Origin of the sequence: Amycolatopsis sp. cmx-11-12 (genome assembly GCF_046269425.1) — a bacterium.
GTDB lineage: Bacteria > Actinomycetota > Actinomycetes > Mycobacteriales > Pseudonocardiaceae > Amycolatopsis.
In genome coordinates this window covers 57,672-105,024 of record NZ_JADNQM010000032.1, presented here as the reverse complement: position 1 = coordinate 105,024, position 47,353 = coordinate 57,672, and the positions used below count along the sequence as shown (strand labels likewise).

Annotated in this window: 39 protein-coding genes and 1 tRNA gene (1 of these 40 running past the window's edge); 15 read left to right on the top strand and 25 right to left on the bottom strand. The window is 66.7% G+C overall.

Going from position 1 to position 47,353, the window contains the following annotated elements; genetic code table 11:
* Nucleotides 1-171: 171 nt before the first annotated feature.
* The 7 genes from ACLARN_RS33550 to ACLARN_RS33520 all read right to left on the bottom strand — a co-directional run bounded on the left by ACLARN_RS33550 (nt 172) and on the right by ACLARN_RS33520 (nt 5,800).
* The gene (locus ACLARN_RS33550; RefSeq protein ID WP_409495487.1) at nt 172-1,263 is read right to left on the bottom strand and encodes a S1 family peptidase; all 1,092 of its coding nucleotides are present in this window, start codon (nt 1,261-1,263) and stop codon (nt 172-174) included.
* Nucleotides 1,264-1,589: 326 nt separating this feature from the next.
* Complete coding sequence (locus ACLARN_RS33545) at nt 1,590-2,498, bottom strand: M56 family metallopeptidase (protein ID WP_409495486.1); 909 nt, start codon at nt 2,496-2,498, stop codon at nt 1,590-1,592.
* Nucleotides 2,495-2,857: a BlaI/MecI/CopY family transcriptional regulator gene (locus ACLARN_RS33540; protein WP_409495485.1), complete on the bottom strand. Its 363-nt coding sequence runs from the start codon at nt 2,855-2,857 to the stop codon at nt 2,495-2,497. Before ACLARN_RS33540 ends, ACLARN_RS33545 begins: the two co-directional genes overlap by 4 nt.
* A 23-nt stretch (nt 2,858-2,880) precedes the next feature.
* Nucleotides 2,881-3,939, bottom strand: a complete 1,059-nt coding sequence (locus tag ACLARN_RS33535; RefSeq protein WP_409495484.1) for an NlpC/P60 family protein — start codon at nt 3,937-3,939, stop codon at nt 2,881-2,883.
* A 107-nt stretch (nt 3,940-4,046) separates the two neighbouring features.
* A complete protein-coding gene (locus tag ACLARN_RS33530) occupies nt 4,047-4,625 on the bottom strand; it encodes a vitamin K epoxide reductase family protein (protein WP_409495483.1) in 579 nt (192 codons plus the stop codon).
* Complete coding sequence (locus ACLARN_RS33525) at nt 4,622-5,296, bottom strand: DsbA family protein (RefSeq protein WP_409495482.1); 675 nt, start codon at nt 5,294-5,296, stop codon at nt 4,622-4,624. Before ACLARN_RS33525 ends, ACLARN_RS33530 begins: the two co-directional genes overlap by 4 nt.
* An 87-nt stretch (nt 5,297-5,383) precedes the next feature.
* Nucleotides 5,384-5,800 carry a hypothetical protein gene (locus ACLARN_RS33520; protein ID WP_409495481.1) on the bottom strand — a complete coding sequence of 139 codons (417 nt, stop codon included), beginning with the start codon at nt 5,798-5,800 and terminating at the stop codon, nt 5,384-5,386.
* Nucleotides 5,801-5,904: 104 nt separating this feature from the next.
* On the opposite strand from ACLARN_RS33520, the gene ACLARN_RS33515 reads away from it, so the two are divergent.
* From ACLARN_RS33515 to ACLARN_RS33475, 9 genes are all read left to right on the top strand, one after another.
* Nucleotides 5,905-6,141 (top strand): hypothetical protein, encoded by a 237-nt coding sequence (locus ACLARN_RS33515; RefSeq protein ID WP_409495480.1) that lies wholly within the window; start codon nt 5,905-5,907, stop codon nt 6,139-6,141.
* Between the two features lie 23 nt (nt 6,142-6,164).
* Nucleotides 6,165-6,410, top strand: coding sequence for a hypothetical protein (locus ACLARN_RS33510; RefSeq protein ID WP_409495479.1), 246 nt, complete (start codon nt 6,165-6,167; stop codon nt 6,408-6,410).
* Between the two features lie 86 nt (nt 6,411-6,496).
* Nucleotides 6,497-6,862, top strand: coding sequence for a VOC family protein (locus ACLARN_RS33505; protein WP_409495478.1), 366 nt, complete (start codon nt 6,497-6,499; stop codon nt 6,860-6,862).
* 639 nt (nt 6,863-7,501) lie between these two features.
* Complete coding sequence (locus ACLARN_RS33500) at nt 7,502-13,816, top strand: SpvB/TcaC N-terminal domain-containing protein (RefSeq protein ID WP_409495477.1); 6,315 nt, start codon at nt 7,502-7,504, stop codon at nt 13,814-13,816.
* Nucleotides 13,813-15,891, top strand: a complete 2,079-nt coding sequence (locus ACLARN_RS33495; protein WP_409495476.1) for an RHS repeat-associated core domain-containing protein — start codon at nt 13,813-13,815, stop codon at nt 15,889-15,891. Before ACLARN_RS33500 ends, ACLARN_RS33495 begins: the two co-directional genes overlap by 4 nt.
* A 1,112-nt stretch (nt 15,892-17,003) precedes the next feature.
* The gene (locus ACLARN_RS33490; protein ID WP_409495475.1) at nt 17,004-17,186 is read left to right on the top strand and encodes a hypothetical protein; all 183 of its coding nucleotides are present in this window, start codon (nt 17,004-17,006) and stop codon (nt 17,184-17,186) included.
* Nucleotides 17,187-18,286: 1,100 nt separating this feature from the next.
* Complete coding sequence (locus tag ACLARN_RS33485) at nt 18,287-19,606, top strand: hypothetical protein (RefSeq protein ID WP_409495474.1); 1,320 nt, start codon at nt 18,287-18,289, stop codon at nt 19,604-19,606.
* Nucleotides 19,607-19,916: 310 nt separating this feature from the next.
* The gene (locus ACLARN_RS33480) at nt 19,917-20,192 is read left to right on the top strand and encodes a hypothetical protein (RefSeq protein WP_409495473.1); all 276 of its coding nucleotides are present in this window, start codon (nt 19,917-19,919) and stop codon (nt 20,190-20,192) included.
* Nucleotides 20,180-20,404 (top strand): hypothetical protein, encoded by a 225-nt coding sequence (locus tag ACLARN_RS33475; protein ID WP_409495472.1) that lies wholly within the window; start codon nt 20,180-20,182, stop codon nt 20,402-20,404. Before ACLARN_RS33480 ends, ACLARN_RS33475 begins: the two co-directional genes overlap by 13 nt.
* A gap of 387 nt (nt 20,405-20,791) precedes the next feature.
* On the opposite strand, the gene ACLARN_RS33470 is transcribed toward ACLARN_RS33475, so the two are convergent.
* Complete coding sequence (locus tag ACLARN_RS33470) at nt 20,792-22,852, bottom strand: asparagine synthase-related protein (RefSeq protein ID WP_409495471.1); 2,061 nt, start codon at nt 22,850-22,852, stop codon at nt 20,792-20,794.
* Nucleotides 22,853-22,928: 76 nt separating this feature from the next.
* Between ACLARN_RS33470 and ACLARN_RS33465 the strand changes: the two genes are divergently transcribed.
* On the top strand, nt 22,929-24,005 hold the full coding sequence (locus ACLARN_RS33465; RefSeq protein ID WP_409495470.1) for a LysR family transcriptional regulator: 1,077 nt from the start codon (nt 22,929-22,931) through the stop codon (nt 24,003-24,005).
* Here ACLARN_RS33465 and ACLARN_RS33460 read toward each other — a convergent pair.
* The 5 genes from ACLARN_RS33460 to ACLARN_RS33440 are packed head-to-tail and all read right to left on the bottom strand — an operon-like array spanning nt 23,998 to nt 29,122.
* Nucleotides 23,998-24,816 carry a carbohydrate ABC transporter permease gene (locus ACLARN_RS33460; RefSeq protein ID WP_409495469.1) on the bottom strand — a complete coding sequence of 273 codons (819 nt, stop codon included), beginning with the start codon at nt 24,814-24,816 and terminating at the stop codon, nt 23,998-24,000. The genes ACLARN_RS33465 and ACLARN_RS33460 overlap by 8 nt on opposite strands.
* Before the next feature lie 9 nt (nt 24,817-24,825).
* The gene (locus tag ACLARN_RS33455) at nt 24,826-25,773 is read right to left on the bottom strand and encodes a carbohydrate ABC transporter permease (protein ID WP_409495468.1); all 948 of its coding nucleotides are present in this window, start codon (nt 25,771-25,773) and stop codon (nt 24,826-24,828) included.
* A gap of 5 nt (nt 25,774-25,778) precedes the next feature.
* Nucleotides 25,779-26,618 (bottom strand): metallophosphoesterase family protein, encoded by an 840-nt coding sequence (locus ACLARN_RS33450; RefSeq protein ID WP_409495467.1) that lies wholly within the window; start codon nt 26,616-26,618, stop codon nt 25,779-25,781.
* The gene (locus ACLARN_RS33445) at nt 26,615-27,997 is read right to left on the bottom strand and encodes an ABC transporter substrate-binding protein (protein WP_409495466.1); all 1,383 of its coding nucleotides are present in this window, start codon (nt 27,995-27,997) and stop codon (nt 26,615-26,617) included. The genes ACLARN_RS33450 and ACLARN_RS33445 overlap by 4 nt, the downstream gene beginning before the upstream one ends.
* 27 nt (nt 27,998-28,024) lie before the next feature.
* Entirely contained in the window at nt 28,025-29,122 is a 1,098-nt protein-coding gene (locus ACLARN_RS33440) for an ABC transporter ATP-binding protein (RefSeq protein ID WP_409495465.1), read from the bottom strand.
* 249 nt (nt 29,123-29,371) lie between these two features.
* Here ACLARN_RS33440 and ACLARN_RS33435 point away from each other — a divergent pair, with 249 nt between their 5' ends.
* Complete coding sequence (locus ACLARN_RS33435; protein ID WP_409495464.1) at nt 29,372-29,974, top strand: tyrosine-type recombinase/integrase; 603 nt, start codon at nt 29,372-29,374, stop codon at nt 29,972-29,974.
* Nucleotides 29,975-30,525: 551 nt separating this feature from the next.
* Here the strand turns inward: ACLARN_RS33435 and ACLARN_RS33430 are convergent.
* The 3 genes from ACLARN_RS33430 to ACLARN_RS33420 all read right to left on the bottom strand — a co-directional run bounded on the left by ACLARN_RS33430 (nt 30,526) and on the right by ACLARN_RS33420 (nt 34,356).
* Nucleotides 30,526-30,599, bottom strand: a tRNA-Pro gene (locus tag ACLARN_RS33430).
* Between the two features lie 139 nt (nt 30,600-30,738).
* Nucleotides 30,739-31,908, bottom strand: a complete 1,170-nt coding sequence (locus ACLARN_RS33425) for an alginate lyase family protein (protein WP_409495463.1) — start codon at nt 31,906-31,908, stop codon at nt 30,739-30,741.
* Between the two features lie 279 nt (nt 31,909-32,187).
* Nucleotides 32,188-34,356, bottom strand: a complete 2,169-nt coding sequence (locus ACLARN_RS33420; protein ID WP_409495488.1) for a glycosyl hydrolase family 18 protein — start codon at nt 34,354-34,356, stop codon at nt 32,188-32,190.
* Between the two features lie 269 nt (nt 34,357-34,625).
* On the opposite strand from ACLARN_RS33420, the gene ACLARN_RS33415 reads away from it, so the two are divergent.
* Complete coding sequence (locus tag ACLARN_RS33415; protein WP_409495462.1) at nt 34,626-35,228, top strand: RNA polymerase sigma factor; 603 nt, start codon at nt 34,626-34,628, stop codon at nt 35,226-35,228.
* Nucleotides 35,221-36,129, top strand: coding sequence for a CU044_5270 family protein (locus tag ACLARN_RS33410; protein WP_409495461.1), 909 nt, complete (start codon nt 35,221-35,223; stop codon nt 36,127-36,129). Before ACLARN_RS33415 ends, ACLARN_RS33410 begins: the two co-directional genes overlap by 8 nt.
* 4 nt (nt 36,130-36,133) lie before the next feature.
* Here the strand turns inward: ACLARN_RS33410 and ACLARN_RS33405 are convergent, their stop codons facing one another.
* Both ACLARN_RS33405 and ACLARN_RS33400 read right to left on the bottom strand, forming a co-directional pair.
* Nucleotides 36,134-36,913, bottom strand: a complete 780-nt coding sequence (locus tag ACLARN_RS33405; protein ID WP_409495460.1) for an enoyl-CoA hydratase/isomerase family protein — start codon at nt 36,911-36,913, stop codon at nt 36,134-36,136.
* Between the two features lie 35 nt (nt 36,914-36,948).
* Nucleotides 36,949-37,839 (bottom strand): PaaX family transcriptional regulator C-terminal domain-containing protein, encoded by an 891-nt coding sequence (locus ACLARN_RS33400; protein ID WP_409495459.1) that lies wholly within the window; start codon nt 37,837-37,839, stop codon nt 36,949-36,951.
* Nucleotides 37,840-37,985: 146 nt separating this feature from the next.
* Between ACLARN_RS33400 and ACLARN_RS33395 the strand changes: the two genes are divergently transcribed.
* A complete protein-coding gene (locus ACLARN_RS33395; protein WP_409495458.1) occupies nt 37,986-39,623 on the top strand; it encodes an ABC-F family ATP-binding cassette domain-containing protein in 1,638 nt (545 codons plus the stop codon).
* A gap of 27 nt (nt 39,624-39,650) precedes the next feature.
* Here the strand turns inward: ACLARN_RS33395 and ACLARN_RS33390 are convergent, their stop codons facing one another.
* The 7 genes from ACLARN_RS33390 to ACLARN_RS33360 all read right to left on the bottom strand — a co-directional run bounded on the left by ACLARN_RS33390 (nt 39,651) and on the right by ACLARN_RS33360 (nt 47,104).
* A complete protein-coding gene (locus ACLARN_RS33390; RefSeq protein WP_409495457.1) occupies nt 39,651-40,490 on the bottom strand; it encodes a carbohydrate ABC transporter permease in 840 nt (279 codons plus the stop codon).
* Nucleotides 40,487-41,374 carry a carbohydrate ABC transporter permease gene (locus ACLARN_RS33385; RefSeq protein WP_409495456.1) on the bottom strand — a complete coding sequence of 296 codons (888 nt, stop codon included), beginning with the start codon at nt 41,372-41,374 and terminating at the stop codon, nt 40,487-40,489. Before ACLARN_RS33385 ends, ACLARN_RS33390 begins: the two co-directional genes overlap by 4 nt.
* Nucleotides 41,375-41,381: 7 nt before the next feature.
* Nucleotides 41,382-42,659 carry an extracellular solute-binding protein gene (locus ACLARN_RS33380; protein WP_409495455.1) on the bottom strand — a complete coding sequence of 426 codons (1,278 nt, stop codon included), beginning with the start codon at nt 42,657-42,659 and terminating at the stop codon, nt 41,382-41,384.
* A gap of 127 nt (nt 42,660-42,786) precedes the next feature.
* Nucleotides 42,787-44,892, bottom strand: a complete 2,106-nt coding sequence (locus tag ACLARN_RS33375) for an alpha-galactosidase (protein WP_409495454.1) — start codon at nt 44,890-44,892, stop codon at nt 42,787-42,789.
* A 608-nt stretch (nt 44,893-45,500) separates the two neighbouring features.
* A complete protein-coding gene (locus ACLARN_RS33370) occupies nt 45,501-45,938 on the bottom strand; it encodes a PPOX class F420-dependent oxidoreductase (RefSeq protein WP_409495453.1) in 438 nt (145 codons plus the stop codon).
* 4 nt (nt 45,939-45,942) lie between these two features.
* Nucleotides 45,943-46,143, bottom strand: a complete 201-nt coding sequence (locus tag ACLARN_RS33365) for a hypothetical protein (protein WP_409495452.1) — start codon at nt 46,141-46,143, stop codon at nt 45,943-45,945.
* Between the two features lie 13 nt (nt 46,144-46,156).
* A complete protein-coding gene (locus ACLARN_RS33360; protein ID WP_409495451.1) occupies nt 46,157-47,104 on the bottom strand; it encodes a methionyl-tRNA formyltransferase in 948 nt (315 codons plus the stop codon).
* Nucleotides 47,105-47,219: 115 nt separating this feature from the next.
* On the opposite strand from ACLARN_RS33360, the gene ACLARN_RS33355 reads away from it, so the two are divergent.
* Nucleotides 47,220-47,353: the 5' portion of a lysine N(6)-hydroxylase/L-ornithine N(5)-oxygenase family protein gene (locus tag ACLARN_RS33355; RefSeq protein WP_409495450.1), read on the top strand. 1,210 nt of this gene lie beyond the right edge of the window; only the first 134 of its 1,344 coding nucleotides appear in the window; its start codon is at nt 47,220-47,222; the stop codon falls past the right edge of the window.

Below are 47,353 nucleotides of genomic sequence, written 5' to 3'. Positions count from 1 at the left end.
CAAGATCAAGATAAGCCCGCCGCTCGGCGAGCAGCTTCCGCGGCCCCTGAGGCAACCGCGTCTGACGGATCTCGAACAACACAACCCCTGAACAAGTCAGGTGTTGCAACCACCACTAGAACCCAAGAGGAAGGGGGCCTTCACGCGATTCAGGCGACAAGCCCCGCGGGGTCAGTCCTTCTCGAGGGTCAGGTCGTAGCGGTTGAGTACCTCCTTGACGGGCTGGAAGAAAGTGGTCCCGCCTTCGTCGCAGTCACCGGAACCGCCCGAGGTCATGCCCTGCGCCTGCACCAGCTTCGTGCCGGAACCCGACGAGGGGCGGCTGACGAACGAGCCACCGGAGTCGCCCGGTTCGGCGCAGGCGCTGGTCTGGGTCAGGCCCTTCACGATGTTCCCGTTGCCGTAGTTCACCGTCTGGTCGAGAGCCTCCACGCGTCCGCACTGCCAGTGGGTGGTGATCCCGGACCGGCAGACCCTGCCGCCGACGCCGACGACGTCCGCGCCTTCGATCCGCACATCCGAACCGTCGTCGTACCGGTCGACCCGGGGCGGGGTCGAGACGTCGGAGTGGGTCACCTTGACCGTCCCGTAGTCGTTGCCGGGGAACGACGACTTCGCGACCCTGCCGATCGTGCCGTCGACGCCCCGCACGGTGCCGCCGATCTCGGTGCAGTGGCCCGCCGTGATCACGTAATGATCGTCGTCGTCATAAGCGTTGAACCCGACCGAGCAGGCACCACCGCTGAAGTAGAGACCCTGTCCGCCGATCACGTCCCACAGCGGCCGCGGCGCGCTCTTCACCTGGTCCACCCGGACCGGGACTCCGGCGGACGTCGCCCAGGCCCGGCCCGCGGCGTCGCCACCCACCACGCTGACGACGACCTCGTTCGCGGGCGCGTCGACGTACCAGCCGGCGACCGAGCCGGGCAGGCCCGCGGTTCTGTTGTCCAATGTGGACTGGATCTTCTTCAGTTCGGCGGTACTGTGCCGGACCACCTTCGGTGTCGCACCGGCCGCGCGGATCCGGGCCGAGCCGCTCGCGTCGGTGGTGCCGACGACCAGATCACCGGTCGTCGTGTCCAGCCAGGAGCCGGCGAACGCGGTGCCGAGCGAATCGCCGAGTTTCTGCTGTGCGGCGGCCAGAACGGCCGGTCCCGCCGTTTCGTTCAGCGCCGGTGCCGCCGAAGCCGGGGTCGCGAAGGCGGTGACGGCTGCCGCGGCACCGACCAGGACGGTCATGGTGCGCAGAGGACGTCGAATCACGAAAACCTCCATGGGATTGCGGAATTCGTTGCAGGGTGTGCATTCGACGTTACGACAATGGGATGCCCGCCGAATGCCGCCATCTGAGTAGCGCTGGCGATTCCCCTTTCCGGCTCAATGGAACGGAGAATCCCGGCCATTGCTCACTCTTGTGAGTGGAGGCTGCCCGATTTACCGTCCCCGATTTGTTGACCGGCGCACGACAATCAGCGACGGCTCTGCGCCCATTCGGGAAAACGTGGATCGCGGCCTGGTGTGGCGCATCACCTGATGGTGTCCGCGCTGAACCCATTCGTCCGCATCGGTGACGAACGCGTCTCTTTCGCTCACCAGCAGGAAATGAGCCCCGCCGAGAACATCAGTCCGGCGGCGAGGGCGGGCGGGGCCAGCAAGGCCAGGGTGCCGCCCGCGACGGCTCGCACCTTTTCCGGGAATCGTGCCGGGCCGCTGGAGTGTTCCGCCAGCCATCGCAACCGGAGCGAGATATCGCCGCCTCTGGTCGAGAGCAGGGCGGAGCGTACGGTCTCCGGCCCGTGCCCGGCGGCCGCCGACCGGTCGGCGGCCAGTTCGACGAGCAGTCGGACCGCGCCGGGGAGTTCGCGCAGGAGCGGGACGAACCGCAGTGTGCGGCCGAGTGTTTCGGCACACGCGACCAGGAAGTGGTGCCGCCCGCGCACATGAGCGTGTTCGTGGGCAAGTACCGCGTTCAGCTCGCGGGCGGAGAGCCTGCCCGCCAGACCTCGGCTGGCGACAATCAAGCTGTGCCGGCCACCGAGGCTGTAGGCGATCGGCCGGTCGTCGGGCACCCACAGCGTCGGAATCGGCCGCTCGTCACGGATGCCCGCCAGCCGGAGCACGTCCAGATGGCGCCGGTGCAGCAAGGCGCTGCGTTTCCGGCGCCGGGCCGAGGACACGGCGAGCCGGGCCGCCGCGAACACGACGGCGGCGCCCGCGAAAGTGCCGGCCAGGGGATCGAGCGCGGGAAGACCGCTGTGCCCGACCGCGGCCCAGCAGTCGTGGAGAACCCGGGTGATGGCCGGGGCGGGGCCGTGGTCCGGCAGCACGAGGAGCAGGACGGCGCCGAGGCCGCCGGCGAGAACGCCGAGCGCGGTCAGCAGCCACCATGCCAGCGCCGTGCCGGGGCTGATCCCGCCGGCGGTCAGCCTGCCCAGCAGCCGGGGCGAAAACCAGCCGATCACGACGACGCCGAACAGGAGCACCGCCGCCAGGATCATCGCTTGCCGGGCTTCCGGCGCAGTGCCCGCCGCAGGATGTCCGACTCCTCTTCGGTGACCGAGCGCGCGAAATGCAGCAGCACCGACTCCCGGTCGTCCGAGGCGTCGAGGAGTTCGCGCAGGCTTTGCGCGGTGGCCTCCTCGCGGGTCGCCACGGCGCGGTACCGGTAGGCGCGGTTCTCCATCTCGCGCACGACCCATTCCTTGCGGTGCAGGTTGTCCAGCACGGTCATCACCGTGGTGTAGGCGAGGTCGCGGTGCTGGTTGATCGCTTCCAGAACCTGGCGCACCCGCAGGGGTTCCATCGATTTCCAGAGCACGTCCATCACCGACGCCTCAAGCTCGCCCAGCCGTTGCATGACACCTCCGCCGCACAGGATACTCAGCCGACGATGCGCCGCGCGCCCATCAGGTGCCCGTCTCCCTTGACCGAGCGGACGTCGACCAGCTGGCCCTCGGTCGGCGCGTCGACCATCTTGCCGTCGCCGACGTACATGCCGACATGGTGGATCGCCCCGGGATCGCCGGTGCCGTCGTCGTAGAAGACGAGATCGCCAGGGACGAGCCGGTCCAGCGGGACGGCCTTTCCCGCGGAGTACTGCTGGCGGCTGGTGCGCGGGAGTGAGACACCCGCCTGTTTGTACGCCCACGACGTCAGACCGGAGCAGTCGAATTCTCGGGGCCCGGTGGCGCCCCACTCGTACTCCGAACCCCGTTTGGACAGTGCCGCCTGCAACGCGTCGTTCGCGGCGCCGGGCGGGCCGAGGTAGGAGCCCTTGTCCTGGACCTTGCCGAGTTTCACCTTGTCCGAGGCAGGCAGTGCGCCAAGTGCCTCCCGGACTTTGGCGATCTGGACGTCGAGGTCTTTCTTGCGGGTGCGGACCTGCTCCAGTGCCACGGTCGCGTCGTTCGCCGCGAGCTGGGCCGTTTCCCGCGCGTCCGCCGCGGTGGTGCGTGCCGTCTGCGCCTTCCCGAGTGCGTCACGCAGGCCGTTCAAGGCACGGGCCTTCTCGTCGGCCAACACGGCGAGCGCGGACGAACGGTCGAGGAACTCCTGCCTGCTGCCGCTGTCGAGCAGCAGGACGGCGTTGCCGAGGCGCTCGCCGTTCATCGCGGACCGGGCGATCGCCTCGACCTGCGGCCGGAAGCGATCGATGGCCGACCGCGCTTGCGCCAGGTCACCGTCGGCCCGGCCGAGGGTGACGGTGGCCTGGTCACGTTCGGTCTCGCGGGTCTTCAGCCGGTCTTGCGATTCCAGCAGGTCTTCGTCGGCCTTGGCCGCTTGAGCGCCGAGTTCCTGGTAGCGCCGCATCGGATCCTGGCTGTCCGACGTCGGCGGCGGTGCCGGTTGCGCGGCGGCGGGGAGCGTGCCGAGGCCGAGGGCCATGAGGGCGGCGGTGGCGGCGAGGGGATGCCGCAGCGAACGCCGGTGTGGTGTCACGGGTGTCGAATCTCCTGTCGTGCAGGGTCAACTATCACGCTTAGTAGTACTGGGACGAGTGTGAGCGCCCGGTGAAGTTCTACTAAGACAGCTAGTACTATGGACCGTCAGACGTGCGTCGTCCAGTAGCTCCAGAAGGCCTGGAGGACAGCGGCGGCGATGGCCGCGTACCAGAGGACGAGCACCACGCTGTGGTAACGAGTCACCGCGCTCGCCGGCGGTCCTTTGTGGAGGTTGTGCAGGGTGGTGTACCAGAAGACGGCGATGGTGACCGCCCAGACGACCATGCAGTACGGGCAGAGCGCGCCGATGACGTACAGGCTCTGGTGCATCAGCCAGTGCACGAACAGGACGCCGAGCAAGGAGCCCGCTTGCAGGCCCAGCCAATACCAGCGAGGGAACCGCGCTCCGCCCAGCGCCGCGACGCCGGTCGTCACGACCACGGCGAAGCCGGCGATCCCCAGCAACGGATTGGGGAAGCCGAACAGGTCCGCCTGCGGTGTCTTCATGATCGACCCGCAGCTGAGGACCGGATTCAGGCTGCACGTGGGAATGTAGGAGAAGTCCTTGAGCATGGCGATCTTCTCGACGGTGAGCACCAGTGCCGCCGCCAGGCCGATCGCACCGCCGATCAGCAGGACCCACGGCGTCACGCGAACCGCGAACGGCGCGCGCTCCTCCGTCACTTCGCCAGCTCCCGGTCGATGGCGGCCTTGAGGGCCTGATAGGACGGTGAGCCGGAGAACTTGACACCGTTGACAAAGAACGTCGGCGTCCCCTCGACGCCGATGTTGGCGCCGTCGGTGCGGTCGGCCAGGACCCGGCCGAGCGTGACCGGGTCGTCCAGCGCGGTCTCGAAGGCGGGCAGATCGAGTCCGAGTTCGCGCGCGAAACCGAGGAAGGTCTCGCGGTGGGAGATCTGCTGGTCACCCCACTCCGGCTGCTTCTCGAACATCAGGCGGTACATCGGTTCGAGCTTGCCCTGTTTGCCCGCCGCTTCCACGGCCCGCGCGGCGAGTTCGGCGTTCTGGTGGCTGGGGATGGGGAAGTAGCGCATCACGAAGGTGACCCGGTCGCCGTACTCGGCACGCAGGCGCTCGACACCGGGGAACGCGGCGCCGCACGCTTCGCACTCCAGGTCGAGGAACTCCACGACGGTCACCTTGCTGGTAGTCGGACTGGACAGGCGATGACTGTCCGGCCGGACCAGGATCGACGCGGGCACCGTCGGCGGACCGTCGCCGCCCACCCGCGCGGGCGGGGTGTCCTCGCCCAGGTTGGTGATGACGAGCAACGCGGCCACCACCGCGACTACGACGGCCACGACCGTCAGGGAAACCTTGGCATTCTTGGTCATCTGAGTCCTCAGCTCGGATCCGGGCATCTGAAGGCGGCATGGCATGACCGGTTCGCCATCGAACCGGTCATGACCGGGGGTTGCCGATCAGGTGCGCGAAACGCAGAGCTGGACGAGAGGAGGCGTTGTCGCCGACCGCCTGGACGACGAGGACAACGGCATACCGACCTGGTGGGGACGACGTTGCCGGACGAGCGGGAAGAGGGCGGCGAGCAGCGCCACGGAGATTCCCGTGACGTTGTCGAGGTGGCTGTGCGGAGACTCGTCCGGGACGAGCGAGGTGAGGTGGCCACCGGCCGGGCTCGGCTGGGGTGCGGCGGGTTCGCAGTCATCGACCGCACCGGTGTCGTGGGTCGTCTCGGTGGCGAACAGGGGAGCGCAGGGCGAGCCCGCCGCCGCGGCACCGTCACTGCACAGCGCGCCTTGGAGCAGGGCGACAGCGGTAAGTACGGCGAGCACGGCGAAAAGCCGCGCGGCCGTCGTCGCTGTCCTTCTGCCGAGCACGACAGCAGGATAAAGGTGACCTTGTAAAGCCTTGGCGAGTTCGGAACCGGGGATGTACACCCGCTACGTCGAGTGCGGTAGCCGGGAGAGCCGCTTCGTACCCGATGTATGAACGTTCGCTGGTCACAATCGGCGGCCAGGCCGTCGCCGCTTTGGGCACGATTCTGCACTGGATCGCCGCTCCCGAATTTGTGAAAGTCCTGCCATCTTCCTCACCGAACACGCTTCTGGCGGTGGATAACTGGGTGATGGTCGTCGGGCTGGCGGCTTCGGCGCTGGCGGGAGTGATCGCGCTGGTGGCGGTGGAAATCGGACTCGTGCCACCCAGAACTTCGATCTGAGCCGTCCGGGGCCGTCCTTGTTCTTGGCACTGCCGATTCTGGTCGCGATCGTCCCCGGTCGTTCGATGGTCCCGCTCGCCGCCGTGATGTCCGCGGTGTTCCTGGAAGCCTCGTTCAGCTACGCGGGCCTCGGTGCGCGTCTGATCGCGCCTGCCGACGGGATGGCGTTCACGTTCGACGTGCTCCAACTGGCGGGTATGACCGCCATGATCGTCGTGGGTGCCTTGTCTTTGGGACGGAGGGTTTCGAATCAGGTCGTGAGCGTTTAGAGCACGGCTTCGTCTACTTGCGGGTCTTTCCGATCTCTATACAGTGGGTCGTCACCCGCGGACATTGCCTGAAAGGAAATCCCTCCGTGCCGACTTTCAAGAATGTTCTCGCCGTCCTGCCGGTCTCCGACCACGCCGCCGCCGTCGCGTGGTACACGCGGTGGATCGAGCGTGGACCCGACGTCGAGCCCACGGAGGGCGTCGCGGAGTGGCAGCTCGCCGAAAACGCCTGGATCCAGGTCGCCCATGCGCCGGAAGCCGCCGGTAAGGGCTCCGTGGTCATCGGTGTCGAGGACATCGACGACGTCGTGAGCACTCTCGCGACCCAGGGCGTGCAGTGTGGCCCTATCCAGGACTACGGCTTCATCAAGTTGTCGGATGTGGTGGATCCGGCGGGCAACAAGATCAACTTCGTGTGGGAGAACCCGGACTATCAGCCTCCGGCCGAGTAGGTCGCCCAAGTGCATTCCTGCATCGTCGCGGGGGCCGCACGCACCGGGGGACAGGTGCTGGCCCTGGCCGCCGCCCGACGACCGTGCCCCGTCGGGCTTCGCCTACTCCAACACCAACTACAACCTGGCCGGATTGATCGTCACGACACCCGAGTCCGTTTGGGCCTTCAGGGCACGGGAACCCTGGCGGTCAGTGTCCCCAATGCCTCATTGGAGACGCTCAGCGCCTCCAATGAGGCATTGGGGACACTCAGCCGCACGGTTCCTCGCCGAAACTCGACAAGCGACAATCCGCGATCTCAGTCCCGGTCGTGCAGGCGTTGGGTAACCCGAACCTGACGGTCTTTTCCCAACCGGTCGAGCAGTCCGTCACCTTTGTTCCTCAGGGAAATGAGGATGACAGGCGTTTCATCAAAATTTAATGGACTGCCGATAGCTTCACCCGGAGATCGATGTCTTTCGCAGGAATTGCGAGCTGATCCAAATGGAGCAGTTCGGCCGAATGCACTAGTTCGTCGCAGCTATTCGATTGATCGCCTTCGTCGCACGCGTCACCGCTCGATCCCGCGCGCACCAGAGTGCGTTGTTCTTCGCCGGGACCCGATAGTCGAAATCATGGATCCAGAGGGGGTCGGGGGCATGTCTGCCTTCGCGTGGGCTCGTCCGGTTCGTCAGCGCCACAAGACCGTGGTGGTGGCGTTGTTCCTGGCGTTGGTGGCGACGGCGGTCCCGAGCGCGGGTCCGCCGGCCTCGGTGCGGGCCTCGGGTGAGGGTGGGGCGGTGACCGCTCCGGAGCATCCGGAGGGGACGGCGTTCGATCCGAATCAGATCAAGGACATCAAAGCGGCCGATCCGGGGGCCGGGGTGAACCTGATCGGGCCACCGGCGGCGAACGCCATGGGCGATGCCAGGGTGTCGTATCCGCTGGAGGTGCCCAAGGGGAGAGCGGGCCTGGAGCCGAAGCTGGAGGTGGCGTACAGCTCCGGGGGTACGAACGGCTGGCTGGGTGCCGGGTGGAATGTCTCCCTGCCGTCCATCACGGTGGACACCCGCTGGGGGGTGCCGCGGTACGACGCGGGCCTGGAGACCGAGACCTACGTCCTGAACGGTGAGCAGCTCACCCCCGTCGCCCATCGGGGCGAGTTGCAGAAGAGGACGGCGGAGAAGGTGTTCCACGCCCGCGTGGAAAGCCGGTTCGACCGGATCGTGCGCCATGGGGACAACCCGGCCGGTTACTGGTGGGAGGTCACCGACAAGGTGGGCACCCGCATGCTGTTCGGCGGGGCGGCCGATACGACGTTGACCGACAAGGCGGGCCGCATCGCGACCTGGGCGGTACGCGAAGTCCGTGACACCAACGACAATGTCATGCGTTACCGCTATGCCAGGGTGAACGACGGTGGGACCGAGAAGTCGACGGTGCCGGGGAGCAATCTGTATCCGCAGCGGATCACCTACACCGGCCATGGCGACGCCGAGGGCAAGTACTCGGTGACGTTCCTGCGTGACCGGGACCGGGGTGAGCCACGCCGCGCGGATGTGCAGATCGATGCCCGTGGCGGGTTCAAGAAGGTGACCGCGGACCTGCTGCGGCGGGTCGAGGTCAAATTGGACGACCAGCTGGTGCGCGCCTACGAGTTGAATTACCGGACCGGTGCGTTCGCCAAGACGTTGCTCGCGTCGATTTCGCAGTTCGGTGAGGACAACCGCCTGTTCAACACCCACTCGATGGACTACTTCGACGATGTCCGTGACAAGGACGGCAATTACAACGGGTTCGGCGGGGCATCGAACTGGGCGGTCGCCGATGACGACCTCGGGGTGAATGTGCGCGAGGGTGAGGCGTCCGCGTTGTCGGCGAGTACGTCGGTGAACGCGGGCGGGCACTTGTACACCGGCTACAACCCGGTCGCGCCGATCAAATCGGGTTCGGCCGGGGTGAAGATCGGTGCCAGCGCCGGTGTGTCCGACGGGCTGCTCGCGCTCGCCGACGTCAACGGCGACAATCTGCCGGACAAGGTGTTCCGTAAGGACGGCGAGGTCTGGTATCGGCCGAACCTGGCCGCGCCGGGCGGGCAACCGAAGTTCGGCGAGACTCCGATCAAGCTGCCTGGACTGCCTGCCATCTCATCGGAGTCGACGCTGTCGGGCACGGCCGGGCTGGAGGCGTTCGCCGGGGTCGCGGCCCAGTTGGACCTGGTGTCCACGATCACGACCTCGGACCGCTATTTCTCCGATGTCAACGGTGACGGGATCACCGACCTGGTGAACAACGGTGGTGTGTTGTTCGGCCATCTGGACGCGAACGGCAACCCGGCCTACAGCGAGGACAGCAGGAAGACACCGGTCCCGGTCGGCCCGGGGGTGGCGTCCGGTTCGTTCGTGGGTGATCAGCGGGCGGCGTTCGACCGTGCGGTGGACACCTCGCCGTTGTTGGACAGTGTGCGCCGGTGGGTCGCGCCGTTCGACGGAACGGTGCGCGTCGACGGTCGGGTGCGACTGGAAAAGGACACGTCGCCGCAGCGCGCCGCCTATCAGAAGGCCGATGGGGTGCGGGTGACGATCCAGCACAAGGACACTGAGCTGTGGGCGCAGCGGATCGGTCCGGAGGACCATATGGAGTTCGCGCCGACCGGGGTCAGCGCGATCGGAGTGCGCAAGGGTGACGCGATCTACTTCCGCACGCAGTCCATTTTGGACGGCATGTACGACACGGTGGCGTGGGACCCGACCATCACCTACGCCGGCAACGCGAGTACCGATGTCAACGGGTTGAGCAACTCCGTGTTCTCCGCGTCCAAGGACTTCACCCTGTCCGGACGGCAGTCTCAGGTCACCGCACCGGTGACCGGGACCTTGAAGCTGACCGGTGATGTGGTCAAGGACAAGGCGACCTCCGATGACGTGACCGTGGTGATCACCCGCAACGGCAAGGACGTTCTCAACGCGAAGTTGCCCGCCTCCTCGACCGGTACCACCCCGATCGACCTGAGTATCCCGGTCACGGCGAAGGACAGCCTGTCGTGGCGATTGCGCGCCGATTCCGCGATCGATCCGAGCTCGCTGAAGTGGGTGCCCCAGGCGCACTACACCCAGGCCGAAGGGGTGGAAACGGTCGTCGACGAGAACGGTAAGCCGACGATCGTGATCAACCCGCCGTATGACCTCGACATGTATCCGGTGTCGAGTGGCTCCACGCCGCAGAAGGCCTGGACGGCAGGCCAAACCGGTCAGCTGTTCGTGCAGCCTTTCATCAACCCGATATTGATGGACACGGACAAACACTCGTTCGTCTTCACGATCAAGAAACGCGGCGGCCAGCTGCTGGGCAAGCAGACCATCGAGATTCCCGGAGGACTGACTCCCAAGCCGACGCCGCCGCGCATGACAGTGCCGGTCACGCAGGGCGATGAACTGTTCTTCGACTTCGCCACCCAAGAAGAGAAGGCACCCGCGCTGATGAGCGCGTCGGCGATGGTCGGTTTCAACCCGATCTTTCTGCCACAGGTGTCCGCCACGGTGTCCGCGTCCGCGAAACCGGGCGCGTTCGCCCAGCCCTACCGCGGGTGGGGGGTGATCGGTTACCAGGCTCAAGGTGATCGGGCGACCAAACCGATCATGGAGAACGATCTGGTGCTGGACGAGAGCTTCCGCGACTCCCTGCCCAAGGCGCCCAAGGAGGAGGACGTGCCTGGGTTCAAGGCGGATCCGAAGGTGAACATGCCCAGGCTCGCGGTGCTCGTCCCGATGCCTGCCGAGGGCAGATGGGCAGGCGCGGACGAGAACACCTGGGTCGGCGCCGGCGCCACGGCCAGTTCCCGGTTCGGCATGGACACCATCGACGTCGTCTCCGACGCTGATGTGGCCGGAGCGAAAGGTGTGCCGCGCCGGGGGATGACCGTGCAGGTGTCCACCACACTCGGCGCCGGCCCGGTCGGCGGCAGCCTGGCGGGTGGTATCACCGCCGGTGGTGTCGACTTCCTCGACCTGAACGGGGACAGGTTCCCGGATGTCGTGGGAAGCAGCGGGATCCAGTATTCCGACATGGCCGGTGGGCTCGGCGGCACCCGGGGGTCGCTGAACGGGACGGTGCGTGATTCGAACTCGGTCGCGGTGTCGGTGTCCGCGGGTGCGGGCAGCCCCGCGCGGACGATGGGTACCGCGCGCGGTACCGATGCGCCTGACGCGGACACCGCTTCGACCACGGCCAGGGCGGGGTTGGAGCTGCCCGCGCTGGGAATCGGCGGCAGCATCGGTGGTGGTGAGTCGGCGATGGTGCGGGATCTGCTCGACATCAACGGTGACGGCCTGCCCGACAAGGTCTACGCCGACGGCAAGGTCGCGCTGAACCTCGGTTACTCGTTCGCCGAACCGGAGCCGTGGCCCACCGGTCCGGTCAACACCGCCCAGACCGGGAACGTCGGGGTCAATCTCGGGGTCAACCTCGACAACTACGGCTTCGCGGGCGGCGTGTCGGCGACCCTGGGCGCGACGACGACCAAGGCCAGCATGGCCGACGTGAACGGGGACGGCCTTGCCGACCGCGTGTTCACCGGCGCTGCCGGGCAACCGATCTCCGTGGCGGTCAACACCGGCAGCGGTTTCGCCGCCCCCGCGCCGTTCCGCGGCGGGTTCAGTGAGGTCGCGGTCGACAAGAACGCCACCCTCGCCGGCGGTGTCTACTTCACCTTCGGATTCCCCATGCCCTTCGGTGGCTTTCTGGTGTTCAATCCCGGCGCCGACGCCTCCACCGGTATCGGCCGTAGCGAGGTCGGCCTCCGTGACGTCAATGGCGACGGGCTGGCGGATCACGTCAAATCCACGCGTGACAACGAATTGCTCGTCGCGGCCAACCAAACCGGCCGTACGAACCTGCTCCGCTCGATGACGCGTCCGATGGGCGGGCGCGTCGACCTGGACTACACCCGTACCGGCAACACCCAGGCTATGCCCGAATCCCGCTGGGTCCTGTCCCGTACCACCGTGTCCGACGGCCATCCCGGCGACGGCACCGACACCCAGCTCACCACCTACCGCTACGAGCAGGGCAAATACGACCGGCTCGAACGCGAGTTCCACGGCTTCGGCAAGGTCGTCACCGAACAACGCGACCCCGGTGCGGCCGACGCCCTCTATCGCTCGACCACTGACGAGTACCGCACCGACAGCCCGTACACGGCCGGGTTGCTCGCCCGCACCCTGACCGCCGACGGCGCCGGACGTCCGCTCACCGAAACCGTCAACACCTACCAGCTCCGCGACACCGCCGACGGCGGAGGAGCGGCCAAACCGGCCAGTGTGTTCCCGCAACTGACCAGAGCGGACAAGCACTTCTACGAAGGCGCCGCCAAACCCGGTAAGTCCACCCATGTCGAGATGTCCTACGACGGATACGGGAACCTGACCCGGTCGTTCGACGCGGCCGATGACGGCGCCGCCGACGACGTGGAAACCACCTACGGCTACAGCGCCTCCGACCCGGCGTGCCGGGACCGCAACATCGTCGGCGTCACCAACCTGGTCAAGCAGCGCGGCACGGCCGGCGACGCGGTGGCGCGGCACAGTGAATCCACAGTGGACTGTAGATCCGGCGCGATGCGGCAGATCCGCCAGTACCTCACCGACAGCGTTTCGGCCGACACCGACATGGAGTACTACCCGGACGGGAACCTGAAATCGGTCACCAAGCCTGCCAACCGGAACGGCCAGCGGTACCGGCTGGAGTACGGCTACGACACCGTCGTCGGCGTCCACATCGAGTCCATCGTGGACAGTTTCGGGCTGCGATCGGGCACGACGCACAACCTCAAGTACGGGCAGCCGGAGCGCACCACCGACCAGAACGGCCAACAGGTACTGCGCGGCTACGACAGCGTCGGGCGGCTCGACACCGTCACCGGGCCGTACGAGATCGGGTCCGGCAAGGCCACGATCGACTTCGACTACCACCCCGAAGCCGTCGTTCCCTACGCCACCACCCGCCATCTCGACCGCGACGCCGCCGGCGTGCGCGAGGACACGATCGACACCGTGACCTTCGCCGACGGACTCAAGCGTCTCCTGCAGACGAAGAAGGACGCCACGGTCGCGGAGAAGCCCGGTGACGAACCGGAACAGGTCATGACCGTGTCCGGGCGCACCAAGTTCGACTTCGCCGGGCGGGCGGTGGAGCAATACCACCCGGTCACCGAACCCAAGTCCGACGGCAACACCACGTTCAACACCGCCTTCGACACGGTGACACCGACGCGCGTGTCGTTCGACGCGCTCGACCGGGCGGTCAAGACGGTCGAGCCGGACGACGTCACCAGCACCACGACCTACGGATTCGGACCCGACCGGGCCGGGGCGACCCGGTTCGAGACGACCGTCACCGACGGCAATGGCAAACAGAAGCGCACCTACCAGGACGTCCGCGAACTGACGACCGCGGTGAAGGAGTTCAATCCGGCCAGCGGGCAGCCGGTCATCTGGACCGGTTACGGCCACGATCCGTTCGGGCAGCTCACCACCGTGGTGGACGACAAGAACAACACCACCCGGTCCGAGTACGACACCCTCGGCCGCCGCACCGTCCTGGACAGCCCGGACGCCGGCCGCACCGAGACCCGCTACGACCTGGCGGGGAATACGACGGCGAAGACCACCGCGAACCTGAAGGCAGCGGCCAAGCAGGTCGAGTACGACTACGACCACAATCGCCTCAAGGCGGTCCGTTATCCGACCTTCCCGGCTCACAACGTGACCTACACCCACGGCGGACCAGGCGCCCCCGACAACGCTGCGGGCCGCGTCACCGAGATCCGCGACGCCGCGGGCACCGTCACGCGCGGCTTCGGCCCGCTCGGGGAAACCGTCCGCGAGACCCGCACCGTCAAGATCGCCGGGGGCAGGCGGACCGCGCTTACACCACCCAGTGGCGCTTCGACGCATTCAACCGTGTCCTGCACATGACCTATCCGGACACCGAGGTCCTCACCTACACCTACGACAGCGGTGGTCAAGTCGTTCGCGCCACCGGCACCAAGAACGGCACCGGCTACACGTATCTCAACCGGCTCGACTACGACAAGTTCGGCCAGAAAGTCGTGCAAGAGGCCGGTAACGGGGTGCGTACCACTTACACCTACGACCAGGCCGACCGGAGGCTCGCCACCCTGAAGTCGAAAGCGCCGGGTGGCACCGAATTCCAGAATCTCGGCTACACCTACGACAAGGTCGGCAACATCACGAAGCTGACCAACGAGGTGGCGGGGAACGGAACGATCGGCGGGCCCAGCAGCCAGACCTACGGTTACGACGACCTCTATCAGCTCACCAGCGCCAATGGCCAGTACACCACCAAGAACAACCAGCAGGACAAGTATTCACTGGCGCTGGGGTATGACTCCGTCCACAACACCACCACCAAGACCCAGCACCACGAGATCACCGGCGTCCCCGCTCCGGCAGGGGTGGAGAAGGCATCACTGAACCAGGGCGCGGCGTCGCCGGTCAGTGGCGGCGGGGGAAGCCCGGCGTCGTCGGGCCCGATGTGGTCCGGTCCGATCGAGCCGGTCGAAGACCCGGCCAACCCGGCCGAGGTCCAGGACAAGACCAGCTATGACTACCAGTACGACTACGGCAGCGGGAAACCGCACGCGCCGAGCAAGGTCGGCCCGATCACCCAGGCCTACGACGCGAACGGCAATCTCACCGACACGGTGAACACCGCGGCGGACGGCAAACGACGCCAGTACGTGTGGGACGAGGAAAACCGGCTCGCCTGCAACGCCGACGACGCCACCACGACGGTTCCCCAGACCCCGGCAGGCTGCACCGGCGCGGCCGTCACCTACACCTACGACGCGGCCGGTGAACGCGTCATCAAGAACGGTGACGGCCAATCCCTCTATCCCAACCGCGGCTACAGCGAACGGGACGGGACCGGTTACAAACACATCTTCATCGGCGAGACCCGCCTCACCACCAAGACCGTCGCGGCGGAGGGGGAGGAGAACGCCCAGTCCTTCTTCCACGCCGACCACCTCGGCTCCTCCGGCTACGTCACCGACAACCAGGGCACCGTCACCGAACATCTCGAGTACATGCCGTTCGGAGAAACCTGGGTGGAGGAACAAGCCGGGCGCGGTGGGACTCCGTACAAGTACACCGGAAAGGAACTCGACGACGAAACGGGTCTCTACTACCACGGTGCCCGCTACTACAACCCGAGAACCCAACTCTGGGCAGGCACCGATCCCGCCCTCGCCGATTTCATGTCCGGATCGAAGACCGCGGGAGGTATCACCGATTCACGGAACCTCGCCGTCTACACCTACACCCACAACAACCCGGTGATCTTGACCGACCCCGATGGCAGGGAGCCTCGACCGGCCATGCCGTCGCCACCGCCACCGCCGGCGGCGGCGAATCATGAGAAAGCCAACAACGACGGAACGGGGCCGAAGAACTACGACACGTGGAAGCCCAGCCTGGTGTGGAAATCGACGTTGCAGACGATAAAGGCGCAAGCGGCGATAGGCGCAGGGGCTGCCAATCAGATGGGGATGGTGGTCGCGGCGGATATGCTGGTGCACTTCCTCGGCAATTCCGGGAGTCAGTACACCGTCAATGTCGACAAGATGCTGGGACAGATCGACGGGTTCCAGAACAAGGTCGAGAGCGTTGCCCTCAGGGCGGCCATGGAGGTGTGGAGTGGTTTTCCGGCCGGTCACCGCGAGTCCTTCGCCTTCGAAACCGGCTACTCGAACAATTATCGAGCGGACTACAAGTCCAACCCGGACTGGTTTGCCGCGCTCGGCACGTTCGACTTCCAGATCAGCGGTGTCGTCACGCCGACCAGCGACGGCGGCTACGACATCACCTATCAGGTGAGCATCTACGACTACTACAACTGGGAATCGACCGACCGGCGCCTGTACCGGCAGCCGTCCGATCTGAATTTGCTGCATCGCGCCGGGTGGGCGCAGAATTTCGATGTCATCGGAAGGTCCAGTCCGCGAACCTTCCATGTCCCGCCGTCGTGATTCCCCGTACGTGACTTGAACGGCGCCTCTCTGCCGCGACTCGCTTCGCGCGGAGAGGCGCCGTGCGTGCTCACGTGGGCGAACCCCGATCGCCGACGCGGTCCAACGAAAAAGCCGCTTGGCCTGGGTTCTTCACCCAAGCCAAGTGGCTTCGTCTTCCGGTCGGGCTGACAGGATTCGAACCTGCGACCCCTTGACCCCAGACTGTGGGTTAGGTGTTTATGCAGGTCGGGAGCATTCGTATGATCAACTGGCGGGTCAGAAACGCCTGGTCGTTCGTCGTTGCGTAGGACGGGGCGTCCTGCCGAACTTTGAGGTGATCGGAGAAGTCGTGCGGCGTGAGTGGAAACCGGTAACAGCCCGGCGATGACACAGCGATGATGCGGTGGATCGGTTCAGCGCTGGTGGCAGGGGTCGTTGTCATAGCAACAAGCCGCGGTCGCGGGATCCCTGCGGTGACCACGGCCCGATCCGCAGGCCCCGTCACCGGTCGAGCCTCCTGGGAAGGCCCTGCTCTACTTTGACCAGCCGAACGTCGCGGCACTGGTCGACATGCGGGTCACCGAGAACAAGAGCGCCGCCCTCCTCAACGTCCATGTAACCGTGGAGGGTTACTCCGGCGACTCGGTCGGGTTCATGATCGCGCTGCTCGCAACGCACGAGCGACGACGAGGTATCCGAGCGGCAAGGCGTCGGAGGTCTCGAACGGTTGTTGGAGGACCGGCTTGATTGTGCAGGCCGATTCCGTCGAGTGTTATACGCCTCGCGCCCGACGCGGTCTACGCCGCGCCGGAGGATCGCGAGGGCACGCAGATGGTCACCGGACGAATGTCGAATGTCGAAGGACGGCGCGGGCTCGCGCCTCAACCTCTATGTCACGACGGAAGCGCAGTACTCGGTCAGTGCGGGGAAGCGTACGTAATTCGCTCTCCCCAAGGTCGGAACCAGCTTTCTACCTAAGGGTTTCCGAGGCAAGTTCAAGACCGACCTCGGTCGCAATCGGCCTAGTTTCGTACCTTCTACCTTGGACGTCGTGGTCACCTACCGCGACTTGGCGCAGGTCGAACGGGTCGACGGGGACGCCGCAGCCGTTAAGCGGGAAGCTGACTTGGGTGGAGGTGGACGCCTCGACCGTTGCTGTAAGTGGCTCGCTGGTCGATACCCAGAAGGAGGAACGCGGTCAGCAGGAGGTCTTCGTGCTCGGCATCTTTGCGGGCTTTGTCGCAAGTGTGTTGCCAGGTCGTTTTCTGGTTGAGTACCGCACGTTCCGTCGGCTTCGCGCCGCGAGGCGGTGATCCCGGCTGCCGTTTGACTGGGGGGTCGAGTGGCCTACGGGGCAGATGGGTCGCGTCCGGTCGGTGCCGTGTAGGACCTCCTCCATGCTGGCGGGCTTGGTGCCCACTCATCCGTTGCCCGCACCTGCCTGACGGACCGCAGTTCACGCCCTAAAGGTTCCGCCAACTTCGAGCGGAACGGACAAGACCGGCGAAGCGACACCCGGGGTAGCAGACGCTTTACCTTTCAAGCGTGAGCGGGGTCGCGGGCGACCGGTGCGGTCGGCCAGCTGACGATCGACTGTGATTTCTGGGGCAACGGCGGACTAGCCGTCACCTGTTGCTTGCTACCGCCAGATCCATGTCAGGCGGCGGTCGGCGGGTGCCAGCCTGTGGACCGTGCATGGCGATGCCGGCGTTCCCACTGATCGCGCAGGGCTTCCAGGGTCACCCGAGTCGGAGAAAGTCCCTCGTTTCTGATTTGGGTCGCCCATGCGCGCAGCGAGGCCCGCACCGCGTCTGGCGCGGGCTTGGGGGTCGGCGGGCGTGGCCATGCTGGATATATTGGCAAATCGGTGCGAAACGCATCACAGCTGTAGAACGTTGCTGGCCGGCCGGGGCCGCCAGTGTTCGGCATCGCTTTCGACGACCTGCGTGCGTTGATCCCTCCAACGTCGCGCCCCTCGGGAAAGCTCTGACAGAGACTGCGGTGGCCTCCTCCGTGGCGACGGCAGCCAGCTTCCCGAACTCCGAGCCAGGTTCGGTGATCCCTACCGCAGTGGCAACTGGTCCGTTTAGACTGCTTTGCTCAAGCTATCGCGTGAAGTGGTACACGAATGCCATTGCGACGGCTGTGGTGGCGCCGAGAACTGTCACGATTAGGGAATTGCTGATCATGTAGAGGGCTCCAACGCCGGCCAGGCACGCCTTGATCATTTTAAGGGTCCCGTCGGGATCCTTGCTGCGGGATGCGGGAGTGTCCGTCCTGCCGGATGCGTTTTTGGACATTTAATGAACCCCTCGCTGTGTGGTGTACTAGAGCACCGTAACCCTCGGCGACCGGTGAAAACGTCTGCCGAATCTGATCTTTCGTGATCGGGAGGTGTTTTTTGTCGTCGGGAATGAGCTTTCCGCTTGTCGACGGTTGCTCTGATACGTCTGAAGTTGTCGATCATTGTCGGGAATTTGATCAAACGTGCGATGACGCGATCATTGAGGCCGAGGGGGAGCGCGCGGAAGAAGTGTGCTCGCCGGAGATTGTCGAGACTGCCTTGCGTTGGCTTGCCATTCGCAAGGATGGTGGACCACTTGGTTTCTTGCTTTATGCGATCGACGATCCCTCGAGTGATTCCGCAGTCATGCTCGGCTGTCTGGTCCGAAAAACCGCGTCGATGCCCTCTGCTACGCCTGAGGCCAGGGCGCTGGCGCTGTGGGGATTGCTTCTCGACGAGATCGGGAAGATCGGGACCGTTGGACGGTCGCGTCGCCGAGGCGCCTTGATCGCGGCATTCCGGTTGCGGCCGGAACCGGGGAGCGGCTTGGACTGGGAACCGACGCTTGACGGTCGGTTCGGTCAGCTTAAGGAGCTGCCAGGGGTGTTCAAGAGCCTGGCTCCCAGCACCACGACGCCCATGCACAAGGCGTGGAAGCGGGCGTTGACCGACAGGTTGGCCCCCTGTCTCTCGCAGCGTCTCGAATCGCTCGGGCGGGACGGAAGCTCATGGTCGGCCTACGAAGAAATCGGGCGCGCGTTGTCGGCTGGGTTCGAGGATGAGGTGGGCTTCTCGTCGCCGGTCACGCCGCTTGGCCGTAGGGCTCCCTCGCGAGGCGCGCAGCCGGTCTTCATGGAGCTCATGATCGTCACGGTGACCATGACGCGTAAGGCGGCTACTCGTCGTATAACGGAGCGTAATATTGTCGCCTGCGAAGACGGGGTCGAGACCTACCGAGCCCGAGCGCTGACCGGGTGGACGGACGAATTGGCTCCGATACCCATAAACGCGATCTGGGGTTGTCGTGTCGAGACCTCTCCTGGTCGGCGACCGGGAGATCCGATGATGGTAGATCTTCGATTCCCTAGGATTCTGCGCAAAGGGGACCGGCATAGATTTGTTTCCGAGGCTATCGAGGACGACCTTGATGAAGAGCGGCTATGGATCAACGTCGATGTCGATCATCACGGCATCGCGGCGGGCGTTGTCGGCACCGATGGTGAGCCGACGAGTGGGCTCACCTTGAGGGTCAGGTTCGACGACGTTGTTCCTGAAGCATGTTGGTGGTACGCCGAGCAAACCGACTACGAACGGTACCTGCGGCCACCGGACGGGGATCGCCACCTGCTTGAGGTTCGTCATGGATCGGTCGAGCACAATTTTCTGGAGCTTTGTCATCCCAGGGAGGCCTACGGCATCGCGTTTCGCTGGCCGCAAGAAATCAGCTGAGGCTAAGCCACCCCGTGTCGGCGTGGCTTAGCCTCTGGACTGGGAACGGTTTGTTGCTCAGTTCCCTGTGTTTCCGCCGCCGCTGCCGCCCTTGCCATCGTCGCCGAAAAATATTCGGCCGTGCGTCGGCATGAAACGTCCAGTTGCCATCAAGGTCTCCTCTGTTGCTGTTCAAGAAAGCAGCAAAATGATTACAGACGGTAAACAGTACAGTGCAGGCGGGTCCGGTGTAGTGTCGCGGCCCGGCACGCTATGTTGATCATTTGGCACAGAGAGTCGGCCTCGTAACGCGGACGGGGCCAGTCCCCAGGTGAGCAGCCCCGCCGGAAACGCCTGCAGTCTGCGCCCGGTCATCGGCCGGACCGCCGACGAGGCGTCGTGTCCGGCGTGCGCTGTGTGGTCGTGGCTCGACGTGATCGGCACCAACAACGACTGGTCGCAGGATGCCATCCGGGCCTTGGGCCACCACCGCGAGGCCGCCGGCGGCGAGGTTCACCGCCACGAGCGTGACGATTCGAGCCCCGGCTGGCTGGACTGGCCCGACCACCCGAACCTCCTGCCGGCGATCGACCGGTGGGCTATCTAGACCGGTATGGCTCGCTGCACCCTTCGTCGCTCTCGGGCCTGGTGCGGGCGATCGAAACACTGGTCGACGCTCGCGTCGCCCCGGCCAGGCTGACCGACGTCGAGCCCGTCAGCGCACAGCCGCGGATCACCGCCGAGGAGGAGGCCGCGATCCTCGCCCGGGCCGACGAGGTCAACGCCCGCGTCGCCCGGATCCTCGAGGATTACGGATAGAGTCGCCGCCATGGGATTCGACTGGGAAACGTCCTGGGCGCGAGTGGAGCCGGTCTCGACGACGCCTTCGACGCCACGGTGTCGGCCGTCATGTACCCATGATCAGCCAGAGATCGAGCCCGCTCGGCCACTCCCGGTCGGGGATGAGCACGACGAGATCGATGGCCTGTGGACGCGTCCTGTCGCCCAGGAGTACGCCCCAGTGCTGTCAACCCGGCGGGTCTACCCGGAGCAAGGGGTCCGCAGCGTGGCAGGAAACGACTTCTAATACGTCTGGGAGGTGGCTGAGATGGGCATCTGCTCGTTTCCGGGCGGGCGGAGCTGGCTCGGGTCTTCTTTGTGGATGATGAGGATCGGCGGCTGATCGGGGGGGTGCCGTAGGGGTCATTAATCACATACTTCGTAGCCGATATCCGCCACGCAGGCGTCCAGTACATCGCCATCGGGTCCTGAGAATATGAGCTGAACCTTTGCGGCGCCGCCAGGAACATCGGCAGGTACGGTGATGTGTTGTTCCGACGTCCCGCATTGGAGGCTGGTGCTTTGCTGGCCCAATACCCGGGAGCCGGAGGTCATTGTCGCGGCATACACCCGTCGACAGCTGCCTGGCAGGGCACGGAGCAGGCCATCGACTCGAACAGACCTGTTGAACCAGTTGACTTTGCCGACGAACGAGGTTGCGTAGTACGAAAGCTTGACATTCGTTGGGTCTTCAGCAGCCGCGCTCGGTGCTCCTGCCAATGCCACGCTGCTGGCGATGGCGAGTGCGGCGACAGCTGCGGTCGCTCGCTTTGCTTTTCGACCGGCGCCTACGGTTGCCGCCACTGTGCCTGTGTCTCGTCGTGCGAAGGTCTTCACCGTGTCGCCCCTTTTCCTCGCGCCTGACTGATTCGGCGCTTCGTCGAGAGGTACGCCACTCCGGATTCTCCCGTTGTCACATCGACAGTTGTTCACTCGTTTGGCGGCTTCGAAGGTAGTGACCACCGGGGGACGGGGTTCCGTGTCTGCTCGGCTGGGCAATCGACGATGGACACGGTTGCCGAATGGCCAGCTCAAGGTCGAAGCCGATGCTAGAGCCCCTTGACCTGCGGGAACGCTCCCGAGAATCGATCTTCGAGGTAGCCTCCCCGTCGGACGGCGTGCTGGGGAGGGCACGTGGGATCGGCGAAGGAGATCGCCGACGGGGTGCGGACGGTGCTCGCCAAGATGAACGAGATGCTTGTCGCACCTGCCGTGGTCCGGGCGCCGCAGGCGCATCGGGACGGCCATGGCGGTCGCGATGAAGTCGGTGTCGAGGAACGGCACCCGCGCTTCGAGGCCGAAGGCCATGGTCGTGCGATCGCAACGTTGCAGAGTCAGAGTGTGCAATGTGGCCACCGTACGGCGAAGTTCGGTGTCGGGTGTGTCGTCGTCATGGAAGTCGCGAAGGTAGCGGTATCCGGCGAACAATTCGTCCGCACCCTCGCCGGTAAGTACGGCTTTGGTGTGCTGTGCCGCCAGTTCTGCGAGGAAGTGATTGGCGACAGAGCTGTGGAGCAGTGCCCGGTCGTAGTGCTCCACAGCGCGGACGACGTCGGGCACCCGGGCGATCGCGGCTTCGGCGGTGTAGGTCCGTTCGAAGTGCTCGGTGCCCAAGTGGGTGGCGACTCGCCGTGCGGCGGCGAGATCGGCTGATTCGGCTGTGCCGACGGAGAAGGTGCGCAGCCGGTGGCCTCGCTCGCGACACCAGCGTGCGGCGATGGCTGCCACGACACTGGAGTCCAGACCGCCGGACAGCAACACACCGGGAGGTTCGTCGCCCATCATCTGGAGGTTCACACTGGCGATCAGGCTCTCGCGTATCGCCGCTTCGTGGTCCGGTGCCGCCGGTCCGCTGTCGGCCTCTGGGGGAAGCGCGTTCGCGAAACGCCGAAGGCCGGTGTGCGAGGTCCAGAAGAAGCCTGGCGGGAAAGGCCTGACGTCACCGCGATGTTCAGGGTCGAAAGCCTTCATCTCGGAGGCGAACAACACCGAACCAGAAGTGCGCGCCCAGTAGAGAGGTTCGATTCCGACCGGGTCGCGGGCCGCGAGAAACGGGAGCATCGGGCCGGCGGCAGTCAGCGCGAACATGCCACGCAAGGCCGAAAGCGCGTGCCCGCCGCCGTCGACGGCGATACGCAGTGCGACTTCGTTGTCGGACCCGGTCGACCAGTGGTCGTTCGCGAACATCGAGCGCAGAGTCGCGTGGTTGCAGATCTCCCCATTGCCGACCAGATGATTGCCACCGCGATCGACGAGTGGCTGGTGCCCACCCTGGGTATCCACAATGGACAAGCGACGGTGGCCCAGCCAGGTGTTCGGTAACTCGACACTTCCGTGATCGTCCTGGCCACGGTGGGCGATGCGGTCGAGCATGCGCCGGCCGAGGAGTGGATCGAGTTCGCCGTGGATGGCGACGATGCCGCACATGGTTCACCCTTTCCTGACGGGGGAGCCGCGGCGGGGCTGCCCGCGGCGACGATCACCGTGGCGACGTCGTGCAACCTTGACCGCGTCCTGGACGGCGAGCCTGACGGCACGGTGGAGCGCCGTCGTCGGCCATCCGATCGCCCGCCGCTCGGCAGACGTCGTTCACCGTGCGTTCTCCGTGGTCGGCGAGCCTGACGGGAGTACCTGGGCGGAGGACGCGATGGAGTTCCGGCACCTCGAATCGTTCCTGGCGCTCGCCGACGAGCTGCACTTCGGGCGGGCGGCGGCGCGTCTGCACCTCACCCAGCCCTCGATCAGTCAGCAGCTGCAACGGCTGGAGCGCACCCTGGGCGTCGAGTTGATCGCACGGACGTCGCACGAGGTGCGATTGACAGCGGCGGGCCACGTGTTCCGGGCGCAGGCGAGGCTGATCGTCGCGCAGCTGGAGAAGGCGGCGCACAGTGTCAGGGAGGCGGCCGCGGGCCGGGCGGGCACGGTCAACGTCGGGTACAACTTCCCGGCGGGCCAGCACATCCTCCCCACCGCTCTGGCGCGGATGAGCGCCGAGTACCCCGACGTGACGGTCGCTCTCTGGGAGAAGCGGACCGGTCCCCAGCTCGCGGCGCTCGCGGACGGGAAACTGGATGTCGCCCTGGTTTACGGGCATCCGGTGTCGTCGCGGTTCCGCTACCGGCGGTTGCTGCGGGTGCCGATGGTGGCCGTAGTCGGGCAGGGACATGAGTGGGCGGGTCGGCTCACGGTGCCGTTCGCCGAACTCGCGCACCATCCGTGCGTCCTGTTCGCCCGGGAACAGTGCCCGGCGATGTACGACGCGATCCTGGGCGCCGCCGAACAGAGCGGGATCGCACTGAACGTCTCGCAGGTGGTCGACGACCCGGGGGCCACCGCCATCGTCGTGTCGGTCCACCCGCTCGTCGGGTTCGCCTCGGCGACCCGGGGCACTTCCGTCGGTTCGGTGTCCGGCGGGGTCCGGCCGGTGCCGGTGCGGCTGTCCGACCCGGTGCCGGCGGTCGACCTCTACGCCGTCTGGCGCGCGACCGAACCGAGCCCGCTGGGGGAGACCTTCCTGCGGTGCGTCGACGAGGCGGCCTCGCTTCCGGTGCCTGCCGAAACACCCGCGCGGATCACTTGAGGCCGGAGCGGACGAAGCCGTTCACGATATGCCGCTGCAGCACCAGGTACAGCGCGAAAACCGGCAGGCACGCCAGCCCGGCCAGCGCCATCAGCGGACCCCAATCGTCACCTTCCGTACCCATGAAGCTCCGCAGCCCCAACTGAAGTACGGCATTGTTGCGCTGCAAGACCATCGCGGGCCAGAAGTACTCGTTCCAGGCGTTGACGAAGAGCAGGATGCCCAGCGCGGCCAGCGCCGGGCGCAGGTTCGGCACCACGACCGTCCACAGTGTCGTCCAGGACGAACGTCCATCCATTGTGGATGCTTCGAGCAGTTCCTTGGGGAAGCCGGCCAGGTGCTGGCGCAGCAGCAGGACGCCGAGTGCCGAGCAGAGCGTCGGGATGATCACCCCGGCGAGTGTGTTGAGCAGGCCGAGCCGGGAGAGCAGCACGTAGTTGGGCAGCATCGTGACCTGGAACGGAACCAGCCACGTGCCCACGAACGCCAGGTACAACAGCCGGGAAAAGCGGAACCTCCAGGCAGCGAACGCGTAGGCCGCCAGTAGGCCGGTGAGCAGCTGGCCCGCCGCCGTCAGCAGCGCGACGAGCGTCGTGTTGCCCAAAAGACCCAGAACGTCGACCTTGTCCGCCGCCCCGGCGTAACTCTCCAGCGAGAGCGGCCAGGGAAGCGGTGACAGCGAATAGATGTCTCCGGGGCGCCGCAAGGACGTCGCGTACAGCCAATAGATCGGAAAGACACAGAGGAGGCCCAGCACAGCGAGCACGACGTGCCCGCGCAGCCGGCGCCACCGGGATTCGACGGTTTCCATCACCTGCTCCTAGTCGTCATGGAAGGTCAGGCGTTCGGTCAGCCACACCAGCCCGGCCGCGACCAGGCCGAACCCGGCGAACAGCAGAATCCCCGCCGCCGCGCCGAGTCCCGCGTCGAAGCTGTGGAACCCGTAGTCCCACAGCAGGTAGTAGACGTTCGTGGTGGCGCCGGCCGGGCCGCCCTGGGTGAGCGTGTCGATGAGAGGGAACGTCCACTGCGCCGAAAGCAACACCGTCATCAGCGTGAGGAAGACCAGCGTGGGCGACAGCAGCGGCAGCGTGATCCATCGGGTGATCTGCCCGCGCGACGCGCCGTCCAGCTGAGCCGCGTCGGCGTAGTCGGGATTGATACCGGCGAGCCCGGCCGACACGACCAGCACGGCGAAGCCGAGCACATGCCAGCCGGTGATCCCAATGATCGACAGCTGTGACGGCCCGGTCTCGTGCAGCCAGTTTAGGTCGACGCCGAGGACGCGGTTGACCGCGCCGCCGCCGGGATCGAGCAGCCATCGCCACACCGCCGCGCTCGCCACCGGGGCGACGAGCATCGGCGCGAACACCAGAGCCTGATAGACCACGCGGGACCGGCCACGCACCGCGCGCGTCATCAGCCCGACCATCACCGGGATGCCGATCGAGAAAGGCAGTAAGCCGAGGATCACCACCACCGTGCGTGTCACCGACCGGCCGAGCTCCGGCAGGTCCAGCAGCTGTTCGTAGTTGGCCCAGCCGACCGGGGTCATCGGGGTCGTGGGCAGCAGGTTCCAGGAGTAGAACGACAGCTGCGCGGTCTGTGCCAGCGGCCGGTAGGTCCACACCACCAGCAGCGCGAGCCCGGGTGCGAGGTAGAGGTACGGCGGGGCGGCCCGGGCGATCCGGCGGGCGAGCGACGGCCGGGTGGTCTTCGGCACCGGCAGCGCGGCGGCCGGTACCGGGACTGGGATCTCGGTGAACATCCAGCTCACCCGGCCTGTGCGGTGTGCTCGGCGACCCAGCGCACTCGCGATGCCTCGTCCTCGTCGTACACCGGCGCGGCCGCGCCGAGGTCGACGGCCGTGGCCACGAACGCCCCGTCGATCAGGTCGATCCGGCTCAGGCCGCTCGCCGCGGAACCGATCAGCCGCGCGCGGGGCGGCAGCGCCTCGACGCGGTAGGCGAGCGCGGGCGAGACCCAGACGGGGATCCCGGCCAGCGCGCCGCAGCCGGTGTGGTGCGCGTGGCCGGTGACCACCAGCCGGACATCGCTGCCCGCCAGGCACTCGGCGAGCCGCCCGGCGTCCCGCAGGCGCAGCAGGTGCACGGTCGGCACCGGTGAGGGCAACGGCGGGTGGTGCACGACGAGGACGGTGCCGCGCGGTGCGGGCACGACCAGCTCGGTGCGCAGCCATTCCAGCTGATCGTCGTCCAGGTGCCCGTCGTGCCTGCCCGGCCGGGTGCTGTCGAGTACGACGATCCGTACCCCGTCGATCTCGTGCGCCGCGTGGTACGGCTCGGAACCAGGCTCGTCGAGCAGCTCGCCGCGGAAGGCGGCCCGATCGTCGTGGTTGCCCATGGCGTAGACGATCGGGACGCCGAGCCGCTCCACCGCGGCACGCAGCCTGCGGTAGGCCACGGGGGAGCCGTCTTCGGTGAGGTCTCCGGTGAGCAGGAGTCCGTGCACCTCGGCGCCCGACCGCGTCACCGTGTCCAAAGCGGACTCGAGTACGGCGAGAGTGTCGACGTGCCCGTGCAACCGCCCGCCAGGGTCGGCGACGATGTGGGGGTCGCTGAGCTGGATCAAGGTCAGCTCGGGCCTGCTCATTTGCCACCGCCCGGCAGGAGCTGCGTGCCGCGCGCCTTCGCGGCGTCGAGGGATGCCTGCGGGTCGGCGCCCTGGTACACGGCTTCCTCGACCGCCTCCATCATGCCGTCCCGGATCTGCAGGTAGCTCGAACCGGGGAAGGAGACCCACGGCTCCATGTTCTTGAGCTGCGCGAGATTCGGCTTCACCAGCGGGTTCTGCCGGACCCAGTCCCGGAGGCCGGCCGGGTCGTCGGCGAGCCCGGATCGCAGTGGCAGGTAACCGATCTTCGTGGCGATCGTGCCGTAGGCCTGCTCACTGGTGAGGAACTTGATCAGCTCCCAGCCGGCGCGCTGCTTGGCCGGGTCGGTGGCGAAGACGAACAGCGAGGCCCCGGAGTTGGTCGGCACGACCGGCTTTCCGGTGAACGCGGGCATGGGTGCCGATCGGAGGTCCCACTTGTCCTTGGCGCCCTTGACGAACGTCGCCTGTACGGCGCTGGACTCGAGGATCATGCCGATGTCACCGCGGGCGAAGGTCTCGTAACCCTGCTTCTGCGTGAGCTTCGGGCTGGCCCCGGTGCCGACCAGGCTCTGCGCCATCTTCACGACCTCGACCGCCGGTTGACCGGTGTAGCTGAGCGACTTGCGGTCCGCGGCGATGACCTGCCCGCCGTTGGAGCGGACGAGGCTCTGGAAACACCAGTCCTTGGCTTCCTTGGTCAGGCAGTCGAGGTAGACGCCGCCTTTGCCGGTGGCCTTCTTGATCGCGTCGGCGGCGGTACGCACCTCGTCCCAGGTGGATGGTGGCCTGGCCGGGTCGAGGCCGGCCTGCTGGAACAGCGAGGCGTTGTAGTAGAGCACGGGGGTGGAGAACACGAAGGGCACGCCGTAGGTCTTGCCGTCCCAGTCACCGAGCGTGCGGGCGGTCGGCGCGTACGGGTGGGTGGTCCCGGTGAAGTTGGCCTGCACGACGTCCTTGCCGACGAGGTCGTCGAGTGGCTTGGCGCCGAGCTGGCGGACAGTGAAATCGAGGTCGCTGAAGCCGAGCTGTGCCACGTCCGGAGGGCGTCCGGCGGCGGTCTGGCTCTGGACGCTCGACACGGTGTCGGTGGCCGGGTTCGGGCTGTTTCCTTGCGGCTTCTGCGCGGTCACCTTGATGTTCGGGTGCGCCTGCTGGAACTTCGCGATCAGCTCGTCGAACGTGTCCGTCCAGGCACCGGCCTGGCCGAAGTTGTAGCTCTCGAACACGATCGACACCTGCTGCCCGGGCGGCAACTCCGGCACCTTCGCCACGGCGCCGGCTTGGGTGGACGCGGTGTCGCCCAGCCCGCAGCCCGCCGCACCGAGCGCCAGGACCACGCCCAGCGCGATGCCGGCCTGTAGACGATTCTTCTGCATGGGAAAGCGCTCCTAGAGTCAGGTGGATCAGACGGGGGTGGCCACGAGACTGGGCTGCCAGGTAAGGCGACGGCCGGAGTGGCGGTCGAACAGGTGCAAGTGCTCCGGAGCCGCGGTCAGGCCGACGTGATCGCCGGTGGCGAGGCCGAGGGGGCGCGGCCCGCGGAGGCAGATCTTCGCGTCACCGGCCGTGCAGTGGGCGAGCTCTTCGCTGCCGAGGTTCTCCACGAGTCGCACGACGGCGTGGAGCGCGGGGACGCCCGCGGTCCGGACGAGGTGTTCGGGCCGGATCCCGAGCACGACCTCCCTCGTGGGCACGTCACCGCTGATACCGAGTGGAACGTCGGTTTCCGGTGCCACGACGTGGAGTTCGCCACCGCGGCTGACCACCTCGGCGTCGAGCAGGTTCATCGCGGGCGAGCCGAGGAAGCCAGCCACGAACGCCGAGGCCGGTTCGTCGTACACCTCCGCCGGGGTACCCAGCTGTTCGAGCCGTCCCTCGTTGAGCAGGGCGATGCGGGTCGCCATCGTCATCGCCTCCACTTGGTCGTGGGTGACGTAGACGAAGGTCGAGCCGAGTGTGCGATGCAGCTGGGTGAGTTCGGATCGGGTCGCTGTCCGCAGTTTGGCGTCCAGATTGGACAGCGGTTCGTCCATCAGGAAGGCCCCGGGATCACGCACCAGCGCACGGCCGAGCGCGACCCGCTGCCGCTGGCCGCCGGAGAGTTCCTTGGGACGGCGGGAGAGCAGCGCACCCAGGTCGAGTACCTTCGCGACCTCCTCGACCTTGCGCCGGATCTCTGCCCGCGGACGGCGGCGCGCACGAAGCGGGAACCCGATGTTGCGCTCGACCGAAAGGTTCGGGTACAGGGCGTAGCTCTGGAACACCATGGCCAGGTCGCGTTCGCGGGGCGGGGTGTGGGTGATGTCGGTGCCGCCGAGCAGGATCCGGCCGCCGTCGAGCGGGGTGAGCCCGGCGACGGCGCGCAGCAGCGTGGACTTCCCGCAACCGCTTGGCCCGAGCAGGACGAGGAAGTCACCGTCGGCGACGTCGAGGCTGACCGCGTCGACGGCGGTGACCGGGCCGAACCGTTTGGTCGCGGCTTCGATCTGGATCCGGCTCACGGGTTTCGGGCCTCCTCGGTGCAGGAAATCGGGACGTCGGAATACCAGCAGCCCGCCATGGCGGCGAAGTGAACGGAGATCGAACGGTGGAGCCGGAAAGTCGCAGATAGGAGCCTTGTACAGGGACTATCGGCATGTCGGGTCCGGCGATCGGAAGAACCAATCGGCAAGCGGCCGGGCTTACCCTTTCGCGACTACAGCGTGCCCGTGGTGTCGGCGTGTTGGCGTGGAAGCGTCGACCTGTGGTCGATGTCGTCAGTGGCCGGCCAAGTCCATCGTGAACAGAACCAGCGCGAAGAGGGCGACATGGTGGTGTTCGAGGCGTGCGCCGCGACCCGGATCGGTGAGGTCTCGGACTGCCGTGTGAAGGACATCGACACCAAGGAGTGGATCTGGAATCTGCGGCGCCAGACCACGCCCGGGCCTGGCGGGTTGCTGGACAAGGGCACCAAGGGCAAGCGGGCCCGGACGGCGCCGCTGATCGAGGACATCCGGGAGCTGGTCGAGCGGCGGATCGCCCTGACCGACGGGAACCCCGACGCCCGGCTCTTCGTCGGGCCCCGCGGCGGCCGGATCACCACCGCGGTGCTGCGCGACGCGACGCACTGGGACGAGGTGGTCATCCAGCTCGGGTACGAGCACCTGCGCCGCCACGACCTGCGGCACACCGGGCTGACCTGGATGGCCACGCCGGCGTCCCGGTGCACCACCTGCAAAAGTCGCTGGCCACGGCTCGCTGGAAGTCACCCAGCGGTACCTGCATCCGGACCACCACACGGTGACCGACGCGGGGAGAAGCTGACCCAGCACCGGTGCGCACCACGAACCCCCCGGCTGCTCGTCGTCAAATAAAAGCGAATCGCCGAAAACCCTAAAACGCTCCGCCTTTCCGAAGGTGGAGCGTTTTCTTTATGCGGTTTTCTTACGGTCGAGGCGATTCTCCGATGCCACCGGCGAATTGCGTGAACTGCCGTCGCGACTTCTCCGTGACTCCGTCGGAGGACCACCGCAGCGGAATATTCACGAGCGTCCCACTCGGCGACGTGCGCGCATTTCCTGGCATGGTGCCGACGGTGTCGGAGGCGCAACCTGGTGGCAGCACATCAACGGACCGTGACAGTGCGTAAGAGTAGATTCACCCGCATGGGGGAGGGTGTCGCGTGCGGCGCTGACGTGGTCGACCGCGCTATGAGCTGCAGGATTCACCCGTCTGGGGGGCCTTGCTGTGGCTTGCTGACCCCCTTTTGCTCTGGTCAAGTGCGCTTCAGGCGCCTGAAGATCAACTTGGTCCCCACGTGGTCCCCAAGCACTTGCTTCGGTGTGCACCGAAGAATCTTTTACGGTAAAACGAAAAATCCGCTTGATCTGGACTTTCATCCAAATCAAGCGGCTCTTCGTTCCGGTCGGGCTGACAGGATTCGAACCTGCGACCCCTTGACCCCCAGTCAAGTGCGCTACCAAACTGCGCCACAGCCCGGACCCGCGCTCCGTGGAGTGCGATGTGAGTACTTTAGCGGGTCCCGAAACCGGGCTTGCAACCAGGGGTAACTGTGTGTCTGACCTGCGAAAACGGACCGTGAGGGCCGCCCTGCCGCAATCAGGCGGCCCTCACGGGGTCACTGTGGGTTGTCCGCGTGCGTGAGGGTCTGCCAGGAGACGAACAGGCTGTTGGTGCCTGCGGGGCGCTGGCGCAGGGTGAGGGCCTCGGTGTTGCTCATGGTGTGCCCGAGGCGGGTGTGGAGGTGGTTGAAGCCGACTTCGGTGATCGGGCCGAGGCCGAGCTTCAGGCTGCCGCCGCACAGCCATGACGGGGCGGCCGCGCCCATCTGGTACTTCGCGTGGAAGCCGAGGCCTTCGCGGAGGCGGTCGGCGATCTCCGGGTAAAGGTCCTGGCCCTGGATGCGGGTGGTCTCGGCGAAGTTCGCGATGGCGGCGAGGCCGTAGCCGGTGTGGGTGAAGTCGCGGCAGGTCTCCTGCGAGAGGCCGTTGACGAACGTCGTCTGGCCCTGCCAGTACTTCACGATCTTGTCGCGGGTGTTCAGGCCGCTGCCGGGCGCGGTCTTCGGGAGCGCGCCGTCGCTGGTCAGGTAGAGGTATGCGGGGACGCGGGTGCGGAACTTCGCGACGGCCTTGTCGTAGCTCGCCTTGTCGTCGAGGAACACCGAGATGCCGATCGCGGCCTCGGTCATGCTGAGTTCCCAGTTTCCGTTGCTGTGACTGCCGTTGATCACCTCGGGCAGGTACACGTTCCGGAGCATGGTGCCGAAGCGGCCGGAATTCGGCCAGCTCGGGTAGGTGTGCTTGACGATCTCCGCCGCGCGCGGCCAGGAGGAGGCCGACCACGCCGACTGCAAAGGCGCGTTGCTGTTCGTGTGATCTTTCAGCACCGCGGACCAGGCGTCCATGATCTCGATCGCCTTGGTCGCGTATTTCGTGTCGCGCGTGATGTACCAGGCCAGGGAAAGGGAGTACGCGGCGATCGCGTCTTGCCGTTCATCGGTACAGCCGATGTTCGGATTCGAATAGGGGCCGCATTCGACGACGGCGCGCGGTTTCGGTGACCGGGACAGCGAGGCGTACGGACTCGACATCATCGCGTCGTAAGCTTGTTTCCACGGTTGCGCGCCGGCCCGGACCTTGGCGCGCACGAAGTCCAGTTGCGGGCGGCTGACCAGTACGCCGGGATGGGTGAAGGTGGCGGGCGCGGCCTGGGCGGGAGCAATGGAAAGGCCTAGCACCAAGGGGACGAGCGTGGTCAGGGCGAGCAGTTTCCTCAGTGGGGACATGGTTCTCCTCGGACGGGTGTGAGCCAGGTCACCGGCGGCGTGTGATTCAGTGTCATGGCCTGAACCAGTCGCGTCAAGACCTTATTTCGCCTCGAAAAGAAAGAGTCCCACTGAACGAATAAGCGCCGACGAAGGCCGGGCTTCGTCAGGTCCCCGGTCCGCCCGTCGCGCCAGAAGGTGCCGATGCCTTCGCTGTGCGGCAAACCGTGGACAAGGTGAAGGCCTCCTTGCTCACCCTCAAGGTAGGCAAGGAGGCCTTCACGGACTGACCGGGAACTCTTACTTCAGCGAGTTGTCCACTGTGGTCATGAGGGCTCCGGTGTCACCCGACATCTCCCATGCCATGACTCCCAGCAGTCCTCTGGTCTTGAGCCAGGCGACCTTCTGCTGGATGGACCAGGCGTCGTCGAAGGTCCACCATTGCCCGCCGTTGCCCGTGTAACACGCTGTGGCCACGGCCGCGGTGTCGTGCTGGACGGTGCAGTTCGGGACGCTGGCCAGGAGATTCGCGTAGCCACGAGTACCTGCTTCCTCGGGGAACTGGCCTGGCGCGGCGCCTGTCGCGCTTTGCCATTCACCCTTCTTCCCGCCGTCGGCGACTCCTTGCCACCCTCGCCCGTAGAAGGCGAGGCCGAGTGTCAGTTTCCGTGGATTGGCCCCGGCATTCGTGTAGGCGTTGATCGCCGCCTCCACACTGAACTTGAAGTTGTACGGGTCGTCCGCGTCGGCGTACAGGTTCCCCTGATGGCCGGTGCGGTTCGGCTCCCACGAGTTGTCGCTGCCCGAGCCGTGGAAGTCGTAACCTTGCACGTTGGCGACGTCGAGGTAGTCGAAGATCTTCGGGATCTCCCAGCCGCCGCTCACCTTCGCCGGGTCGGCGGGGGTGAACGCCTGGAGTTCGTACCGCTTGCCGGTGGTGGCGCCGTAGGCGTCCATCTGCGTGCGGAACTCGGCCAGCAGGGCGGTCAGGTTCGTCTTGTCGTTGGCGCTCCAGTGGTTCCCGGGATGCCCGTCGGGACTGCCCGGCCACTCCCAGTCGATGTCGATGCCGTCGAAGATGCCCGCGGCCGTGCCCGGCCCGCCGGCCCCGCCGTACGCCTTGACGTTCCCCTTCAGGTACGTGTCGATGCACGACGCGACGAACTTCTGCCGTGACGCGGCCGTGGCCGCGACGTCGGAGAAGTACTTCGAGTAGGTCCAGCCGCCCAAGGAGATGAGAATCTTGAGGTTCGGGTTCTTGGCCTTGAGCTTCTTCAGCTGGTTGAAGTTGCCGCGCAACGGTTCCCAGCCGGTGTCGCCGACACCGTCGACGGACTGGGCGGCGGACATCGGCCGTGAGTAGTCGGCTTCCGCGTCACCCGCGCCGTCACCCTGGTTCGGGTCCTGGGGATTCGGCGTCGTTCCCTTGGTGACACCCGAAAGGCAGGTGTGGTTGACCGGGTCGATGTTCCCGAAGGCGTACAGCAGGTGCGTCAGCTTGCTCGCGGACCCGTTGGTCACCAGGTTCTTGACGAAGAACTGGCGGCCGTAGATGCCCCACTGGACGAAGTAGCCGACCCGCGCGTATCCGTTCACGATGTCGCCGGTGCGAGCGCTGACGGCGGCGCTCGCCGCGGAGACGTTGTCGTAGCCGTCACGGGCTTTCACCGTGAAACTGTACGAAGTGGACGGTGAAAGGCCGCTCACCGTCGCGGTCGTCCCGGTCACCGTGGTGGCGAGGGTCGAGCCGCGGTAGACGTCGTAGGAGACGACGCCGGTGTTGTCCGTGGACGCGTTCCACGCCAACGAGACGGAGCCCGAGGTGACCGCGGTCGAGCGGAGGTTCGACGGCGCCGTCGGTGCTTGGGTGTCGTCGCTCGGGTTGTTCGTGGTCACCGCCAGGGCGGGGGTGGCCGGGGACTTGGCGTCCTTCCGGTCCTTGGCGACGACGGTGAAGCTGTACGCCGTGTTTGGCGTCAGCCCGGTGATCCTCGCTTCGGTGCCGGTGACCGAAGCCGCCAGCGTGGTGCCCTGGTAGACGTCGTAGCCGGCGACGGGCAGCGATCCCGGTGCCGACGGGTTCCAGGCCAGTGCTGCGGTCGTGGTCGTCTTCGCCACGAGGCGCAGGTTGGCCGGTGTCGACGGCGGTGTGTCGCCCGAACCGTCACAGTTGGCGTCGTCGATCCGGCACGTGGTCGGGTTGACCGCGGAACTGAGCCGGAACGACGGGTTGTACGGGTAAGTCGAACGGCCCGGCGCGAGGGATTTGATGTAGTAAGCCGGGACGAGGGTCACCTGGTTGCCCGCTTGGGAAACCGTGGCGTTGGAGCCGCTCGTGGCGGTCACGCCGGCGGGGACGGTGAAGGTGATGGACCAGTCGGCGACGGTTTCGCTGCTGGGGTTGGTGACGGTGTACTCACCGGTGGTACCGGTCAAGGTGAAGGCGGCGCGGAGGCGGCCCGCCGCCATCGCCGGACTTCCCGCGGCCACGAGGAGCCCGGCGGCGAGGAGTAGCACGGTGAGTGCGCTGAGTAGTCGTTTCCTGGTGCGTCTCATGGCGGTTCTCTCCAAAAGAGGCGGCGAGACTGACCTGCTCGGAAAAATGGCGCATGTGGTCTAGACCACACTTGAATGTAGCGCGACGCGCATAAAAGGTCTAGACCGATTCGTCGGTCGTGAACCCATTCGCCCCCGGATGCGGACAACGGGTGACACTGACGAACGGCGAAGGGCGGTTCATGAGCTCATCTCGGGCGGATCCGGGCGATCTGGAAGACGCGGAAGTCATCGCGAGGTCGATGACCAGCCCGGACTGGTTCTCCGCGATCTTCGACCGGCATGCCGCGCACATCCACCGCTACCTGGTCAGACGCATCGGTCCGGTCGCCGCCGAGGACGCGCTGGGAGAGACGTTCCTGGTGGCTTTCCGCAAACGCGAGGGATACGACACCGAGCGCCGCGAGGCCCGGCCGTGGCTGTACGGCATCGCGACCAACCTGGTGGCGCAGCGGCGGCGCGACGAGGTCAGGGAGCTGAAACTCCGGGAAGCCCTCGGGCCGCCGCCCGACGAGGAGGGGCATGCCGACCGCGTCGCGGAGCAGGTGACGGCCGAGGCGATGGGCAAGCTCCTCGACGGCGCGCTGGCGGATCTGGCCGAGGGCGACCGCGACACCCTCACGCTGTTCGCCGGAGAAGGCCTGAGTTACGAGGAAATCGCCGTGGCACTGGGCATCCCGCTCGGCACCGTCCGCTCACGACTCAACCGCGCCCGTCGCAAGGTCCGCGAGGCGCTGGGGCACCAGGACAGCACGACTTCGAAGGAGATCTCCAACCATGGATGAGCTGAAGCTGATCAGTGAGCGAACCAGCGCGGTCCCTCTCGCGAAATCCGCCGCGCTCGCCGCGGCCCGCGCGCGATTGATGGACGAGATCGCGGCCGTCGAAGCGGAAACCGTGGTGCCACTGAAGAATCGGCGCCGCTGGGTCTGGACCGGGGTGGGGGCGGCAGGCCTCGCCGCGGCCATCACCGCGGTCGTGGCGCTCGCCCCGGCCGGATTGGAACCGCCCGCGGCCACCGCGGATCCCGTGGCCGTGCTGCGCGGCGCCGCCGCGGCCGCGCTGAAAGCACCGGACACGCCGCCGAAGCCCGACCAGTTCATCTACACGAAGACCAAGCAGCCCGACGGCGAGCGGGAAGCGTGGATTTCGGCGGACGGCACCCACGACGGGCTGATCAAGATGGCGGACGGAAGTTTCTTCCCGCTTCCGGGCTGTCGGAACGGGCGGGCGCAGGCGTACAAGGGCGAAGAGCCGCTCAAGGGCGTCATGGAACCGTGCACGCCAAGGCCGGGTTACCGGGCGGATCTCCCCACCGACGCCGACGCGATGTTCGCCCACCTCAACGCCGACAATGCCGACCACAGCGGTGAAAAGGGCGACTACAACGCGATGGGCAAGGATGTCGTCGCGCTAGCGAACGAGACCTACCTTCCGCCCGCCGTCCGGGCGGCCCTGTTCCGCGCGGCGGCCAAGGTGCCCGGCCTGCGCGCCGTCGACCACGCCAAGGACGGGGCCGGCAGGCCCGGTGTGGGCATCACCTGGCCGCTCAGGCCGGAGGACGACCCCAAGATGGCGAAACCGGACATGATCGTCTTCGCCGCGGACACGTTCCTGTACCTGGGCGGGAATGGGACGGCGGTGACCGCGTCCGGCGTGGTGGACGCGGTCGGTCAGCGCCCGTAGCGGATCAGCGGCCGGTGAAGGTCGCCTTGCCAGGGCCGTCGGCGAGGAACGACTTCACCGCGCCGCGCAGGTCCTCGGTGTCGAAAAGGCCGGCGGCGATCGCCGTGATGTGCTCGTTCGCCTCGGCGACGCCGCCGTGCTCGTAGTGCTCGAGAACCTTTTTGGTGGCCGCGTGCGCCCGGGTCGGCCCCTGCGCGAGGTCGTTCGTGAAAGCGCGGACGGCCTCGTCGAAGCCGTCCACCGGGAACACGCGGTTCACCACGTTCCAGCGTTCGAGGGTCGCGGCGTCGTAGGTCGCGCCGGTCATCACGAACTCCTTGGCGCGGCCGACGCCGGCGCGGGCGGCGAGCCGTTGGGTGCCACCCATCGTCGGGGTCAGGCCGATGACCCGTTCGACGAGACCGAACTTGGCCTTCTCGGTCGCGAGAATGATGTCGCAGGCGACCGCGACCTCGAAGGCCCAGGTCAGACACAGGCCGTGGGCGGCGAACACGGTGGGGAACGGGAGTGCGGCGATCCGGTCGGGGATCGCCAGCATCTCGTCGAACAGCACCTTCGCCTCGGCCGCGGAGGACTGCGCGTCGAACAGGGAGACGTCGACGCCGCCGCTGACGATCTTTCCCTCGGCCCGGATGAGCACCGCGCGCGGCGGTGTGGCCTCCAAGTCGCCGATCGCCTCGCCCAGTTCCCGCTGGAGTTCCGCGGTGTAGAGGTTCAGCGGCGGCGAAGCGATGGTCAGGACGGCGACATCGTCCTCGCGGTCGAGGCGGATCGAGGTGGCCAAGGCGAGTTCCCTCCGCTAGATCGTTTTCCGTGACCCTAGCCGGAGGTGTTCGCGAGTTCGTCCCATTGGCCCTGTGCTTCTGGTCGCCATTCGACGTGCTTGCGGTGGAACAGGTCCGCCGCGCGCACGCCGCTCCAACCGTCGGGCAGCAGTTTTAGTGGAAGGCGTGGATCGAGGAACGGAAAGCTACGCCATTCGTGGACGAGTTCCGTCTGTGCACGAAAGACGCCGCGTTCACCCGAAGGCCTCGAACCGGTGAAACGGTCGATGAAGTCCTCGTAGCGATCCTTGAGATCGCTGAGATCCCAGGACCGCGCGACCATCGTCTCCTGATCGCCGACGTCGCCATAGGCGGCGGTGAACGACATCGCCTGCGCGTCGAGTCCGAGTTCCTGCACGATCTGCTGGGCTTCCCGCTGGCGGGAGAGATCCGGGCTGACCCAGACGCCCGCCACCGGTGACCCGAACCCGGCCCACGTCAGGCGGGTGCGCAGCCGGTGCCGGAGATCCCGTTTGGCTTCGGGGACCGAGACGATCAACATCAGCCAGTGGCCGTCCCAGGCCCGCTCGTCGTTGCCGAAGGCGTAGATCCGTTCAGCGCCTTCGGTCAGCAGGCGTCTGCCTGGTGGGGTGAGCGACCAGCGCACTCTTCGTCCGACGCGTTCGGAGATCACCCAGCCCTCGGCGGAGGACCGGGCCAGCGCCTGCCGCGCGGACTTCTCCTCGATGTCCAGCACTCGCAGGGCTTCGACCAGCGTGGACGTCCAAATCGGCTGATCGCGGGGCAGGACGTACTCGCCGAGGATCGTCATCAACAGCGACCGCGCGCTGGCATGACTGACTTCCCGCCGCCTGCTCATCGTCGGCCTTCGGGTACCGCCTTTCTGCTGGTGGGCGACGGGGACCGGGGTGGCGGAGTCCGCCATTTGCTGTCACCGACCTCAATGCTCGGGGGTTCGTTCGGGTCCAGAAGAACAACCAGGTTACCCACGTTCCGTGATCGCTTGGATACTTGCCACTCTTCCGAGGGACCACGAGTCGTTCAATCGGCCCCCGTAGACTTACTGATCTCATGAGCGCCACACTCGTTGCCAAAGATCTCGCCGCCGGCCACGGCGACCGTGTTCTGTTCTCCGGTCTCGACCTGGTCGTCGCCCCCGGCGAAGTGATCGGTCTCGTCGGTGTCAACGGCGCGGGCAAGTCGACCCTGCTCAAGACCCTCGGCGGCCTCGTGCCGCCGGAGGAGGGCAGCGTCCGGCTGAACCCGCCGACGGCCACCGTCGGGCACCTCCCGCAGGAGCCGGAACGCCGGGAAGGAGAGTCCGTCCGCGGGTTCCTCTCACGCCGCACCGGCGTCACCGTCGCGCAAGCCGCGCTCGACGCCGCCACCGAGGCGCTCACCGCGGGCGAGCCCGGAGCGGACGACGCCTACGGTGCCGCCCTCGATCGCTGGCTCGCGCTCGGGGGAGCCGATCTGGACGATCGGGCGGGCGAGGTCGTCGCGGACCTGGGGCTGACCGTCAATCTCGACCAGCCGATGCTGTCGCTGTCCGGCGGTCAGGCGGCGCGGGCGGGGATGGCTTCGCTGCTGCTGAGCCGATACGACATCTTCCTGCTCGACGAGCCCACCAACGACCTCGACCTCGACGGCTTGGAACGGCTGGAGCGGTTCGTGACCGGGCTGCGCGCAGGGACGGTGCTGGTCAGTCACGATCGGGAATTCCTCGCCCGCACCGTGGATCGCGTCGTCGAACTCGACTTCGCACAGCAACAGGTACGGACCTATGGCGGCGGTTACGAGTCCTATTTGGAGGAACGAGCCGTCGCGCGGCGGCACGCCCGCGAGGAGTACGACGAATACGCGAACACCAAGGCCTCGCTCGAATCCCGCGGTGCGATGCAGCGTTCGTGGATGGAGAAGGGCGTCAAGAACGCTCGGCGCAAGGCCACTGACAACGACAAGGTGGGCCGCAAGTTCCGCAGCGAGGCGACGGAGAAGCAGGCGTCGAAGGCCCGCCAGACCGACCGCATGATCGAACGGCTCGACGTCGTCGAGGAACCGCGCAAGGAATGGGAACTGCGGATGGAGATCGCCGCGGCACCCCGGGCGGGCGCGGTCGTGGCGACCCTGCGCGGCGCCGTGGTGCGGCGGGGCGAGTTCACCCTCGGCCCCGTGGACCTGCAGATCGACTGGGCGGACAAGGTCGCGATCACCGGGGCCAACGGCGCCGGGAAGTCGACGCTGCTCGCCGCCCTGCTCGGCCGGGTCCCGGTCGACGAGGGCGGCGCGTCGCTCGGCTCCGGCGTCGTGGTCGGCGAGGTCGACCAGGCGCGGAAGCTGTTCCTCGGTGACCTTCCGCTCTTCGAGGCCTTCGCCCGCGAGGTCCCGGAACTCGCCGACGCCGACGTGCGGACGCTGCTGGCGAAGTTCGGGTTGAAGGCCGCGCATGTGCTGCGGTCGGCGGCCACGCTGTCGCCGGGGGAGCGGACCCGTTCGGCGCTGGCGCTGCTCCAGGCGCGCGGGGTGAACCTGCTGGTGCTCGACGAGCCGACGAACCACCTGGACCTGCCCGCGATCGAGCAGCTGGAGTCGGCGCTGTCGGAGTATCCGGGGACGCTGCTGCTCGTGACGCACGACCGGCGGATGCTGGACGCCGTGGCGACGACGCGGCGGCTGGAAGTGGCGGACGGGAAGGTCACCGAGGCCTGAGCAACTAGAGGACTAGTTGCGACAGGGTTAGCCCTTGGTCGCCCCGCCGGTCAGCCCCTTCACGAACTGTTTCTGCAACGCCAGGTAGAAGATGAGCACCGGCAGGGTCGCCAGGAACATCAGCGCGAACACGCTTCCGAGATCCGCCTGGTACTGGCCGATCGAACGGTAGATCCCGGTGGTGATCGTGGTCCCCTGGCTGGGGCCGAGGATGATCAGCGGGTCGATGAAGTCGTTCCAGATCCACACGCCGAGGAAGATCAGCACGCTCGCGGTGGCCGGGCGCAGCAGCGGGAACACGATCCGCCAGAACACCTGCGTCCGGTTCGCGCCGTCGAGGAGGGCGGCTTCCTCGAGTTCCACCGGCACCCCGCGGATGAACCCGGTGAACACGAAGACGCCGAACGGCACGTAATACCCGACGTTGAACAGCACCAGGCCCTGCAGTGTCGCCATCATCCCGGTCAGCCGCAACACCTCGGTGACCGGGATCAGGATCACCTGGGGCGGGATCATCAAGCCCGCCAACAGGATCAGCGCGAGCACCTTGGTCCATCGCTTGCCCGAGCGCGCGAGGTAGTGCCCGAGCATGGCCGAAAGCACTGTCAGCACGATGATCGACAGCAGTGTGACGAGCAGGCTGTTCGCGAGGCTCACCCAGAACAGGCCGTCGGGCCGGGTGAGCACGGCGTGGATGTTGGTCAGCGTCGGTGGCAGCGGGACCGACGCCGGCTCTTGGGCGATCAGCTCACCGGGTTTGAACACGTTGACGAGCACGTAGTACAACGGCACGAAGAAGATCGCGCTCACCAGGATCGCGACCACAGGCCGCGCCCACGACCGCCGCCCACTGTCCTTTGTGGTCACAGGTCGACCTCCCGCCGCCGCAGGAACCGCAGCACGATCGTGGTCAGCGTCGCCACGATCACCAGCATCACCACGGCCATCGCGGACGCGTAGCCGACGTGGTTCGCGTCGAGGCCGGTGGCGAGGACGTTGAACGCGAGGGTGGCGGTGGTCCCCGAACCCGGCCCGCCGTTGGTGACGACCTTGACGTAGTCGTAGGTTTTGAACGCCGAGATCAGCAGGACGACGGTGTTGATGGTCAGCGACGGCGCGAGCAGCGGCCAGGTCACTGCGCGGAACCGCCGGACCGGTCCGGCGCCGTCGATCTCCGCCGCCTCCAGTAGTTCGGTTGGCACACCCTGGAGGCCCGCGAGGTACACGACCACGCAGAAGCCCAGCATCTGCCAGCACACGATCGACGCGATCGAGTACAGCGCGAGATCCGGGTCCGACAGCCAGCCCGGCGGCTGCTCGACGCCGAGCGCGCGGAGGACGTCGTTGATCGGTCCCCGGTCGTCGAGCAGTTTCGTCCAGATGATGCTGACCACGACCGAGCTGAGGATCACGGGCGTGAAGAACACGCTCCGCAAAGCGTTGTACAGCAAGCCTTTCCGGTCGAGTAGCAAGGCGACGCCGAGCCCGAGCACGTTCGGCACGACCACCACGATCACGGTCAGGATCGTGGTGACCCCGAGCGCGGTCAGGAACTGTTCGTCCTGGAAGAGCAGCTTGTAGTTCTCGAGCCCGACGTAGTCCGAAGGCGGGTTGAACGGGTTGTGGTTCGTCAGGCTGTAACCGAAGCTGATGAGGATCGGCGCCATGACGAAGCAGAGATAGATGACGACGCCGGGGGCGCCGAACGACGCGAAGTGCCAGACCCGCGGCAGGATCGGTTTTCTTTCCATCGTGGCGTCAGCGCGCCTTCGCCCACTCGGCGTCCAGGAACGCGCACGCGTCTGCCACTGCCTTGCGGCCGGTGATGACGTCCTGGGCGGCCTGGTAGACCTTGTCCTTCATACCCGGCAGCAGCCCGTCGTCCGCGGTCTCCCAGCTGAAGGCGTTCACGACCGCGTTCTTCTCGACGGCTTCCCGGTAGAGGTCGTAGCCCGCCTTGAACACCGGGCCGACGTCGGATGGCGGCGTGTAGCCCTTGATCGCGGGGAACAGGCCGTCGGCCTTGACCGAGGCGTCGATCTGCTCTTTGTCGAGCTGGAACGCGAGTGCGAATTTCCTTGCCGCGTCGAGGTTCGCCGACTTCGCGTTGACGACGATACCGCCACCGGTGTACGCGGGAACGACGAGTTTCCCGTCCTCGGAAGGGAAATTGAAGACGCCGATCTCGAACGACGGCTTCTTGGCGTCGGCGCTGGCGGCGAACCAGTTGCCCATCGGGTACATCGCGCCTTCACCGTTGAGGAAGGCGGCTTCGGTCGCCGAGTAGTCCCGCGAGACCTGCGTCTTGTCGAGGTATCCGTTGGCGACCAGGTCGGCGAACTTGCCGAACGCCTGCTGGAAGGCCGGATCGCTGAACTTGACCTTGTCGTTCCGCCGCTGGGAGAGCCAGTCCGGGGTCTTGCCGTAGACCTCGACGCTGACGAGGCCGTCCAGCAGCATCGCGGACGGGAACCCTTCCTTGCCGCCGCCGATGGTGAACGGCGTGATGCCCTTCGCCTTCAGTTTCTCCGACGCGGCGAGGAGTTCCGCCCAGGTCTTCGGCGTCGACGTGATCCCGGCGTCGGCGAAGAGTTTCTTGTTGTAGTAGATCGGCGGGATGGTCTGGGTGTTGGCTGGCAGCTGGTGGTGCCCGCCCTTGATCGGGTTGGCGCCGGGGAACTGGAAGTCTTTGAGTTCCTCGGGCGTCCACGCGTAGAGATTGCCCGACTCGGCGAACCCGGCCGAGTCGACGGCGATCGCGACGTCGGGAAACTGGCCCGATTGCAGCAGCTGCTTGGCGTACCCGGTGCGGTCGGTCGAGGGGGCGACCAGCTTTTTCACACTGAGGCCGGGATTCCCGTCCGTCACCCGTTTGATGGCGGAGTCCCAGTAGGACGGTGGCAGGTTCGGCGTTTCGAAGGTCAGGAAGGTGATCTCCGAACCCGTGCCGGAGCCACCCGTGCCGCCGCCGACGGTGCAGCCGGTGAGGCTCGCGGCGAGGAGCAGCGCCGCTCCCAACGCGAAGGACCTTCTCATCCCCAGTCACCCTTCTCGCGGCGTCTCATATACGACGGCATTCGATCGGATGTCTAGGGTGATGTCAAGCGGCCGGACGCGGCGAAAACCCCTCAAAACAGACGATACATCTGATCTATCGCGACACTCAGAGCTTGGTCAGCCGGACCACCGCGCTGGCGAAATCGCCGTCCGGCAGACCGGCGAACAGGCCGTGTGCCAGCAGCGAGGCGCCGTGCCACACCTTTCCGGTGTCCTCGTCGCGGTAGCGGGCGGCGGGGTCGAGCCCGCCGAGCCGGACCGGTCGTTCGGGGGTGTGGAAATGTGCCGCTTGCCGGAACACGAACACGACCGCGCGCTCTCCGTCCGCCGCCACGTACTGCAGTGCGGAGACGCCGTCGGTGGACGGCGGCACGAGCCGGTGGAGCCTGCCGTGCTGGACGACCGGCCGGATTTCCTTGTACAGCGCGATCTGTTCGCGGGCGTAGCCGAGGTCGTCCTCGGACCACTTGACGATGTCGCCGCCGATGCCGAGTACCCCCGCCATCGCGACATGGAACCGGAACCGCAACGGGGTGGATCGCCGGGTGACGAAGTTCGGGTCGTCAGTGACCCACGCCGCCATCGTCCGCGCCGGATACACCTGTCCGTAACCGTGCTGGATGACGAGCCTGTCGAGCGCGTCGGTGTTGTCGGAGGTCCAGACCTGGTCCGTCCTGGCCATGATCCCGAAATCGATCCGTCCGCCTCCGCCGCTGCACGCCTCGATCCGGAGCCCGGGATGGGCGGCGCGCAGGCGGTCCATGATCGCGTAGACCGCCCGGGTGTGCTCCACCCACAGCCGGTCCGGGTCGCCGTTGGCGGGCCAGCCCGCTTCGCTGAACGGGCGGTTCATGTCCCATTTCAGGAAATCGATCTCGTGTTCGCCGACGAGCGAATCGAGCGCGCCGAACGCCCACTCGGCGACGTCCGGGCGGGCGAAGTTGAGCACCAGCTGGTTCCGCAGCTCGGACCGTGTCCTTTGTGGATGGTGCAGGACCCAGTCCGGGTGGGCCCGGTACAGATCGCTGTCCGGGTTGACCATTTCGGGTTCGACCCAGAGCCCGAACTTCATGCCGAGCCGGTGCACTTCGCCGACCAGGGGTTCCAGTCCGTCCGGGAACTTCTCGCGGTTGACGCGCCAGTCGCCGAGCCCGGCGTGGTCGTTGTCGCGGGCGCCGAACCAGCCGTCGTCCATCACGAACAGTTCGACGCCGAGTGCCGCGGCTTTCTCCGCGAGTGCCCGCTGCCCGGCCTCTGTGACGTCGAAACCCGTTGCCTCCCAGGAGTTGTAGAGCACCGGGCGGAGTTCGCCGGGATGCGGGAGGACATGGTCGAGGGTGTACGCGTGCCACGCGCGGCTCGCGGCGCCGAACCCGCCTTCGGTGTACAGCCCGGCGAAGACCGGCGTGGTGAGGGTGTCGCCGGGTGCGAGCCGGGGGACGACGCCGTCCTGTCCGAAGCCGCCGGTCACCGTGAGGCGGCCGGTGGACGACCGGGTGGTGGTGATCCGCCACGAACCGCTCCACGCGAGTACGGTGCTGTAGACCTCGCCGTGCCGCTCGGTCACGTCGCCGTCGTCTAGCATCACCCACGGATTGGCGTGGTGGCTGGTGATACCGCGCCTGCTGCCGAAGGTGGTTTCGCCGTGGGGGACAGATTCCCGGAGCAGCTGGCTTTCCGCGGCCCAGCGACCGGTGACATGGCTGATCCGGTAGTCCGGCCGGACCGGCACGACCCAGGTCGCCGAGTCGGCGCGGAGTACCTCGATCGGGCCGTCCGTGCCGTCGTGGGTGAGTTCGGTCCAGCGCTCGATGACGTCGGTGCCCGCCGGGACGCGGTAGCCGAGCGTGACGCGCAGCGGGTAGTGGCGATCGCGGAAATGGACGCGCAGCCGTCCGTCGTCGATGTCGTGGGAAAGGTAGCGCCATTCGAGGGCGCGGGTCCCGTCGGCGAACCGGACCTGGAGGGCGGGGGTCCAGTAGCGGGTACCGCCGTCGGCGGCGAGTTCGTCCAGTCCCTCGTTGGGATCGTTGAAGGCGTCCCAATGTGCCTTGGTGCGGGGGAGTACGTCGGCGAGTTGGTCCGGAGTGAGCGCCGGGCCCCAGTAGACATGGGCGGGTGTGTCGTCCTCGGTCAGCCTGAGCGCATAGCTCGTGGCTGCCGTGCGGATGAGCCAGGAACGGGTGCTTTCGTCGAAAACGATCTCGGCCACGGGGCCATCCTGGTCCCGAACGGCGGTGGGGGCCAAGTGACAGCCCCGCTCGCCGGTACATCGGGTGGTGGGCGGCGATTCGGGTCAGGGCAAGAGCGTTCTAGGTACCTACGGCTGGGGTCGGGACCCGGAACACCCGCCAACAGCCCCAGTAGTCCCACCAGTTACAACGATGGCGCGTGAAGGCCCCCTTCCCTCGGCTCAGCCGAGGAAACGCGACCTTCACACCTTCCCCAGTACATGAAGGCCCCCTTGCTTGCGCCTAGGTCAGGGTCCCGGCAAAGTCGAGATCTTGCAGGTCAGGCGGCTATTCGCCGCCTGCGTGAGGCTGACGATGAAGGAATGGGGACGTTGAGTGTCCCCATTCCTTCACCGTCAGCGGGCACACCGGTTGCGGAGCACCCTGAGCGGGGAAGAATCCGGACGTTCAACGTCCGGAATCCTCCCCGCTCGACCCTTTCAGGCACCAGCGATGCCAAGCCCGGATTACCAAGAGCAGCACTGATCAGCAGCTCTGCGACTTTGCCGGGACCCTGCGCCTGGCGCAAGCAAGGGGGCACTCATGTACTTCAAGACGACAAGGGCGCCGGTGACCGTTGGGTAGGGCTTCAGCCGCCCACCTTCGCGATCGCCACGAAATGCTCCGGCCGCACTCGCACCAGCACCTTCCCCGGTGACGTCGCATAGGCCAGCCAGCCGTCGATCGTCTCCTGCCCGGCCTCCCGGAGGTACCGCTCGGCGATCAGCGCCGAACCACGCCGGACCCCATCGGGATCCGAAATGATCTCCGCGACACCCTCGACACTCACGAACGAAAACGGCGGACGCGGGTCGTCGGCGACCACCGACACGCACGGATTCTCCTTGAGAGCCTTGCCTTTGACGGTGTCGGCGCCCAGGTTGACCAGGATGTCGTCTCCGTCGAGGGCGAACCAGACCGGGACCGCGTGCGGCCTGCCGTCCGGGCGGACCGTCGCGAAGACGGCGGTGCGGGTGCCTTCAGCGAGAAAGGCGCGGCGCTGTTCGTCGGTCATCTTCTCCGGCATTGCCTCATCCCTTCAGGGTGGCGGCCAGGCCGAAGGCCGGGAACAGGTGGCTGTCGAATGTGGTGAACTCCGCCGCTTCGCCCTCGACCACGCGGACGAGATCGAGTTTGAAGGCGCGGAAAAGCGTGTCGCCGGGGCGGCGCAGATACGAGGCGAAGGCGGGCATCCGGTTCGCGTCGACCGCGACGGCACGCCATTCGCCCATCTCTTCAGCGAGGTCAGGGGCGAGTGGTGAGGTAGCCGCCCATGGTGCGGAAGTAGTCGGTCGCGGCCAGTTCGGTGCCGTCCTCGGTCCGGACCCGCTCGATGACGAGCCCGTGCGAGCGGCCACGGCGCGCTTCGGGGCCGGCGACGATCACGACGCCCTCACCCTCACGGATGAAGATCCGGCCGGGGGTGCCGCCGTAGAGGCCCGCCGACACCGACGAGCGGACGACGCGCAGCTGCTTCCCGCGGTGGTAGGTGAAAGCGTTGGGGTACGGGTCGGACTGCGCGCGCACCAGCCGCTCGATCTCGTCGGCGGACCAGGACCAGTCGATGAGACTGTCTTCGAGGGCGCGCTTGTGGAAGAAGCTGGCCTTCGACCTGTCCTGTTTGACCGGTGTGAAGTTCCCCTTCGCGATCAGTTCGATGGCGTCCGTGGTGATCGGCGCGATGAGATCGACCGTCCGGTGGAAGAGGTCGGTCGTCGTGTCCTTCGGTCCGACCTGGACGGACCGCTGGAGCACGATGTCGCCCGCGTCGAGGTCGGCGTCCATCATGTGAGCCGTGACACCCACTTCCGGCTCGCCGTTGATGAGCGCCCAGATCAGCGGCGAGAAGCCGGCGTAGGCGGGCAGCAGCGAGTCGTGCACGTTCAGCGTGCCGTGGCGCGGCATCTCGAAGATCTCGGGCGGCAGCCAGGTGCGCCAGTTGTTGGCCACGATCAGATCGAGGTCGGCTTCTTTCAGCTCCGCCAGCAGTTCGGCGTCGTCGGGACGCTGCCGCAGCAGCGCGCGGATCCCGTTGGCCTCGGCGAGATCGGCGACCGAGTCGGACCAGATCTTCTCGTAGGCGTGGTCACTCTTCGGGTGGGTGACGACGAGGGCGACATCGTGGCCCGCGTCGATCAACGCCCGCAGGGTGCGGTGTCCCCAGGTCTGGTATCCGAACATGGCGACCCGCATGGGACCGGCCTCCTCCTGGTCGAGGGATGAACATCACCACTGAAAGTACTAGTTGAGCCTCACCTAACTTAGGTTAGGGTTCCCTGGTCTCATAACGAAGCGCAAGGGGTTCAAGATGGCACGAGCAGTGGTCGGTGAACGGGTCCCGGTCTACGACGTGGTCGGGGTCGGGTTCGGTCCGTCGAACCTGGCGCTCGCCATCGCGGTCACCGAGCACAACGCCGTGTCGGGAGCCGAGACCGTCACGGC

Excerpts from the sequence above, each read along its gene's own strand:
- ACLARN_RS33495 (WP_409495476.1), top strand. The coding sequence starts at position 13,813 with ATGACCTATCCGGACACCGAGGTCCTCACCTACACCTACGACAGCGGT.
- ACLARN_RS33385 (WP_409495456.1), bottom strand. The coding sequence starts at position 41,374 with ATGGAAAGAAAACCGATCCTGCCGCGGGTCTGGCACTTCGCGTCGTTC.
- ACLARN_RS33360 (WP_409495451.1), bottom strand. The coding sequence starts at position 47,104 with ATGCGGGTCGCCATGTTCGGATACCAGACCTGGGGACACCGCACCCTG.
- ACLARN_RS33540 (WP_409495485.1), bottom strand. The coding sequence starts at position 2,857 with ATGCAACGGCTGGGCGAGCTTGAGGCGTCGGTGATGGACGTGCTCTGG.
- ACLARN_RS33460 (WP_409495469.1), bottom strand. The coding sequence starts at position 24,816 with ATGGAAACCGTCGAATCCCGGTGGCGCCGGCTGCGCGGGCACGTCGTG.
- ACLARN_RS33525 (WP_409495482.1), bottom strand. The coding sequence starts at position 5,296 with ATGACCAAGAATGCCAAGGTTTCCCTGACGGTCGTGGCCGTCGTAGTC.
- ACLARN_RS33435 (WP_409495464.1), top strand. The coding sequence starts at position 29,372 with ATGTCGTCAGTGGCCGGCCAAGTCCATCGTGAACAGAACCAGCGCGAA.
- ACLARN_RS33500 (WP_409495477.1), top strand. The coding sequence starts at position 7,502 with ATGTCTGCCTTCGCGTGGGCTCGTCCGGTTCGTCAGCGCCACAAGACC.
- ACLARN_RS33370 (WP_409495453.1), bottom strand. The coding sequence starts at position 45,938 with ATGCCGGAGAAGATGACCGACGAACAGCGCCGCGCCTTTCTCGCTGAA.
- ACLARN_RS33420 (WP_409495488.1), bottom strand. The coding sequence starts at position 34,356 with ATGGCGGCGGGCCGCCTCCGCGCCGCCTTCACCTTGACCGGTACCACC.
- ACLARN_RS33515 (WP_409495480.1), top strand. The coding sequence starts at position 5,905 with ATGTATGAACGTTCGCTGGTCACAATCGGCGGCCAGGCCGTCGCCGCT.
- ACLARN_RS33410 (WP_409495461.1), top strand. The coding sequence starts at position 35,221 with ATGGATGAGCTGAAGCTGATCAGTGAGCGAACCAGCGCGGTCCCTCTC.
- ACLARN_RS33400 (WP_409495459.1), bottom strand. The coding sequence starts at position 37,839 with ATGGCGGACTCCGCCACCCCGGTCCCCGTCGCCCACCAGCAGAAAGGC.
- ACLARN_RS33395 (WP_409495458.1), top strand. The coding sequence starts at position 37,986 with ATGAGCGCCACACTCGTTGCCAAAGATCTCGCCGCCGGCCACGGCGAC.
- ACLARN_RS33380 (WP_409495455.1), bottom strand. The coding sequence starts at position 42,659 with ATGAGAAGGTCCTTCGCGTTGGGAGCGGCGCTGCTCCTCGCCGCGAGC.
- ACLARN_RS33365 (WP_409495452.1), bottom strand. The coding sequence starts at position 46,143 with ATGGGCGAATGGCGTGCCGTCGCGGTCGACGCGAACCGGATGCCCGCC.
- ACLARN_RS33425 (WP_409495463.1), bottom strand. The coding sequence starts at position 31,908 with ATGTCCCCACTGAGGAAACTGCTCGCCCTGACCACGCTCGTCCCCTTG.
- ACLARN_RS33415 (WP_409495462.1), top strand. The coding sequence starts at position 34,626 with ATGAGCTCATCTCGGGCGGATCCGGGCGATCTGGAAGACGCGGAAGTC.
- ACLARN_RS33450 (WP_409495467.1), bottom strand. The coding sequence starts at position 26,618 with ATGAGCAGGCCCGAGCTGACCTTGATCCAGCTCAGCGACCCCCACATC.
- ACLARN_RS33545 (WP_409495486.1), bottom strand. The coding sequence starts at position 2,498 with ATGATCCTGGCGGCGGTGCTCCTGTTCGGCGTCGTCGTGATCGGCTGG.
- ACLARN_RS33470 (WP_409495471.1), bottom strand. The coding sequence starts at position 22,852 with ATGTGCGGCATCGTCGCCATCCACGGCGAACTCGATCCACTCCTCGGC.
- ACLARN_RS33485 (WP_409495474.1), top strand. The coding sequence starts at position 18,287 with ATGAGCTTTCCGCTTGTCGACGGTTGCTCTGATACGTCTGAAGTTGTC.
- ACLARN_RS33445 (WP_409495466.1), bottom strand. The coding sequence starts at position 27,997 with ATGCAGAAGAATCGTCTACAGGCCGGCATCGCGCTGGGCGTGGTCCTG.
- ACLARN_RS33455 (WP_409495468.1), bottom strand. The coding sequence starts at position 25,773 with ATGTTCACCGAGATCCCAGTCCCGGTACCGGCCGCCGCGCTGCCGGTG.